Source organism: uncultured Thiothrix sp. (assembly GCF_937873765.1).
In the GTDB taxonomy this organism is placed as follows: domain Bacteria; phylum Pseudomonadota; class Gammaproteobacteria; order Thiotrichales; family Thiotrichaceae; genus Thiolinea.
Genome location: NZ_CALMZC010000016.1, coordinates 1 through 57319 on the forward strand (window position 1 = coordinate 1; position 57319 = coordinate 57319).

The window sequence follows — 57319 nt, forward strand, 5'->3', positions numbered from 1 at the left end:
GTCATTGGCGAATTCATTAATCAGATGTTTTTCAACTCTTCTGGTGCATGACCATATTTTAAAATTCATAGGAGCAAGCTTGTCTAAAACTTGCCGTGAATGCTGAATGGCTTGTAAAGCTTTATCAATGAAAGTTTGTTGCTGAGGGGATAAGGGGGCATTGTTGGCAGTCATGCCTGTTATTACAAAATTGAGTTCTGAGTCATCCGTATGAACCCAGCAGTCTCCACGTCCTTGATTATAAAACCAATCAAGCGGCTTTCTTGTGTCTGGAAGAGAGGGATTGAGATGCTGTTCTTTGCAACTTGCAGGTACTGCTAAAGCGAAAGGACTCAATAGATAACACAGTAAGCCGATCAGTATTGCGCAAAGCTTGACGTGTGGCATAGCCAATCCCCCTTAAGTATTTAACTAAAGAGGCTAGTGTGTGTTTGACAAAAGTCAGAATGAATTAGACTTAACGGGTGTTTTAGTGTCATGAACGGAGGTAGTCAGTTCCTGTGGCCTTTTATATTTAAGAGTAGACCTACAGACTAACAAACTGCTAGGAAAATCGATCACCTAGGTTTCTGTTAGCTATTCACCTTCTTCAAGCTGTGCCAGAATGCGCGCATTTATTTGCTTTTGAGGCGGGTTTAAGAATGGCTGAATCTAATTTATTTCTACGTATGCTGGCGGAGAAGCGCTTTCTATTAGCGGATGGCGCGACGGGTACTAATCTCTTTAGCATGGGGCTAATGACTGGTGATGCTCCAGAGCTTTGGAATACTGAACACCCTGAGAAAATTGCGGCGCATTATCGTACTTTTGTGGAAGCAGGCTCCGATATTATTTTAACTAACACTTTCGGTGGTAATCGCCGCCGCTTAGTGCTGCATCAAGCGCAAGATCGGGTAGAGGAGCTGAATACTGCTGCTGTCAAGATTTTAAAAGATGAAATTGCTAAAGCAGGGCGTGAAATCGTGATCGGTGGCTCGATGGGGCCAACGGGGGATATTTTAGAGCCGAATGGCCCACTTTCGATTGCAGAAGCTGCAGATATTTTTGAAGAGCAAGCGCGGGCTTTAGCGGCTGCAGGCGTGGATGTGCTTTGGTTGGAGACTTTATCCTCAAAAGAAGAGGTTGAAGCAGCGGTATTAGGCGCTGGGCGTGTGGGTTTACCGGTCGTGAATACCTTAAGTATTGATACTAATGGCCGCACCATGATGGGCTTAACGGCTGCGGATATTATTAAACTACAACCGAGTTTGCATCCCCATCCCATTGCTTGCGGCACGAACTGTGGCGTGGGTGCTTCTGAAGTGGTTGCAACCGTGTTGAATTTCTTTAATGCAGCCGGTGAAGAGCAAGAGCCGATTATTGTGGCTAAAGCGAACTGCGGTATTCCTGAATATGTTGATGGCAAAATTGTCTATAATGGCACACCGGAATTAATGGCTCGGTATGTGGAGTTAGCGATGGATGCAGGTGCACGGATTATTGGTGGTTGCTGTGGTACTAGCCCTGAGCATATTAGAGCCATGCGTGCTGCGATGGATCAGCATGTTCCGCAAGAGAAGCCTAGTCTAGAAGTGATTCTGCGTGATTTAGGTTCAGTCTCTAAAGGTGCACAAGCACAATTAGCCGGTGATTTAAGCGTGGAGGGTGGTTCTTTAGGTGGCGGTGGGCGTAAGCGTTCGCGGCGTGCCTAAATAAACGTTTCTAGGGTTGAGTACAGTTACTTAACCGTTACTTTGAACTTATACAAACTTGAATATCGTCCAGTTTGCCGTCAAATTCCTGCTTCGTTGGGGCTGGTTTCGTCTTCGACTTTCGTCCAAGACCAGAGCCTTCCCCTCCACAGGCAAACACCGTGTAACTCACGGCGTAGTTTCTTAAGTTCATAGCCGCATTGACATCCCGATCATGGCTGGTGCCACAGGTCGGGCAAGCCCACTGCCGGATTGACAGTGGGAGTTTTTCTATCTTGTGACCGCAAGCCGAACAGGTTTTGCTGCTGGCAAAGAACCTATCCGCCACCACCACGATACCGCCACGCATCGCGGCTTTGTATTCCAACTGACGGCGAAACTCAAAAAAGCCCATATCACTGATGGCACGGGATAAATGGCGATTTTTCACCATGCCCGACACGTTCAAATCTTCAAGGCCGATGAGTAAAAAACGGCGGGTCAAATCCGTGGTGAGTTGGTGCAAAGTGTCCTTGCGGATATTGGCGATTCGTGCATAGAGTTTTGCCAGTTTCGCCTTGGCTTTATGTCGATTAGCACTACCCTGAACTTTGTGGGACAGGCTACGGGAGAGCCGTTGCAGGCGGGATAGCAAGGCTTTATGCGGCCTCGCCCCTGCCACTACCTCCCCCGTTGAGAGCGTTGCCAATGCGGATACGCCCAAATCCACACCCACCACACCTTGATTTTCGGCGGGTGGGAGGTGGTTGGAATCGGTATCTACGGTGATACTGGCGAACCACTGATCAGCGGTACGGGAAAGGGTGGCAGAGAGGATTTTGCCGGAAAAGCGTAAGGTTTCCCGCATCCGCACGGCTCCCAGATGGGGAATGCGGATATGGCAAGCGTCAACGGAAAATTGATCGTTAGTCAGGCTGAAGCTGTCACGGCTTTTGCCTTTCTTCTTGAATTGCGGGTAGTTGGCTCGTCCGGCAAAGAAGTTTTTGAAGGCATTCCCCAGTTGGATAATCGCCATTTGTGGAGCATTTTTGGTGACTTCTAGCATCCACGGGAATTGTTCGCGTTTGATGGCATTCAGTTGTTTGCGTAACGAAAACTGTGAGGGTTTTGGCTGGCTGTTGTCCTCTTGCCATGCGCGGTATTGGGTCTGCCATTCCGCCAATGCCCAGTTGTAGGCAAATCGCGCCGTGCCTGCGGCTTTGGCAAAGTACGTGGCTTGCTTATTGTTGGGGTCAAGGCGGTGAGCATGACTAAAATCATGCCGTACAGCAGGATACTTGTCTAATCAACGGTGTTTTTGCTGCTACTGTTCATCGATAAACGGTAACGCATTTTGCAATCTATTCAAAATGAATAATCTTGAATACATTGGTATGAGTTCTGCGGTAACTGCTGCTAACCCCTACACATCCTCCGCCCGATCCACAAATAATACCCCATTCAAATGATCCACCTCATGCTGAATGATTCGTGCGACAAAACCGCTATATTCAGCCTCAACCGTTTCGCCTTGCTGGTTGCTATAGCGCACGATTAAGCGTTCAGCGCGTGCAACGGGTGCGCGCGTATCGGGTACGCTCAAACAGCCTTCTTCACCTAAACAAGTTTCAGTCGACTGCCAAATGATTTCTGGATTAATCATCGCGATTGCTTCCATCAAGGGTGCAGCGGGATAACGCGGATTCGGGCGTGAGGCAACAATAATGATTCTTAATGATTTGAATACTTGTGGGGCAGCGATCCCCACACCATTCGCAGCTAGTAGAGTGGCATGCATATTTTGAATCAGCATTTGCACTTCGGGATCAAGCGGAGCACTGACGACTTGGGCTAATTGAGTCAGCACAGACTCGCCTTGCTGAGCAATGCTCAAGATCTGCGCGGAGGGAAGTGTCGACATCATAAGATTCTACCTTTTTACACTAAATGTAGTTGTAGCATGTTTCTGATTATAAAACAGCCTCTCCTAAAGGATTCAGGCTTTATAGAACTAATGTGCAATTGCACATTGTCGACAATTTTACTGCTTTAAAGACTGAAAATTGGCGGATTTATCGGTACATTGGTTGACGATCTGAAAGCGATTACCGACAATACGCGAGCTTATTCGCTAATCGTGAAATCCACCAAATGACACTGCTTGCTCTGTATCATTCCGAAGTTGCTGCTGGCAATATCCAACGTGACCCTGCACAGGAACGTGCTATCCAAGTTTTACAAGGAATTATGGATGGCTTAGTCAATCCTAAACCTCAACTACCGGTCAAGGGTTTCCGCTTTTTCTCTAAGCCTGAACCGCGCACGGAAGTTAGCGTGAAAGGTGCTTATATGTGGGGTGGCGTAGGACGTGGCAAAACGTGGATTATGGATTATTTCTTTAAGGCTGTACCCATTGCTGAGAAAAACCGCTATCACTATCACCATTTTATGCTGATGGTACATGAAGAATTGCGCAAGTTAGGGACTAATCAAAAAGATCCATTAGAGTTAGTGGCTAAGAAAATTGCCTCTAATACTGAGCTGCTCTGTATTGATGAATTTCATGTCTTAGACATTGGCGATGCGATGATTCTAGCCGGGTTGTTGCAAGGTCTGGTGCATAACGATGTGACTATCGTGACCACTTCAAATCGTACACCCGATGATTTATACAAGAATGGTCTACAACGTGCGCGCTTCTTGCCAGCGATTGATTTGATTAAGAAAAATCTGCAAGTGATTGAGCTAGATAATGGTATTGACTACCGGATGCGCTATGTCATGCCTTTGGATGAACAGACTGATAATATTACTCATTCAGACCCCGAACTTGAGCAGCGCTTCCGTGAAGAAGCTAAAGGCAGGGTCTATGAAAATGTGGAGTTGGAGCTAAATAGTCGTCGTCTACCTGTGAAAAAAATGGCGGATAATATTATTTGGCTAGATTTCAAAACGGTCTGTGATGGCCCACGCTCTACGAGTGATTATATTGAGTTAGCCGCACGTTATGGAACGATTATTCTTTCTGATATTCCGATTATGAATCAGGATAGTGAGAATGCGGCGCGGCGCTTTTTGAATTTGATTGATGAATTGTATGACCGGAAAGTGCAACTCATCATCTCCACCCGTTACGATATTAAAGAGCTGTATCAAGGGCAGTTGCTCAAATTTGAATTTGCGCGTGCCTTTAGCCGTTTAAATGAAATGCAGTCACCCACTTATTTGGCGGCTTAACTGAACTGGGAGCGGTTTTAAATGGCAATTTGGTTTATTTCTGATCTGCATTTAGAGCCAGCCCGTCCGGCGAGCACGCATTTGTTGTTTGAGTTTTTGCAGTATATTCAGGGGAAAGCTGAAGTTTTATATATCCTTGGCGACCTATTTGAATATTGGATCGGTGATGATATTCTCGCAACCCCAGCAGGGCTGCAGGTTCTACCGATTTTGCAAGCATTCAAACAAGTGGCAACGCAGGGCACACCCATTTATTTACAACATGGGAATCGTGATTTTCTATTAGCAGAGCAGTTCGCTGAGTTAAGTTCTCTAACAATCTTGCCTGAGCAACAAATCATTGATCTCTACGGTCAGCCAACGCTAATTATGCATGGCGATTTACTGTGTACCGACGATGTGGATTATCAAAAAGCGCGGGTTTTATTTCGTAGTCCGTCATGGCAACAGCAAATTTTAGCGAAGAGTATTCCTGAGCGTTTACAGTATGCACAGAGTTTGCGGATGCAAAGCCAACAAACTGCGCAAACGAAGCGTGAAGAGATTCTTGATGCGAATCAAGCCACTATTGAAGCGGTAATGCGTGCGGCTCAAGTGCAGCAGTTAATTCACGGTCACACCCATCGCCCCGCAATTCATGAATTTGCGCTAGACGGTCAAACTGCTAAGCGCATTGTGCTGGGTGATTGGTACAGTCAGGGTAGCTTTTTGCGCGTGGATGCTGAGGGTATGCAGCTTTCAGCCGAGTTTCACTAAGCAGTCTAAATAAGCATGCTCATCGGGTGGTTGTTGCTGCTGTTGAGCTTGCCAGAGATTAGCAACTAAGCATTCCATCATTAGATGCTCAGTGTCGTGTTGCCCATAGCGCTCAGCTAGATTTTCATAAAGATCGCGAATTCCTACCGGGCGGTCAGTAGATACTTGTTCCCGCAAGCCTAAATGCAAACCCATGTGTAGGAAGGGATTAGTATGACCTTCTTCTGGCGCGTAGTTTTGCTGCAAAGCCTGATCAGTATTCGCAAGCAGGGAATGATATTCTGGATGTTCCAAAATGACGGCAGCGACTTGTTTCTCCAAACCTTCCAATAATTGTCCGGCTTGTTGCTTTTGCCAGCAGTTTAAATAATAACGGCGTAAATTTTCACGTTGGGCAGAGATCATGCAACAGTTTTTTCCTGGTATTCACATAAATCCGCGATCAAACAAGCGGGGCACTTGGGCTTGCGCGCTGTACAAATATAGCGACCATGTAAAATTAGCCAGTGATGCGCGTCTTGCAGGTATTCATAAGGAATATGCTTAAGTAGACCTTTTTCCACTTCCAGCACATTTTTCCCCGGCGCTAAGCCGGTGCGGTTGCCGAGGCGAAAAATATGCGTATCCACCGCCATTGTAGGCTGACCAAAAGCAGTATTCAAAATAACATTAGCGGTCTTGCGGCCAACCCCGGGTAAGGCTTCTAAATCAGCGCGATTATCGGGGACTTGTGATTGATGCTGTGCAATGAGCTGTTGGCAAGTCGCGATAATATTTTTGGCCTTAGCGTTGTACAGGCCAATGGTTTTAATATAGCTGCGCAAGCCTTCTTCACCTAAAGCTAAAATTGCTTCAGGTGTATTTGCAATGCGAAAGAGTTGCTCAGTGGCTTTGTTGACGCTTTTATCGGTGGCTTGAGCTGATAAAATTACTGCTACTAAGAGTTCAAAGGGTGAAGCATAGCTAAGTTCAGTGCGTGGATTTGGATTCGCTGCTTGCCAGCGTCGAAATAGTTCAAGGCATTGCTCGGGTTTCACAGGGCATCACTCGCGGGTTTGAGTAAAGCTTGTTGCTGAGTATGCGCTGCACGCCGTTGATCAATATAGTTTTTGCCGGCTACTAGAAAGCCTAAGCTAATAAAGGCACCGGGTGGTAAAGCGGCTAATAATAAACCGGTGAAATGATCGCTAATCTGTAAACTTAAGCCACGTGCGGCTTCTCCAAACATCAAATGCGCTTGGGAAAATAAACTGCCATGGGCTAAAAATTCACGAATAGCCCCTAAAGTAACTAATACTAAAGTAAAGCCAATCCCCATTATTAAACCATCCAACCATGCATATTGTGGTGGATTTTTCGCTGCGTAAGCCTCAGCTCGACCAATAATAATACAGTTGGTGACAATTAAAGGAATAAAGATCCCTAGCACGGCATATAGTTCGCTGAAATAGGCATGAATCAGTAATTCAATCGCGGTAACCGTGGAGGCAATAATCAAGACAAAAGCAGGGATGCGGATTTCTTCACGAATGAAAGGGCGTAACAAAGAAATTAATAAATTAGTGGTCGCTAAAGTCATCAAAGTAGCGATTCCTAAACCGAGGCCATTGACAAGATTAGTGGTGACCGCCATCAAGGGACATAAACCTAAGAGCTGGACTAAGCCGGGGTTATTTTGCCAAATACCATTAAAGATAATTTCACGATAAGGATGTTCTGCACTCATGGCTGCTTTCCTGTGCTAGGTGCAAATAAAGTCTCAGTATGCTGTTCAGACCAAACCAGTACCTGCTTGACGGCTGCAACGACTGCCCGTGGGGTAATGGTTGCTCCTGTAAATTGATCAAAATATCCGCCATCTTTTTTAACTGCCCAAGTGGCTACAGTCGGATTTTGAAGGGATTTACCTGAAAAGCCTAAGATCCAATCGCTTTTTTCCACCTCAATCCAATCACCTAAACCGGGGGTTTCTTTATGTGCTAAGACACGCACGCCTGCTAAGGTTTGATCTGCATTGACGCCAACCGCTAAACGAATATTACCACTATAACCGTCTGGAGTAGTGATGGTGAAAATCGATGCCACTGGTTGCTGCTGTTTGCGCAAGCGGTAGACTAACACAGGTTCAGAGCTATTCAACTCAGATGGTGCTAGGCTTAGGGTATCTTCTAATGGATTATTATCGTAGCGGCTGGCTTCGACTAAAGTATTAATCCGTGTTAGTAAGGCTTGCCGTTCACTTTGAGCAATTTGTTTGGCGGTCAGGGTATGCACTCCAGCGAGTAATAAAGTACCCGCTAAAGCGAAACCGGCTAATAAGAGCGTAGGCTTGCTAATTTCCCGAATTAAATCATTCATAGGCCAAATCGTCCTTTAGTGCCATAAACCCGCGGTTGGGTATAAGCATCTAGTAAAGGTACGGCCATATTCATAATTAACACAGCGAAGGCTATCGCGTCAGGATAACTACCCCAAACACGAATAATATAGGTAAAACAACCAATTCCACCTGCATAGAGAATTTTTCCTAGCGGTGTGGTACTGGCAGAAACTGGGTCGGTGGCAATAAAAAAAGCGCCTAAGATAGTCGCACCGCCGACCAAATGAAAAAGCGGCGAGCTGTAAGTATGCGGATTAATCAGCCAAAAAATAAGTGCCATTCCAGCCAGAGCTGCCATTAAAGCAAACGGAATATGCCAGCTAATAATTTTGCGATAGATCAACCATAAGCCGCCTGCTAGCCAAGCTAAGCTCACCCATTCCCAAGCTTGACCTGCTATCCAACCGAAGGCTTGGCCTTGACTGATTTGCTCGACTGTTTCGCCTAGCCTTAAATGTGTTTTTATAGTATCCAAGGTAGTAGCTTGAGTGAGGCCATCCCAAGTACTAGCTCCACCTAGCAAGACTTGCTGCAGCGCTTCACTCAAGTTGATATTGGCGATACTTGTAAGCTCAGGTGCGGGCCAACTCGTCATTTCGACAGGAAAAGACACCAAAATGGCTGCATAACCCACCATTGCCGGATTAAAAGGGTTGTAGCCTAAACCACCATAAAGATGTTTACCAATCACCATTGCAAAAATAAGTGCAATCAACAACAACCACCAAGGCGAATAGGGCGGAAGTGCGACGGCTAGCAGCCAACCAGTAACCACAGCGCTATAGTCAGTCAAAAAAGGTAGAATAGGGCGCTGACGTAGCTTAAGCATCAACGCTTCAAGCAGTAGAGCAAAGCCTAAGCCTAGCAATAAATTCGTGATCACCCCCCAGCCGAAAAACCACAGTAGCACTAAAGTTCCCGGCACTAGGGCATAAATGACTTGCGCCATGACTTGACCAACACCTTGAGGCGCATGCATATACGGCGAAGTGTTAGTGCCAAACATCATGCTGGTTTATCCTCTGTGGTGGTAGGGCTAGCTACAGCTTGCTGAGCTTTTTTAACTTTAGCACGCTCTAAAGCCGCTTGAATTGCTGCCTGTTTATCGTCTGAAGGGTTAGTTTTGGTTTGCGATGCTTCTTTATGCTTAGCTAATTTTTCAGCTTTTTCACGTTTAGCCCGTTCAAGCCGCTCTTGATGAAAGTCGTGGCGCTCACGGGCTAGATCAGCCTTTTCACGGGCTTCGCGTTGGACGTAAATATCGGCTTTGGCATAACGATAATAGTCCACCAGCGGAATATGACTAGGACAAACATAAGCACAGCAACCACATTCAATGCAGTCAAAAATATGATGTTGTTCGACTTTTTCGAGGTTACGGGCGCGTGCATGCCAATAGAGTTGCTGTGGTAAGAGATGCACGGGGCAGGCTTCTGCACAGCGTCCACAACGAATACACGGAAGGGGCGTAGTTTCGGCTACTTGTTCACTGACCCATAAACAGTTAGTCGCTTTAACTACGGGGATTTGATCAGTCGGCAAAGCTACGCCCATCATCGAACCACCCATAACTAAGCGTTTAGCCTTAGAGGTGTAACCACCGGCTGCTTGGATAAGGGTCTGCATATTCAAGCCAATCGGCACATCGAAATTCTGTGGTTGCACCACCCCTTTGCCGGTTACGGTCACATAGCGCGAAATCAGGGGTTGACCTAAAACAATTGCTTGATAAATAGCTCGAGCAGTGGCGACATTATGGCAAAGTACGCCAATATCGGTTGGACGACCACTACTAGGTACTTCACGTCCGGTCAAAATATGAATCAGTTGTCGTTCACCACCCGTAGGGTATTGCGTAGGCACAGGTACTATTTTAATGCGACTATCCTTAGCTTGCTGTGCTGCAACTTGCATAGCTTGGATAGCTTGCGGCTTATTATCTTCAATCCCAATTAAGCAAGTTAAGCCATCTGCAGGCGCATGCTCATGCAAAGCTCTAAGCATAATCAGGCAACCGGTGATAATTTCACGCGCCTGTTCGCGCATCAACATATCATCACAGGTGATATACGGCTCACATTCAGCGCCATTGAGCACTAGGGTTGTGAGTTGTACCGGTGTAGGAATATCTAATTTAATCGCAGAGGGAAAAACCGCTCCACCTAAACCCACGATACCTGCCTCACGCACGCGCTCACATAAGCTTGCAGCAGAGGCTTCAGTATAGTTTTCAATGGGTGCTAGGCGCTGATCTCCCCAGTTATCTTGCCCATCGGGAATTAGAATCACACAGACATCATTTAAACCAGAAGGATGGGCAATCGGTCGTTCTTCAATTGCTTGAATTTTGCCCGAAGTGCTCGCATGTACCGGTACACTGATGATACCTTCCGCTTCCGCTAAACATTGTCCTTTGTAAACCCAATCGCCTGCTTTAACGATGATCTTAGGTTTGTGTCCTGAATGTTGTTGCAAAGGAATAACCAATTCAGGTGCACTAGCAGCAGACAGTTTGCGTACTGGCTGTTGAGTGGATTGTTCTTTGTGATAATCCGTGAGGTGAAGGCCCCCGCTGCTTTGCCATAGTTTACGTAGATTAAACATTAGGCTACCTCTTTCAGTGAAATGAGCGGATAAGGCCATTTCCAAGTGGCAGGACTGGTTTTCACTGGAGTCATTAAAATGCAATCAACTGGGCAGGGGGGCAAGCAGAGTTTACAGCCCGTGCATTCCGCTTCAATGACTGTGTGCATGTGTTTAGCTGCCCCCACAATCGCATCCACTGGGCAGGCTTGAATGCATAGGGTGCAACCAATACAAGTATTCTCGTCAATAATCGCAACTAAAGGTGTGGTTTGCGCTTCGCCATGTTCAGCATTGAGGGGCTTAGCTTCAACCCCAAGTAATTCTGCGAGGGCTTGAATAGTTGGCTTGCCACCCGGTGGGCATTGATTGATGTCAGCCTCACCTTTCGCAATTGCTTCCGCATAAGGACGGCAGCCCGGAAAAGTACATTGTCCACATTGTGTTTGTGGAAGCAACTTGTCGATTTTATCTGCAAGCGGGTCACCTTCGACTTTAAAGCGAATAGCTGCAAACCCAAGCAACAAGCCAAAAATAGCCGCTAAGCCACCTACTACTAACAAAGCGGTTAACATGTTAGTGTTTCACCAAACCAGAGAAGCCCATAAAGCTGAGTGCCATCAAACCTGCTGTGACTAAACCAATTGCATTGCCTTTGAATACAGAGGGAATGTCAGCCACTACTAAACGCTCACGGATACTTGCAAACATGACCATGACTAAGGTGAAACCTAAAGCACCACCCATGCCATAGAGAGCAGATTCAATAAAACCATGCTGCTTTTGCACATTAAGTAAAGCTACGCCTAAGACTGCACAATTGGTGGTAATTAATGGTAAATAAATACCCAGCACATTGTGCAAAACGGGGCTAGATTTACGCACGACCATTTCAGTAAAACCGACAATCGCGGCAATCACTAAAATAAAGCTTAAAGTACGCAAATACTGCAAGCCCAAAGGTTCTAGCAACCAAGTATCTACTAGATAGCTACTAATAGAAGATAGGGTTAAAACAAAAGTTGTGGCTAAACCCATGCCAATCGCGGTTTCAAGCTTACGCGATACCCCCATAAATGGACAAAGGCCAAGGAATTGGGAGAGGACTAGGTTATTCACCCAAACGGTGCCAACAATAATCAGCAAGTAATCAGTCATGATCTACAGTCACTAGCTCTGCGTGTTCTAAAGGATAAAGCGCGCGTATTTTGCCATAGTTAGGCTGTTAAACCTTAATCGAAAGCAAAGAATAATTAAAATAAGTAGAAAGTTTATAGGTTGATAATATGTTGCAGTGCAGTATCTTTTAAATTATTATTGATCCTGAAGCGTCTTACGCTTCAATATCCTCCTAGCGGTTGGGCATCATTAAGATGCCCTTTTTTAACGTCAGCATCTAGTGCTGAGCACGTCCTAAGCCAATTGCTAGTTGAATGGCTGCTTTCAAACTTCCAGTTTCTGCTTTGCCCGTTCCAGCTAAATCGATGGCTGTACCATGATCGACTGAGGTACGGATAATCGGCAAACCTAGGGTAATATTCACTGCTTTACCAAAGCCTGCATACTTAAGTACGGGTAAGCCTTGATCGTGATACATGGCTAAGACCGCATCGGCTTGTTGCAGATTACGCGGAGTAAATAAAGTATCGGCGGGTAAGGGCCCAGTTAGATGCAAGCCTTGTTGTTGTAGTTGACGAATGGTCGGAATCAGTACCTCGATCTCTTCCATCCCCAAATAGCCACCTTCGCCGGCATGCGGATTAAGTCCACAGACTAAAATGCGTGGCTGTTTAATGCCAAATTTAGTCCTCAAGTCTTGATCAAGAATCTTTAATACCTTGCGTAATAAAGGGGCAGTAATCGTTTCACTGACCTTATTTAAAGGTAGATGCGTAGTCGCTAGGGCAACGCGTAAATTACCACTAGCCAGCAGCATCACGGGTAGTGGTGTATCCGTAAGTTCTGCTAAGAACTCGGTATGCCCAGTGAAAGGAACACCAGCTTCATTAATAATGCCCTTATGCAAGGGGGCAGTCACCATCGCAGCAAATTCACCGGTTTGACAACCCAAGGTAGCACGCTTTAGCAGTTCTAGCACATAAGCGGCATTGCGACTATCCAAACTACCGGGAATCACAGGCGTAGCACAAGGGATAGGCAGGACAAATAGCTCACCTTGTTTACAAGGCTCTTGTGCTTGATCCAGTGTATAAGGGCGTAAACGTACTGATAGGTTTAATAAACGCGCCCGCGCCCGCAACATTTCAATATCAGCTAGGGCAATGACATCTTCTGCCCAATGCGTTTGACTAGCTAACTGCAAGACTAAATCAGGGCCAATACCTGCAGGCTCGCCAGTGGTCAGAGCCAGTCTTAACCTATTATGCATAAGCATCCTTTGAGGAGTTACTTTAGTTGTAAGTTGGGTGCTGCACCTTGCATGCGATAATCAATATAAGCGCCATTGCGTAAACTTTGCAACCAAGCCTTATATTGTTCTTCTTCCTTGCGTCCACCTAAATAGCTAGTGGCTTTTTCACGGATCTGGTCAGCGGATTGATCAGCTTGTTTACGCTCCAATACTTCTAAAACATGCCAGCCAAATTGGGTTTGAAAAGGTTGACTCACGGTATGGAGCGCTTGCGTGTTCATGGCTTGCTCAAAAGCTGCCACCATTTGCCCTGCTTTTGCCCAACCTAAATCCCCGCCACGTGCTGCACTGCCGGGGTCGTCTGAATTTGCTTTGGCTAGTTGCGCAAACTCAGCGCCAGTTTGTAACTGCTGATAAATCGCATCAATTTTTTGCTTAGCTTCAGCGGGCGGATATTTCTGTGTGCTGACTAAAATATGTCGCACACGGGATTCAGCAGCAAGCGCGCGCTTACCCCCTTCACGCTCTAATAATTTGAGAACATGGAAGCCGTTCTGATCGCGTACTACCGGTGAAATATCGTTCACTTGCATTAGAGATAAAGCACGCACAAAGGAACTTGGCAAAGCATCAGCCGCTTGCCAGCCTAAGTCACCGCCATTATTTGCAGCATTATTATCAGAAAATTGCTTAGCGACATTGGAAAAATCCTCACCATTCGCTACGCGCTTTCTTAAATCTTCCGCTTTATTGCGTGCTGCATTCACTTGCTCAATCGTCGCCCCATTTGGGGCAGTGACTAAAATATGCTGTAAACGATAGCGCTCGCCGGCAGTAATCTTCTGGCTTTGGCTAGCAATTAAGTCATTTACCTCTCGATCAGAGACCGCGACTTTGCTACCGCCTATTTGTTTACGCAATAAATCAGCGGTGATTTTACGGCGGGTTTGCTCGCGTAAAGCCGTCATACTAATCCCCGCTTTTTGCAAAGCCGCTTGAAAAGTGCGCATATCCATCCGATTTTGTCGCGCAATACTTTCCATCGCGCGATCCACCATCGCATCATCGACACTAATACCATTTTCTTTAGCATATTGTGCTTGCAAGCGTTCGGTGACGAGTTCATCAACCGCAGCGCGGGTTAGATCAGCACCCGCTAAATTTTTATTTGCTTTGCTAGCACGTAGCATTTGCATACGCTGTTGTACTTCACTGTAGAGAACCACCTCACTATTCACCACGACAGCGATTTGATCTAGGGCTTCAGCCTGAAGGGGGTGACTTACAACCACCAAAGCACCCATCAACAGTGCAGCGGGTAAGCATTTGCGCCAAGTTGTCATCAAAGATTGGGTGCTATTTATAGCCATAAATTCGATTTTCCATCAAGTTGCGTGTACCACTGCCGAAACTACCTAAGCCTTTCAGTTCAAGCTCCACAAACACGGCATCATCATAAGTGGTATTGTCTGATAATAAATAATTGCGTACCGCTAAGCGGCTTTTCCAACAACAGCTTTGATACTCAAGTCCCGCTAAGGTTTCTAGGCTGCGCTCGTTTTTTAAATCTTGCTCATGCGCACCGACTAAGATCCAGTTTTTAGTGACCGGGGTGGCAAAAGCAATTTGGGCTGATTCGTATTCACCTTTGCGCTGACTATAACCTAAATTCAAAATTCGCTGCTTTTGATCTTGATAACTTACTCTGAACTGACTAGCCGACACCTGTTTGGCTGCTATATCACCAAAAGCCGTCCCAGCTACTTTTGTTGAATCATTCAATTCCCCAGCCATTTCCATCACTAATTCAGAACGCGTACCGGTTTTGGCGGTTTCATTTGGCAAGCTTACTTGGCGGTCTGCAAAATAATACATTTGCCCCATGCTCGCACGGAAAACTTCCCGGCCTTTGTCTAGCTCTTGAACCCGTGTCGTCATTGAAACGGACAAGCGATTATTATCTGCAATCCGGTCTTTCCCAGTGAAATCATTATCGGTGAATAGCTGGCTATAACTTAAGGTACGCTCCGACGAGTCAAAGACTGGAATAGCTGCTTGATTACGATAGGGTGTATAAGTGTAGTAAATACGTGGTTCGAGGGTTTGCAGGCGTTTAGCATCTTTTAAAGGGCGTTCAAAGAATAAGCCAGCGTCTACTGCAATCGTAGGTAAACTGCGGGTAATGTTTTTCTTAGTGGCTTGTTCTAACTGGTAGCTGGTTTGAGCGAACTTAAGTTTAGGCTCAAGGAAAGCAGCTGAATTCTCAAAGCGTTGTTTAAGAGTGACTTGAGTGTCTAAGCGATGCCCATTATCACCTTTATTCCGAGAAAAATAAGTGTACTCACTGCTAGCACTGAGTTTAGGTATATTCTCAACAGATTGTGGTGTCCAAGTGGCTTGTAATTGTGGCAAGCGTGCGTAGTTTTCGGAGCTAGTATCCAAGATCTGATAGCTTTGTGCTAACGCAGAGAAATCCCATTCTTCATTATCACTGGTATAGCTAAGTGTGCGTTCCAGATTAACAATACTACTCACTGCGAGTGAGTTACCTAAATCATCAAAATAATTTTTATCTGAAACCCCAGCCGCTTGCAGCTTGAGTTGATGATGTTCATCAAACTGGTTCAAATGCTGTATGTCAAAGTGATAGCGTAATTCGTTATTGCGTTCTTGATCGCTGGGCAAAACATCGTATTGCACAACTCCACGCTGTAGTTCAGTTAAGTAACGAAATTCGCTTTCTAACTGTAGACCACGCTTACTAAACATATTAATGGTAGTGGTCAAGTCATAGTTAGGAGCAAGATTCCAATAATAAGGTGCACTCACGCGCAAGCCACTTTGCTCGTTAGTACCGAAGTTAGGTATTAAAAAACCAGATTTACGCTGGTCAGTCAATGGGAATGAAAAATAAGGTAAATATAAAAAGGCTTGATCATTAATCTGTAAGGTGACCTTGCGTGCAGTACCTTGCTCAGTGCTGCGATCTAACTTGATTTCCTCTGCTTTTAGACTCCAGCTATTGATTCCCACAGGACAGGTCGTGTAGCTTGCATTTTTTAAGCGTGTCACTTGAGTGCTTTCTTGAATCAACTCACTACTAGCACCTCGTCCCTCACTACCATTCAATAAATAAGCTACATCCGTGAGGCTACCTAAGCCGCTATTCAAGTTGTATTTAAGTTGCTGACTGGTGACATTAGCCGTCGGGCTTTTAAAGATCACTTCGCCTTGAGCTAAAACTTTTCCTGTTTGGCGATTATAAAGTGCTTGCGCTGCGCGCAATTCTTGATCATTCTGGCTAATATATACATTCCCTGTCAGTTCTGAGTCGCCCTGTTCGCGAAACAGCGCTTGATCAGCTTCTAGATAGATCGCCATTTTATCCAAATCTGCCGGGCGCAAAGGTTTTGCGGGCTTAAACGCTTGAGCAGGTATGGGGCAAGTTTCCCAAGGGTTTTGGGCATACAGCAAACTTGGACTACAGCAGAAGCTCACCACGAGTAACCTCGCTTGAGATAGCAAAAACATGGAGTTCCTTGATTTTATGCTCTGTTCTAGGCGCATAACATCGCATACTCTTGATGAACAGACAATGTTTAGCGAGTCTAGGGGTTTAGCTGTTGAGAAATAAGCAATATAAAAAATAAATAAGAATTTAAATTGTATAATAAATTTTACAAATAAAAATGTGTTGTGTAATATTTATTCAGTGTTATTACAGATGAGTTCTGTATAAGCTCAAATTAAAGGGGGTGTTATGGAAAATGCATTGGGTATGGTGTCATTTTTCGATGATAATTTCGATGTGTCCGACAATAATGGTGAGTCTGGTGTGATGAATGAACAGCCGTTAAAAAAGCGAGGGCGGCCTAAAGGTGCTATTTCAGCGACCATTTCAGAAGTTAGGCAACAAGCCGCTGAAGAAAAGAGACAATTAAAAAGTGAATATCATGAGCGAATTGAACAATTGCAAACCACAATTGATCAATTGCAAATGCGTTATGAGTCAACTGTTTTGCAGTTAGAGCAAGAGTTAGACTTGTTGCGAAAACGAGAGCTTTATTATCAACAAGTTTTAGGGGTGCGTTTGGAAGAAGTGGCCAAGCATCTTTACGACACTCTGGTAACTTGGGGTGAAGCGGAGCTTGCAGAAGCACAGATTGATAAGCGTAAACGCGGTAGGCCACGTAAAACGCTTAAATAAATATAGTGATTATTTTGCCTAGAGTCAGAGGAGCAAGTGTTCTAGTGTCCTCTGATAGATCAGAGTCAGCTTTTCTAAATCATCAACTGCCACACATTCATTAATCTGATGAATCGTCGCATTACAAGGGCCTAGTTCTACAACTTCTGCGCCAGTCGGTGCAATGAATCTCCCGTCTGAAGTTCCACCTGAGGTTGACAATTCAGTTTCTATATTAACAATTTCTTGAATGGCTTTAACGGTAGCACTCACTAAATTTCCGCGTCCGGTTAAAAATGGATAGCCTGATAGGCTCCAATCTAAATAATAATTGCTTAGATATTTATTTAAGATAGTTTCAGTACGGAGTTTAATTTCCGCCTCAGTGAGTTCGGTAGAAAAGCGAAAATTGATTAACGCTTCTAAACTTCCTGGTATAACATTGTTAGCCCCCGTACCCGCATTTAAGTTGGAAATTTGAAAGCTGGTGGGTGGAAAGAACTCGTTGCCGTTATCCCAAACCTCAGATGTTAACTCGGCTAGAGCGGGTGCAACCCGATGAATCGGATTGTCGGCCAGTTGGGGATAAGCGACATGACCTTGCTTACCTTGCACGGTCAATTTAGCATTGAGTGAACCACGCCGACCATTCTTAATGATATCACCCAGTTGCTTCGAACTAGAGGGTTCGCCGACTAAACACCAAGTGATTTTTTCATGACGAGCTTCTAAGGTTTCTACTACTTTTACCGTGCCATATTTAGAAGGCCCCTCTTCATCACTAGTGATCAGCATTGCAATCGAGCCTTGGTGCTCAGGATGATTACGCACGAAATTTTCAGTAGCAATCACAAAAGCAGCAATGCTCCCTTTCATATCTGCAGCACCCCGCCCATACAGCAGGCCATCACGAATTTCCGGTTGAAACGGTGCACTGTTCCAAGCATGCAAAGGGCCGGTTGGAACCACATCAGTATGACCCGCGAAGCAAAATACCGGGTCTTCCGTGCCACGGCGTAGCCAGAGATTTTCGACATCTTCAAAATTTAAGTATTCAGCCTTAAACCCCAAAGGTGCTAAGCGTTCGGCGATGAGCTGTTGGCAGCCATGATCAACAGGGGTCACGGAGGGTAAAGCAATCAGTTGCTGGGTAAGTGCTAAAGTATCTGACATGATGGCCACTTAGCGTTAAAGTAGAGGAGGGATTTTAAGTTAATTTTGGAACAGAGTTTTCCATTGTTCAGCATCAAAACCGAGTACACGACGTGTCCCTAAGTCTAATAAAGGACGCTTAATAATACTGGGTTGATCTTCCATAACCGCTAAAGCCAAAGTTTCGTTCATCGTATTCCGAGTAGTTTCTGGCAAATTGCGCCAAGTTGTGCCACGGCGATTGATGAGTTTATCCCAACCCCATTCATCTACCCAAGTCCGCAATTGCACCGGATTTAGGCCATCTTGGCGGAAATCATGAAATTCATAAGCAATAGCACGCTCAGCTAACCATTGACGTGCTTTGCGTACAGTATCGCAATTGTTAATTCCATACAGAATGATCATTAATCATACCATTTGTGATAAGAACGGCGCTTACCAGCACGCTGCGTGACAATCCCTTGAATTTGTTCAGGACGAATTTCCAAGCTCGGGTATTGAGTTTGCAAAGCCTCTAAATAATAGCGGCCTGCGTTGATGCGTAAGCGGCGGAAAATATACTCGTCTTGATTGTCTTTCGCAAATACGAAAGCACCATCCCGCACAATACCCGTTGGATCGATAATAATAATACAACCTTGCTCAAATTCTGGTTCCATGCTCTGATCAATCACCTGCAGCGCAAAGGGCTCAGATTCGGAACAACTACTCCCTTCATCACTGATGTTTTGTTTAAAGCTATCGTCAACCGTAATTTTTATGTCTTTAAAGCGGGTCATACTTTATTCCTGTGGCCTCAGGGCTACGGCTGAATTCGCTAGCCGCTACATGGCGTTCCGGTTGATACCAATGTAGTTTTTCGTGGAGTTGCACGACTTCACCTACAATAGTTAAAGTAGGTGCACGGACTGAACGCTGTTTAACCAGCTCCGGTAAGCTTGCGAGGGTACCGATATGCACCCGTTGATTACGTGTCGTGCCTTGCTCAATCAAAGCGGCAGGCAGGGTGCTGGGAGTGCCGTGCTTAATCAATTCGCGACTAATCACCTCAATGCCAGTTAGCCCCATATAGAACACTACCGTTTGGTGCGGTTGAGCGAGTTTTTCCCAATCTAAGTCAATCGTGCCATTTTTGAGGTGACCGGTGGCAAAAGTACAAGATTGCGCATAATCGCGATGCGTCAGCGGAATACCGGCATACGCAGCACAACCTGAAGCAGCGGTAATTCCGGGAACGACTTGGAAAGGAATGCCATTTTCAGCCAAGGTTTCAATTTCTTCGCCACCTCGTCCAAAGATAAAAGGATCCCCCCCTTTGAGGCGCAAAACACGTTTTCCCTCTTTGGCTAGACGCACCAGTAGCGCATTAATCCCTTCTTGGGGAACAGCATGCTTAGCTTTTTCTTTACCCACATAAATACGTTCGGCGGTTTGGCTTGCCATCTCTAAAATCGATTTAGCGACTAAGCGGTCATAGACGACAACATCGGCTTGTTGCATTAAGCGCAGGGCACGAAAGGTGAGCAGATCAGGATCGCCCGGGCCTGCACCTACTAAATAAACCTCACCTATCGAGGAGACCGAATCTGCTTGAGCCAGTCGTTCCTCTAGCAGTTGTCGTGCGGCGCTCACATTGCCTGCATACACTAATTCGGCAAACGGGCCGCGCAAAGTTTGCTCCCAGAACTGTTTGCGTTGTTCGGGGTCAACAAAGCGTTGTTTGACTTTTTCACGGTATTCTTCAGTGATCGCGGCTAGTTGCCCACAGGAGGAAGGAACCATCGTTTCCAATTTCATCCGCAATTGACGGGCTAAGACTGGCGAAGCACCCCCTGTAGAGACCGCAATCATCACCGGTGAGCGATCCACCACCGAAGGCAGAATAAAACTACAAGCCGCTTGGTGATCAACCACATTGACAGGGATTAGCTGTTCGTTGGCAAGCTCGGCAACTCGCGCATTGACCACTCGATTATTAGTCGCTGCAATAATTAAGTAATAACCAGTAGTAGCATCTGTGTCTTGGAAGTCACGCTGCTGCCAGTTGGTTTGTTCAGGATATGCACAGAGGAGATTAGCGAGTTCATCATCCAGTTCAGGTGCAATCAGGGTGAGTCGTGCACCACTGGCTAGGAGAGACTCCGCTTTTCGTAAGGCTACTTTGCCACCGCCTACCACTAAGCAGGGGCGATCCTGTAAGCACATAAAAATGGGATAGTGTTTCAATCTAAGATCTCCTAGCAGAGGGGCGGCTGACATAGCGCACCACACCGCGTACTAATTCGCTATAGGGCAAGTCTGCTAGTTGTGGATAGCGGGCTAAAGCTGTATTCAGCAGCGAGTAAATATCCACCATAAGTGATTGACTGTCTTCAGGGAGTAGATGCGCTTGCAGTGCGAGGCAACCGCCAGCTTGTACTTTGAGTTCTTTATTATGGGGTAAAGGGCCATCAATAGTCACTTCATGTAAAGCAAAACGAGCTGCTTGCCGCAGTGTATTCAGGAATAGCTCACAGCGTACTAAGCTTTCAGCAGACTGGCAGGCGATGCCTTCACGATTGGCAATTAAAAAGGCTTGTTTACGTCGACAATCACAGCGACGATTCAGCAACGCTTTTTCAAAAACGCAGCGCTGTTGATTCATTGCATGGTAAAGGCTACGGAATTGATCTTCATCCATTAGCGTGGTTATAGCTTACTTTTCCCATTCCATTAACACAGGTTGTTCGCGCTGCTCCTGCAAGCGTTCTTCCGCTTCTAATTGATTAGCAGCAAAGATTAATTTGTAGCTACCTTTATCGGAGGGGGCTGCATTGATACGTAGAGTCCGGACTTGATTACGTGCATCTTGATAGGCTTCATGTGTCCCTTGATGCTCTAATGTTTTTAAAACTGCAGTCGCTTGAGTGATGTGAAACACATAATAAGGCATGTTTACCTCGTAACATAGGCTGAATTAAATTGAAGCTTGCAAGCAGCCAGCTTCAAACGGACAGACTACTTCGATTCATCCAATATTATCGGCTGCTTAGCCTGCAAGCTGCCATAGCTCCAAATGGGGATAGGAATGAAATCTTAGCCTAAAGTTTCCTGTAGCCAACGGCGAATCGCGTCCCGATCTGGCAGTGCTTGCAGGATAAAATCGGTTAAACGCTCCAAATCAGCTTCAGCTAAGTTTGTCGAATCTGCTTGTAAACAGCGCTTAGGATCACGGAAACGCTCTTGCATGTCCGGTTGCTCTAAAATCTGCCCTAATAAATCTTCCAATAAATCTGCCCGACTCGGCGCTCGAAAGCCAATTGAGTAGGTCATGCATTCACCAACGGCAACTCCGTAATGCGGCACATCGGGGGGCAAATACAACATATCACCCGGTTCTAAAGTCCATTCTGCTTCGGCTACAAACTCACGCATAATCCGTAGGTCAATATCGGGGATGAAATTATCTTCCGCACAGGCTTGATGGCTAATTTGCCAGTGGCGTTTACCCAGTGCCTGCAAGAGAAAGACATCATAAGCATCCACATGCGGCCCCACTGAACCTCCATCAACCGCATAACTAATCATCAGATCATCAATCCGCCAATCGGGAATAAAGCGGAAAGGTTCGATAATCTCGGCAAACTCAGGTAGGAGTTTTTCAATATCATTGACTAAGAGCGTCCAATGGGTGGCGGGAAGCTTCTTGAAATCCTTTTTGCGTAACGGCCCGTGGCGTACTTCCCAAGGACTGCTACCCCCTTTTTCTAGCACCAAACGCGCAGTATCGGTGTCACAAGCCAAACCCGCCAATTCATTGGAACTCAGCGGGGATTGGAAGTTGGGAAAGGCTTGGCGAATCAGTAGGGGTTTTTGCTGCCAATAATCGCGCAAGAATTCCTCGGTGGAAAGCTCGCCTAACTGCGTGAGAATCTGATTAGGTTGAATCAAACTCATAGCTTTTTAGACTGTTCGGCTGCATTACCCAGATAGGTGCTGGGTGTGAGCTGACTGAGTGCAGCTTTAGCAGCTTCGGGCATCTCTAAGTTTTTAATAAATTCGCGTAAACCTTCAGGCGTAATGCGTTGCCCACGGGTTAAAGCTTTGAGCTTTTCATAAGGTTGCTCAATCCCATAGCGGCGCATCACGGTTTGGATAGGTTCGGCAAGTACCTCCCAATTCGCATCTAAATCCGCTTGCATACTCACTGGGTTAGCTTCAAGTTTAGAAATACCTTTTAAAGCCGATTGATAAGCAATTAAGCTATGACCTAAACCCACCCCTAAAGTACGTAGCACAGTGGAGTCGGTTAGATCACGCTGCCAGCGCGAAATAGGGAGCTTCTGTGCTAAATGAGTGAGTAAAGCATTGGCAATGCCCAGATTACCTTCGGCATTTTCAAAATCAATCGGATTCACTTTATGTGGCATAGTCGAAGAACCGACTTCACCCGCCACGACTTTTTGTTTGAAATGCCCTAAAGAAATATAGCCCCAAATATCACGGTTGAAGTCGATGAGAATGGTATTAAAGCGTGCAATAGCATCGAAGATTTCTGCAATGTAATCATGCGGTTCGATTTGGGTGGTGTAAGGATTCCAATTTAAGCCAAGGCTAGTGACAAATTGCTCTGCCGTGGTTTGCCAATCGACCTCAGGATAAGCACTGAAATGTGCATTGTAGTTACCGACTGCACCATTGATTTTGCCTAAGTATTCACAAGTTTGGACTTGATCGAGTTGGCGCTGTAAGCGATAAGCTACATTCGCCATTTCCTTGCCTAAAGTCGTGGGTGAGGCTGGTTGTCCATGGGTGCGTGAAAGCATCGGTTGGTCTGCATAGCGCTGAGCTAGCTCACGAATTGCCGCCACCGTACGCTGCATGTCTGGCTCAATCACTTGACGCATGCCGCCTTGTAGCATGAGCGCATAAGACAGATTATTAATATCTTCAGAAGTACAAGCAAAGTGAATGAATTCACTGACGGCTTTCAGTTCAGGCTGAGCCGCAACTTTATCTTTGAGGAAGTATTCAATCGCTTTCACATCATGATTAGTAGTGCGTTCGATCATTTTGACGTGACGTGCATCTTCTTCATCAAAGTCTTGTAAGAGCTTTTCTAAAAACTCATTCGCTGCTGCTGATAGATCCGGAACTTCGGTAATTTGTGGATGGCGCGCCAGCATTTGCAGCCAGCGAATTTCCACTAACACGCGGTGATAAATTAAACCATACTCACTAAACCAAGGGCGCAGCTCAGCGGTTTTGCTGGCATAGCGACCATCAACGGGGGCAAGGGCCGTGAGGGCTGAAAGTTCCATAGCAGATCCTATCGGGGAATGATCGAAAGGGCGCTATTGTAACTGAAAATAGGGGGGATGGGAGTAAGTTTGACCGATACAAATTTATGTCGATCTACAAATTAAAGCCATTGCCCAACGCTTCCGCTTTATCCCTACAGGCTCCTTTTTGATGGGTTCACCCGAAGACGAGCTTGAACGATCGAGTGATGAAACTCAGCACCCAGTTACTTTAAGTCAAAGCTTTTGGCTAGCGGATAGCACAGTCACACAAGCCTTGTGGAAGGTGGTGATGGGCGACAATCCAAGTACATTTAAAGATTCTGAGCAAAATCCGGTTGAAAATGTAAGCTGGGAAGGTGCACAGCGCTTTATCCAAGCTATCCAAGACTTAATGCCAAATCTCCCCTTACGCTTACCGACAGAGGCTGAGTGGGAATATGCCTGTCGAGCAGGTACGACCACTCCCTTTTCGTTTGGCAAGAATATCACCCTATAGCAAGTCAATTATGATGGTAATTATCCATACCATGATGGAAAAAAAGGCCTTTACCGTGAAAAAACTGTACCCGTAAAATCTTTAGCTGCGAATCCGTGGGGCTTGTACGAAATCCATGGCAATGTCTGGGAATGGTGTGAGGATATTTATCAAGACAACTTAGGGGATGCGGCGGTGATTGATCCTGTGGGCGCTGCAAACGGGACGCCCAACCGTGTACTGCGTGGTAGGTCGTGGTACGATAGCGGTAGGATCGTGCGTTCTGCCTCTCGTTACTACGATTATGGTTTCCGTTTGGCCCTAGATCATATTGAGCTAAGGCGCGTCGCGGAGCAGGATCAGATTAGTGAGGATGTATTCAGTAATACTAATATACATTTGGCATTATCAAAGGCGCTTTTAGAAGTAGAGCCAACTCAACAAAGGTCTACTAAAAAAAGACGCAAGAAAGGCAAGTCTGATAAGTATTCACCCACCTTTCCGTAAAACAAGCAGGCTTAGCTCAAACTTGAACGAGATGGGGTTTTAAGCTATCTAATGAAATATTAAACAGTCTATTATGGCTGTTAAAATAGCTAGTTTGATGGAGTTGCTATGCAAATCACTCTCGATATACCTGACCAATTTGGCATAGATTTTTCGCCTGCTGAATTGGCTAAGCAAATCAAATTATATGCCGCGTTGACCATGTATAAAGGTAGGCATCTCTCTGCAGGTGCGGCTTGTGAATTTGCAGGGGTTGACCGTTTTAGTTTTATTGCAGCTTGTCAGCAGCATCAAATCGCTATGATTGATTATGATCAAGGCGAGCTAGCAGACGAGTTGGCCTTCTTAAAAGAGGCTTGCTAATGCTGGTCGTAGCGGATTCTTCAGCCTTGGTCGCTTTGGCAGCTTGTGAAGGTTTAGCTTGGCTTGATGCTCGTTTTGAGCAAGTGCGTGTGCCTAGAGCTGTTTTTCAGGAATGTACGATTGCAGATAAACCTCAAGCCACTGTGCTACATACTTACCTTATTGACAAAATCATAGAAGTTAACCCAGTGATGGCCTTAATCACACCCTCTGGTTTAGGCTTAGGCGAAACGGAAGCTATGACTTTGTATCGCCAACTGCAAGCCGATGCTTTGTTAATAGACGATCGACGTGCTCGTAAAGTGGCACATTTGAACCAACTGAAGACGATTGGCAGCTTAAGTATTGTGCTTTGGGCAAAACAGCAAGACTATATCAAGACTATTCGCCCCGCTTTAACAGCCATTCAACAAGCAGGCATTTTTCTATCGGAGTCCGTGATTCAAGAAACTCTGAACCTTGCAGGTGAGTAATGCCTAAACATCCGCTATCCCCATCTATCTTCCCCTACCCGTGGGCTGCCGAGTGGGGCGAAGATCGTTATGGTCTCTATCAAGTCTTGCAATACAAGGATGCAAGCTATACCTTCCGCTGGATTCCGAAAGGCCGTTTTATGATGGGATCACCAGAAAATGAGCAAGGCCGATACGATAATGAGGATTATCATCAAGTCAGTTTAAGTCAAAGTTTTTGGTTAGGTGAAACACCTGTTACTCAAGCTCTTTATGCAGCGATAACAGGAAAGAATCCGAGTTATTTCAAGAAACCTCGTTTACCTGTCGAGCAAGTCTCGTGGGACGATGCACAAGCATTTATAAAAATAGTGAACAGCCTCCATCCCAGTTTAACAGTGCGCCTACCGTGGGAAGCAGAGTGGGAATATGCCTGTCGCGCAGGCACAACTACTGCGTTTCATTGGGGCCATGAGATTAATTTGGATTTAGCCAATTATTGTGGTACTTGGGATGATTATCAAAGGTTTGGCACGGGTGCAAAGCAAGCCACCACGTCGGTCAGAAGGTATCCTTGCAATGCATGCGGCCTATACGACATGCATGGCAATGTGTGGGAATGGTGTGAAGACGTTTGGGAGTTGAGCCTAGGCATTCAAGAGGCCACTGATCCCTTTCAGAGCACTGTATCTCGCCTGCCTGCCAGTGGGGCGCTTCGCCGTGTGCTAAGTGGCGGGTCGTGGTTCAATAGCGGTAGGAACGTGCGTTCTGCCTATCGCAACCGCAACGCGCCCGATGATCGCATCAATTATATCGGTTTCCGTTTAGCCCTAGGTCATTGAGCTGTAGCAGGGTGGCAGAGTAGCGTCAAAACATAGCTGCGAGGAAGTGCAAAAAAGCTACTGCCTTGCTTGCTGTTTAGATATAAAATTTTTTTGAGACAAGATTCCCCTCTGAACATTTAGCAGAGAGGGGATACGTAGGAATTCAGCTTTATTAACGACCCGCTAAAGGCCCCGCCTTACGCACATCTTCCGTGACATAATCCGCAAAGCGTGCAAAGTTCTGATGGAAAGCAGCGGCTAATTGATTCGCTTTTGCTTGATAAGCAGCTTTATCTTCCCAAGTAGACGCTGGATCTAACACTTCATTCGGAACATCGGGGCAGCTCACTGGAATATTCAGACCAAAGATTGGATCAGTGCGGGTGTCGATATTATCTAAATCACCGCGTAAAGCCGCATTCAGCATGGCACGCGTATGGCGAATTTTCATCCGACTCCCCACTCCATAAGGGCCACCACTCCAGCCGGTATTTAATAACCAACAGGATACTTTATTCTCATTGATTTTTTCACCCAATAAATCGGCATAGACAGAAGGATGCAAGGCCATGAAGGGAGCACCAAAACAAGTACTAAAAGTCGTCGTTGGTTCAGTCACGCCTTTTTCAGTACCAGCGACTTTAGCGGTGTAACCCGACAAAAAGTGATACATGGCTTGTGCAGTGCTGAGCTTAGAAATCGGTGGTAACACCCCAAACGCATCGCAAGTTAACATAATAATATGCTTAGCATGTCCGGCTTTACCGGGGTAGAGTGCATTGGGGATCTGGGTGATTGGGTAGCTGGCACGGGTATTTTCGGTGAGACTGCCATCATCTAAATCGAGTTCGCGCGTATCCATATCCATCACCGTATTTTCTAATACAGTGCCGAATTGGTGAGTCGTTGCGTAAATCAAAGGCTCTGCTTCAGCAGACAAATTAATGACTTTTGCATAGCAGCCGCCTTCTAAATTGAAGACACCTTGATCACTCCAGCCGTGCTCATCATCACCAATTAATAAGCGCTCTGGGTCAGCCGATAGAGTGGTTTTACCCGTACCGGATAAACCAAACAGAATCGCCACATCACCGGCTTTGCCTACATTCGCAGAAGCATGCATGGACATGACACCTTGCTGTGGCAAGAGGTAGTTCATAATGGAGAATACCGATTTCTTAATCTCACCGGCGTAATGCGTGCCGCCAATGATGACTAATTTGCGGGCGAAATTGAGCAGAATGAATGCACCTGAGCGTGTACCGTGTTGCTCAGGATCAGCTTGCATATCAGGTACATGCAAAATGGTGAAACGGGGTTCATCCACCGCTAAACTACGCTTGAGATCCGCTGGGCGGATAAACATATTTTGCGCAAATAGTGCATGCCAAGCGTATTGAGTAATTACCCGCACCGGCAATTCAGTTATCGGATCAGCGCCCGCTAATAAATCTTGCACGAAGACTTCTTTGCCACTTAAAAATGCTTGTGCTGATGCTAAAACTTTATCAAAGTTTTCTTCGCTAATGCTTTTATTGACCTCACCCCACCACACTTTGTCATGGCTACTGGCTTCATCAACGATAAATTTGTCATTCGGGGCGCGGCCAGTAAATGAACCTGTATAAGCTACTAGCGTGCCACCTTGGCCGACATGGGCTTCACCGCGACGCATCGCTGCTTCGTACAGGGCAGGCGCGGATTGATTCCAAAAAATATCCTTGAGTTGAGCCAAACCTAAAGTAGCCTCTAGGTGTGATGAGAGCTTGGTGTTAACCGTCATGATGTTTTCCATGCTAAAAAAATCAACTTGACTGAAGCCAGCATTTTTAAGCGAGCTAGGCTTTCAGTAGGGCAGCGTAGTATAAGCCTTCTTAAGCGGTTTTTTGTTATTTCGACTTGTAAAATAAATACTACAGCTTGTGGATTTGGCCAGCCTGTACCACTAAACAGTGCTTTAGTCGTCTCAGAGAATAGTCTGTACGCCTACTTAGTTGTTTTTTTAAGGTTTGTGGTATGCTTACGACATGGAAAATCAATATTTAAGCTCAACACGTTTTGACTCATTTAAGCTCGATGAGCGAATCCTAAAATCTCTCCATGCAGCAGGATTTGAGTACTGTTCGCGCATTCAGGCAGAAACTTTGCCGATTGCTTTAAATGGGCAAGACATCACGGGTCAAGCACAAACGGGGACTGGTAAAACGGGAGCGTTTTTAGTCGCGACTTTTCAACGCCTCTTATCGCAACCTTTGCTTGATGCGCCCGCAGGTTCGGTACGCTGTTTGATTTTAGCACCGACGCGTGAGCTAGCCATCCAAATTGCCCGCGATGCCGAAGTCTTAGGCAAATACACAGACTTAAATAATGTTTTAGTTTATGGTGGGGCGGCTTATGAAAAGCAGCGTCAGCAGTTTACTCAAGCAGTAGATGTCTTGATTGGTACGCCGGGGCGTGTGATTGATTATTGGAAGCAGGGTGTGTTTGATTTTAAACATACCCAAGTGATGGTTTTGGATGAAGCTGATCGCATGTTCGATATGGGCTTTATTCAAGATATTCGTTTCTTATTGGGACGCCTACCTGAGCCTGCTGAGCGCTTAAATATGCTATTTTCAGCGACACTTTCACAAAAAGTGTTAGAGCTGGCTTATGAGCATATGAATAATCCCGTGCCAGTTAAAATCGAAACCGATTCAGTCAGTGCCGATAATATTAGCGAAGCTATCTATTTTCCGGCTAATGCTGAGAAAATTCCTTTACTGGTTGGCCTCATTCGTAAGCTGGAGCCACAACGTGCAATTGTGTTTGTGAATACTAAGCATAATGCTGAGCGGATTGAAGCTTATTTAAAGGTCAATCAAATCAAAACGGCCATGATTTCTGGCGATGTGCGCCAAAATAAGCGTGAGCGCTTTTTGAAAGATTTTGGCGAAGGGCGTTATCAGGTCTTGATTGCAACCGATGTAGCAGCACGTGGTTTGCATATTCCCGCAGTATCACATGTGTTCAATTTCGATTTGCCACAGCTCGCTGAGGATTATGTACATCGGATTGGCCGAACAGCGCGTGCAGGTGCTTCCGGTGAGGCGCATAGTTTTGCTTGTGAAGATACCGCTTTTTATTTGCCGGAGATTGAAGCTTACACTGGAAAAACCTTGCCTGTGATTGCGATTAGTCCCGACTTATTGCCCGAAATTCAACGCCCGCAACGGGGACATTCAACCCGTTCAGGCGTGCCAATAGAGCGCCACGAGCGTGAACAGCGCAAGAAGCCACGTGAAAAGCAGCTTACTCAACAAACCTTCGTGTCGATGGATGAACCAGCAGTTACAGAACAAGAGGTATCGGTAAGTTTAGAAGCCCCCTCAGTTACTGAAGCGATGCCTACTGCAGCAAATCCGGCAACTCTAATAGCACCTCGCCCACGACCTACTGCTTCGATTGCGTATATGTTTGAAGAGAATAATTTAGAGCGTGTTGAGCCTGAGCCGGATACTAGCCCTGAAAATAGATCCAAACGCTCGCATCATAGACAACATAAAGTTTCTAGACATCATTAACTAAGTCAGGGTATCAGCGAAGCTAGGTTATTGAGTCGGACAATGCCTTGATTAATGCACTGCGAGCTTATAGCCAAAATCGGATTCCAAACGCTGTCTAATAAAGGCGCGGTCGTAAATATCCTGATGCGTATTTTCTTTGCTTAGCCAGACTGCATGTCCAGTGTGGCCTTGCCAACCGTGATGATAATAAGCGTCGCGTTGTGCTTGTGTGGGCAGTGGCTCGCAAAAGCGGTAGCCCTTACGTATAATCTCACTAAACCAATAAGCGCCTACATCGCCTTTTTCCTCATAGTTTCCAAAGTAATGGGGTTTAGTTTGTCTTGCTACCTCAACCTTGAGCATGCAACACCATTCATTAATACGGCAGCGTCGTTCAAACGCTAATGGCAACGAGCCTTGCTCACTACGCGCTAAGGGGAAATAGGGATTAGGATAAATTCCCCGATTGACTTTATCGGGAGTGCAGTCGGCAAGCTCTTTTTCTCTGCAAATCCAACATTGGCCTAAATCCCCAACAATAGCACCTCTACGTAGAGCCATAAGGCTATCTAAGTACAGCTTACAAACATCCTGTTTAAATAAAATATCATCGTGAATAATGAGTAAATAGTCCTTATCAGTACTATTGATCGCCCATTGATAGCGGACATCATTGCTGACATAGAATCCGTGACGACGAATTTGCTTATAATTAATTCTACTTAGTCGAAAATTATTTAACTGTGAGAAGAAAATCTCAGGTGTAACGATTTTCCTACCATAACCCGTATTTTTTCGATTCGTTCTGAGTTTGAGTTGAATAGGTTGCATGGCTTCTATAAAAAGGGGGGCTTGATAGAAAACTGTTGTTCCATCATTCGAGCAATCATCATTAATATAGATCGTATCAATTAACTGATGTTGATCACTTTTTTTTAAAGACAGCAGGGTATAAATTAGTGATTCAGGTTTACGATAGGAGTTTATGGCAACATCGATATTCATGCGTATCCAATACTTAAATAAAAAAGCCACCGCTTAGGTGGCTTTGGTCTTTTAGATAAGGTTACTTAAGACTTAAGCCCCTTCTTTTTCCGGCAATTTCACCCGAATATTCAGCTCACGCAATTGCCGCATACCGACCGGTGCAGGTGCATTGGTCAATGGACAAGCGGCTGTTTGCGTTTTCGGGAAGGCCATCACGTCACGAATGGATTGGCTACCGGTCATCAGCATAATTAAGCGATCTAGGCCAAAGGCTAAACCACCGTGTGGAGGGCAACCGTATTTAAGGGCATTGAGGAGGAAACCGAATTTCTCTTCGGCTTCTTCTTCGCTAATCCCTAATAAACTAAACACGGCACTTTGCATTTCAGGACGGTGAATCCGTACTGAGCCACCCCCAACTTCAGTACCATTCAAGACCATATCATACGCAATCGATAAAGCCTTGCCCGGATTCGTGGCTAATTCTTCCGGTGAGCATTTAGGTGCAGTGAAGGGATGATGCAAAGCCACCCAACGTTTATCTTTGTCATCGTATTCAAACATTGGGAAATCCACGACCCACAAGGCTGCCCATTCAGTCGTCAATAATTGACGATCATGGCCTAATTTAATCCGTAAAGCACCCAGCGCATCGTTGACTACTTTGGCCTTATCCGCGCCGAAGAAAATCAAATCACCCGTTTGTGCGCCCGTACGTTCTAAAATGCCTTTCACCACCGCTTCGGGTAAGAATTTCAGAATCGGTGATTGTAAACCATCTAAGCCAGCGGCCAGATCGTTGATCTTGATATACGCTAAGCCTTTTGCACCGTAGCGCCCTACAAAAGTGGTGTAGTCGTCGATTTCTTTGCGGCTTAAATCGCCACCTTGTGGTAAGCGTAAAGCGACTACCCGGCTATCGGGGTCCTTGGCCGGCGCTGCGAAGACTTTGAAGTCCACCGCTTGCATTAAATCGCTGACTTCTACAAATTCCAATGGAATCCGCAGATCGGGTTTGTCAGAGCCAAAGCGGAACATGGCTTCTTCATAAGTCATGTGAGGGAATTGGGTGGGTAGCTCGACACCTAACAAGCTGCTGAACATATTGCGAATCATTGCTTCCACCATGTTCATGATCTGATCTTGATTCATGAAGGAAGTTTCAATATCGAGCTGGGTAAACTCTGGCTGACGATCTGCCCGCAAATCCTCATCGCGGAAGCAACGCGCAAATTGATAATAACGATCCATGCCAGACATCATCAGCAATTGTTTAAATAATTGCGGTGATTGGGGGAGGGCAAAGAATGAACCCGGATGCGTGCGGCTTGGAACTAAATAATCACGCGCACCTTCGGGGGTGGCTTTCGTGAGCATTGGCGTTTCAATATCGAGGAAGCCGTTTTCTTCCAGATAACGGCGCATAAAACCTGTAGCTTTGGCGCGTAATTGTAAACGCTGCTGCATTTCAGGGCGGCGCAGATCAATATAACGATAGGTCAAGCGCTTTTCTTCGCCCACACCCGTTTCGTCTAATTGGAAGGGCGGGGTTTCTGCAGCGTTCAATACGGTGAGTTCTAAGCCTAAAACCTCGACTTGACCGCTGCGTAAATTGTCATTCGTCGTGCCAGCCGGACGGCTACGCACCCGGCCTTTGACTTGTAAGACATATTCATTCCGCACCCGCTCAGCGGTCGCGAAAACTTCAGCCCGATCAGGATCGAAGACTACTTGTACTAGCCCTTCACGGTCGCGCAGGTCAACGAAAATGACTCCACCGTGATCACGCCGCCGATTGACCCAACCACAGAGGGTAATTTCCTGATCCAGCAGGGACTCGTCAACCTGCCCGCAATAATGACTACGCATAATTATTATTCCTGAAATCTGATATGTCTTAGCAAAGGCCGAAATGTTAAGCCTTGACAGGATTCTGCGCAAGCAAGAATGCGGTAAAGTCTAAGTCATGACTTGGATTTTAGTGAGGATCAAGTTTGAGGTTTCTATGCACTAGGTACACAGAAACCTTCTAGAAAATAGCAATTAATTAGGTGCTAACCAAGAATCAGGTAAGCTAGTACTAATGGTAGGCGGCAGTAAAGAAGTTGGTAAACTAGAATTCACTGTTGGAGGTAATAACTCTTCATCTAAGCTGCTAGTAACGGTTCTGAGTGGTTGTACTGTAGCGTCGTGACTACTATCTGCTTGAGTAGATGTAAAGTTGATACTAAATACAAATAGTAGTAAAGCATAGCGTTTGAGCATAAATGGCCTCCTTAATATTTAACCCAAATATCATCAGTCGAGTGAAGCATGATGTCGCTTTTATTGATTAATTCAAAATAGGAGTTGTCTGTGCTAATAAGATTTTGAATTTTTGTGGTGGTATCGTTGTTGGCGCTATAAGCACCTTTGCCAACCCAGACAATAGCGGCGTCACTGAAAAAATCACTCATAAATGTTTTCACATCAGCTTGAGTATGTTTTTCATTTGTACTGCTGAGATTGAACTTATTCCAACCTAGCTGCCGAGTTGCTGGAAATACTTTCACAGTGGGAGACTGATTGCTGACGCTACCATCTGCAGCAACATATTGTGCCCAGTTGACCACAATATCAGCACCACCATTAGGATTTTTGCAAAACTGCTTGATATTAAAAGTAAGTTTACTAAGTGCTGCAGTAGCAGCTATTGATCCACGAACGCCTACCCGATAACTTTGATTGTCCTCAGTAGCGTTAAGGCTAGCATCTTTAGTCCATACTAGTGTTGTCTTTGAGCCATCACTATTAATTGTTTGTTTAGGTTTACCAAATACACCATCAATAATTGGACGTGGGCTAGTGAAAGCTGAAGGAGTTACCAAGTGAACCTTGTACGTATCAAGATGCTTATTGCTGTCTTGTGGGTCAGTACAACCATGAGGAATGCTTAGGACTAGTTCATAACTTTTGCCTGCAACCGCATACGGTAGTTGAGTGTTGACCACACCAACATGCGCCTGAGCTAAGTTGCTTAGTGCGCTTAAACTGAGGATAGCAATATAGATTTTGGTTTTTAGTTTCATGCTCATAGCTCCATTTGGGATATTGACAAGTTTTTAAAGCTTATGAGCTAGAGCAAGTTAAATGCCAAAGTTAAAAGTAATTTATTATCAATACGTTATTTGTTTGGTTATTAATGCCTTGTGTGTGAAATAACTTATCTTCTGTGTCATTTCAAACTTGGGATAAAAAGACCCTCGACAAGTAGAGCGGGCATAACACGGTAAAGCTAATAGCATAGTCTCGACTAGTTTAAGCTGATAACGCGTAGGCAAAGCGGACATAGAACTCAAACCTTTAAACGCACTAAACAGTAAGAAACTGCTAATAAAGCTCCCATCTTCTGAGTTTGGACTCAAACGTGTCAAGAATTAACAAGCTTGTGAAAGACAGATAGGAGTGAATTTAGCAAGTCTTAGTATTAGCAGGATTTTAGATGCTTTCGTCTAGCTAAGCACATACTGACAAAACCAAGCTTAGCTAGTATCAGGCGCATCGAGTGTTAATCGTTTAAAGGGATGCTGATGAAATTCTTGAAGCGCAACGTATGGGCGAGCTGGATAGCCGCTATTTGTTTTTCTTCTACCGCACTAGCCAATAACGCTGCAGAGCTAACCCTAGCGCTCCATGAATCGGCAGATCGTGCCGTGATTGCCAACACCCTCAAGGCGACGCAGGGGCTAGCGATGAACTCAAGTACTCCTTTATTCGTACAGGAGGCGGCAAACCTGCTGACGCAGCTCGAATACACGCCATCCTTAGAGCGCCGCCAAATCAACTTAAGTGAATTGGCTGAACAACGCCAAGTGAGTCATCTAAACGGAGCTAAAGAGCTAGAAGCACTGTTAAGTTCGCCACAGATTATTGATGCAGTTCAGCAGACCATTGAGCCATTCGGTTTGAAAATCAACAATATTGCGGATGCTTATACCTTATGGTGGATCACCGCTTGGCAAGCTTCTGAAGGCAGGACCTTCTATGTAAATAAACAAACTGCCCAAGCGGTTAAACAACAAGCTGTCAAGATTTGGTTGTCTAATCCAAAGCTTGCGCAAGCGACTGATACGCATAAGCAAGCCTTAGCTGAGGCTTTACTCATTCAAGCTCTCTTAAACCAAGCAGCCATGAGTCGTGCTGGTCAGGATCAGGGCAGTCAAGCAGCGGTGCGAGCAGCAGTACGCCAAGGTGCGGCCGCCAATGGCTTAGCTTTAGAGCGCATGCAATTAACAGAGCAAGGCTTTGTCCTGAAGCCCTGATTAAATCTTTCCTACTATTGCTGAGCAGATAATGATTCTCTCAGTCTAATGCTGCGTCATTTTATTCAAGCTAAGTTCCTCTAACTACTGCGGTCACCGCGCTATTTTTACGGCTTAAATCAGCTACTCTAATACTTTTTTGCTGCAGTGCAAACTGGAATTTTCTGATTTTTATATTATTTTCGAAAAAAATAATAGTTTAATGCAAGTTTTTATAGGTTTTTTCTATTAAAACTGCAATAAAGTATCGGATCTAATCGAATTGGTATAGTCCTTTCTAAATAGCTAGTGCTACTCTATTTCACAAGAGAGAGGGGGAAAGCGGTTAATTCTGCAATAAAATACCATTCTCTCCTCAAGCTAGTTATTTGTGGGCAACCAGCCCATCCATTGGAGGAGATGAGAGATGAAATTGAACCGTATGTTAGCTGCTATTGCGGGCAGCATCGTTCTGTGTGCAACAGCTACTACTCAAGCAGCGACCGAATTAGTGATCGCTACCGTGAATAACGGTCATATGATCGAAATGCAAAAACTCAGCAAGCATTTTGAACAAGCCAATCCCGATATTAAACTTAAATGGGTGACCCTCGAAGAAGGGGTATTGCGTCAACGTGTCACCACCGATATTGCCACCAAAGGTGGTCAATTCGACATTATGACCATCGGGATGTATGAAACCCCGATTTGGGGCAAAAAAGGTTGGTTGAAAGAGCTGAAATTCGATGATAGCTACAAAGTAGATGATTTATTACCCGCGATGCGTGATGGTCTTTCTGCTGATAGCAAACTGTATGCCGCACCGTTCTATGGCGAAAGCTCCATGTTGATGTATCGCGCTGATTTAGTGAAAGAATCTGGTATGGAAATGCCGAATAATCCTACATGGGAGCATGTCGCCCAAGTTGCTGCCAAAATTCATAATCCAGATAAAGGGGTTTACGGTATCTGCTTACGGGGCAAGCCGGGGTGGGGGGACAACATGGCCTTTTTAAGCACCCTAGTAAATACCTATGGCGGCCAGTGGTTCAATATGGAATGGAAACCTCAGTTAGAAAGCCAACCTTGGAAAGATGCGATTAGTTTCTACGTTGATTTATTAACTAAATATGGCCCTCCAGGTTCAGCCAACAACAGCTTCAATGAAATCTTAGCCCTCTACAACGAAGGTAAATGCGGTATGTGGGTAGATGCGACGATTGCAGCATCTTTCATCTCTGACCCCAAGCAAAGTAAAGTTGCTGACAAAGTAGCCTTTGCTCAAGCGCCGACTGCAAAAACGCCTAAAGGTGCGAACTGGTTATGGGCTTGGGCCTTAGCGATTCCAGAATCCTCGGCTAAAGCGGCTGAAGCACAAAAGTTTATTCAATGGGCAACTTCACAAGACTATGTGAATTTAGTGGGTAAAGAGGTGGGCTGGGGTAATGTGCCCACCGGTACTCGCCAATCTACTTATGACAATCCTGATTTCAAAGCAGCCGCTAAATTTGCCGATGCTGAATTAGCAGCGATTAAGAGTGCCAATCCAGCCGATTCGACTTTAGAAAAATCACCTTATACCGGTGTACAGTTTGCCGCTATTCCTGAGTTCCAAGCGATTGGGGTAGCAGTAGGCCAGCAAATGAGCTCAGCGTTAGCCGGTAAGACAACAGTGGAAGAGTCCTTAAAAACAGGTCAAGAAGCGGCAGATCGTGAAATGCGTAAAGCAGGTTACTACAAGTAACAGCAAAGTTCCTCCAAATAGGGTAGCAACATAGCACCATGGTTACCCGTTAAGTGCTGCCACTTTCTGCTAAGTCCAAGTGGCGGCCTTTCTGACACTAATTAGTTAACACCACAGACAGGTATCGTTATGGCAGAACATACACGTGCAGGTTCTCGGTCGTTACCCCGCCTTTTGATGTCACCCGCAGTCATAACTTTATTTCTGTGGATGATCGTACCGCTGGTGATGACCCTTTATTTTTCGGTAATGCGCTACAACCTGATGCAACCCGAGCAGACTGGCTTTGTAGGCTTCGAGAATTACAGCTACTTTTTGACAGACCCGGATTTCTGGCCATCTATTTGGAATACCTTAATTTTACTTGGCAGTGTTGTGCTGATTACTGTGGGATTTGGTTTAGCGATTGCGCTCCTCATTAATGACCCTTTCCCCGGACAAGGGTTGGTACGCATTCTGTTGATTTCCCCCTTTTTCGTCATGCCTGCGGTGAATGCCTTATTGTGGAAACACATGATGATGAATCCTGTGTATGGAGTTTTAGCACAAGTCTGGACTTTTTTGGGTTTAAAGCCAATTGATTGGCTCACGGATTATCCACTGTTCTCAATCATTATCATGGTCAGTTGGCAGTGGTTACCCTTTGCGTGCTTAATTTTCATGACAGCTTTGCAGTCGATGGATCGTGAACAACTCGAAGCAGCAGGCATGGATGGCGCCACTTATTTCCAAAAACTCTGGTATTTGTACCTGCCGCATATGGCACGTTCAATTTCTGTGGTAGTGATGATTGAGGTAATTTTCTTACTGAGTATTTTCGCAGAAATCTACACCACTACCAGTGGTGGTCCTGGTAACGCGAGTACTAACTTAGCCTTCCTAATCTTTAAGCAAGCCCGCTTAAGCTTTGATATTGGAGTCGCCTCCGCAGGTGCCTTACTGGCAGTGATACTTGCCAATATCGTGGCCTTCTTCCTGATTCGTATGATTGGCAAAAACTTGGACTAAGACGATGCAATCCTCACCTAATACTAACACTACTCGCCTGCTGATTCGCACGCTGGTTGCATGGGCTGTAGCCTTATTATTATTTTTCCCACTGTTATTTTTAGCAGTGACCGCCTTCAAAACGGAGGGACAAGCTATCGCAGTCCCTTCCTTATGGGTATTTACCCCAACCTTAGAAAACTTTTATGAAGTACAAGCTCGTAGTGATTATCTCACTTATGCTTGGAATTCTATTGTTACCAGTGTGGTATCGACTCTGCTTGGCTTGCTAATTGCCGCACCTGCTGCGTATAGCATGGCTTTTAGCCCTACGAAACGCACTAAAGATATTTTGATGTGGATGCTTTCCACCAAAATGATGCCGGCTGTAGGGGCTTTAGCACCCATTTATGTACTCTACCAATACGCTAGTTTATTAGATACCAAGTTTGGCCTGATCATTCTGTTCACCATGAGCAATCTGCCGATTATGGTCTGGATGCTTTATTCCCATTTAAAAGATATTCCCCACGAAATTCTTGAAGCCGCACGCATGGATGGGGCAAGCCTATGGGACGAGTTCCGTCATGTCTTATTACCTTTAGGCATGGGTGGCTTGGCTTCAACAGGTTTACTGTGCTTAGTTCTCGCTTGGAATGAAGCTTTCTGGGCTTTGAGCTTGGGTGCTGCTAAGGCCGGTACTTTAGCCACCTTAGTGGCTTCTTACTCCAGCCCTGAAGGACTGTTCTGGGCAAAATTATCGGCTGCTTCATTAATGGCGATAGCTCCGATTATTGTCTTTGGTTGGTTCAGTCAGAAGCAGTTGGTACAAGGCTTGACCTTTGGCGCAGTGAAATAAGGGAAGGGATAAGTGATGGCATTTTTAGAATTAAAAGGCGTTGAGAAATTTTACGGCAAACTCCGTGCAATCAAAGGTATCGACTTAGCGATTGAAAAGGGTGAGTTTATTGTGTTCGTTGGCCCCTCTGGCTGTGGCAAATCGACCTTACTGCGCATGATTGCAGGCTTAGAAACCATTAATGGTGGTAAGCTCATGTTAGACAGCAAAGATATTACTGATGCTCCTTCTTCACAACGCGATTTGGCCATGGTGTTCCAGTCTTATGCGCTCTATCCCCATATGACAGTGGAAGAGAATATGTCCTTTGCGCTGCGTCTCGCGAAAGTTGCTCCCGAAGTGATTAAAGAGAAGGTCAGCAAAGCGGCAGAAAAGCTTAATTTGACCAGCTATTTGCAACGTACCCCCAAAGCTTTATCTGGTGGTCAACGCCAACGCGTGGCCATTGGACGGGCGATTGTACGCCAGCCAAAAGTGTTTTTATTCGATGAGCCTTTATCCAATTTGGATGCAGCTTTACGGGGTCAAACACGGGTCGAAATCGCTAAATTACATCGCGAATTGGGTGCGACTACGATTTATGTTACCCATGATCAGGTAGAAGCCATGACTTTGGCAGATCGCGTGGTGGTCTTGCGTGATGGCATGATTGAACAGGTAGGCACTCCATTAGAGTTATACGACAGTCCTGCGAACCGTTTCGTGGCGCAATTCATCGGTATGCCGCAAATGAATGTCTTGCCAGCTAGCATGTTTCCCAAAGCAGGCCAAGCACACGAAATCGGTGTCCGCCCTGAACATTTAAGCATTGTTGCTGCGAATGAAGGGCAATTGCACGGTACGGTAGAGTTGATTGAAGCACTCGGTAATGAAACCCTGATTCACGTGAATTTAGGCACCACCCTGATTATTGTGCGTCTGTATGAACGTACTCTCTTACAGCTTGGTGAGCAAGTTGGTGTGCAGTTTGACCCTATGCATTTGCATCGTTTCGATAAAGAGGGTAAGGCAATTTTTGGCCTGAATAAACTCTCAGGAGTGGCAGCATGAGCGCCGCTATTTTAACTCAACTGCATTTAGGTTTAGGCTCTTTCCATCGCGCCCATCAAGCGGTGTATATGCAAGCCCTGCACGATCAAGGTGAGCAAACTTGGCGGATTGTTGGGGGCAATTTACGCCCTGATATGCTTGAAACCGTGGCCGTACTCCAAGCGAGTCACGGTGCTTATACCTTAGAAACGGTGAACACGGCTGGCGAGCGCTTTTATCAATATATTACGGCGATCCAAGCAGTAATTAGTTGGGATCAAGAGTTGAGCGGCCTCGTAAAAGTCGCTTCTGACCCTAACACCCGCATTATTTCTTTTACGGTCACCGAGGCGGGCTATTATCTGGATGCGCATAATCACTTAGATGAAAACTTTGCTGATTTGCGCTCTGATTTAGCGGGTCAAACCTGCTCGACGATTTATGGTGCTTTAAGCAAACTTCTGCATGCACGCATGCAAGCAGGGGCAGGCAAAGTCACCTTACTCAATTGCGATAATCTGCGCAGCAATGGTGAGCGTTTCTTGAGTGGTTTAAAGCAGTTTTTAGCAAAACATGATGATCAGACTTTATTAGCTTGGGTGTCTGCGCATACCACTGCACCTAACTCCATGGTAGATCGCATTACCCCACGGCCTACTCCCGATATTCGTGAACGGGTTAAAGCAGCTACTGGACGTGATGATCCCGCCGCTTTAATGGGCGAAACTTTTATTCAATGGGTAGTGGAGGATCATTTCGCGAATGGTCGCCCTGCATGGGAAACGGTCGGCGTGGAGATGGTTAAAGATGTGATGCCTTATGAAGAGGCCAAGATTCGTCTGCTGAATGCAACGCATAGTTGTATTGCGTGGGCGGGTACTTTGCGCGGCTATCAATATATTCACCAAGGTACGCTTGATCCTGAAATCCGCCAAATGGCTTATGCCTATGTTACCGAGGATGTAATTCCTTGCTTAGAGGATACTGCGAAACCGTATCCACTCAATTTGCCTAAGTATCGGGATGTGGTGTTGGATCGGTTTAGTAATCCAAATATCCTCGATACTAATCAGCGCGTCGCGATGGATGGGTTTTCTAAAATTCCGGGCTTTATTCAGCCAACTTTGCGGGAAGCTTTAGACGCCAATCGAAGTATTGATGCAGTCGCACGGCTTCCTGCGTTGTTCTTACGTTTCTTGCAGCGTCAACAGCGTGGAGAAATACCCTTCAAGTATGAAGATCAAGCAATGAACCCTGCTAGTGCCCAAGCGATTTGCACATCCAGTGATCCGATAGCGACTTTTGCTAATGAGCAAGTTTTATTCGGGTCAATTGCAGGTAATGAACGTTTGATAGCGGCCTTACGTAAAGCAGTACCAGTCGTGGATGAATTTGTGAGTAAAACTTAATGAAGTTACAACGTCTACAAGGTAAACACGCGCTGATAACGGGTGCGAGTGGTGGCATTGGTCTAGCAGTGGTGGAAGCTTTCTTAACAGAAGGTGCTATGTGTACTGCGATTGATTTAGCGGCTGAGCCAAGCGCTGAACTTAGAGCTTTAAAACAAAAATTTCCTAGTTTGCAGTATCACAGCTTGAATGTGGGGGATACGGCTGCAGTCAAGGCTCTAGTAACTCAAGTCAATCAGCGGTCTAGCGTAATTAATGTTTTATTTAATAATGCAGCGATCTTTGATATGGCTCCCTTACTAGAGTCAGATGAAGCCATGTATGACAAGCTCTTTGCAGTAAATGTCAAAGGCATGTTCTTTGTCATGCAAGCTGTGTTGCAAGGGTTAGTTGATGCTGGTCAGACGGGTAGTATGATTAATCTTGCCTCGCAAGCAGGGCGGCGTGGCGAAGGGTTAGTGGCACATTATTGTGCTTCCAAAGCTGCTGTGATTAGCTATACCCAATCGGCTGCCTTAGCCATGGCTCCCTATGGAATTCGTGTGAATGGTATTTCCCCTGGAGTCATTGATACGCCCATGTGGGAGCAAGTGGATAGTTTGTTTGCTCAATACGAGGGCTTAAAGCTTGGCGAAAAGAAAATCGCGGTGGGCAAAGCAGTGCCCTTAGGGCGCATGGGAGTGCCGGAAGACATCGCTGGAGCAGCAGTATTTTTAGCAAGCGATGAGTCAGCATATATTACAGCACAGACGCTAAATGTTGATGGCGGCAATGTAATGTCGTAGCGAATGTGTAGGAGAAAATAATGGGTAGTTTAGCTCGGCAAAAAATTTCGCCCCGCTCACCGGAGCTTGAGCGCGACTTTCAGCGCGACCCTGTGTTGGGCTATGAGCCAGCCGGTTCATACGGCTATATTCGTTGCCTTGAGCATGGAGCACCGAATCCCTTGATTCGCTGGCATTATCACGAAGAATATGAATTACACTTGATCGTTGAAACCACCGGCAAAGTGTTTGTCGGTGACTATATTGGCCGCTTTGAGCCTGGTCATCTAGTGCTGACGGGGCCACGTTTGCCGCATAACTGGATTTCTAGTGAGTTACCGGCAGCCGGTGTGCAGGTGCGCGATTTGGTACTGCAGTTTTCTGATGAACCTTTACGCAAAGCTGCTGAGCATTTACCTGAACTACGTGAGGCTTTGCCGCTGTTAGAGCGTGCTAAGCACGGGATTGAGTTCATGGGCTTAAGTGAACAAGCTTATGAGCGGATTGTAAAAATTAGGCAATCATCAGGGTTGCAACGCTTCAGCGAATTCGTAGGTTTATTGAGTTTGCTAGCGCGCCACTATGATTATCGGTTGCTCTCCAATGTACAGTTACAAAGCTTTGATGATGATGACTCATTGCGGCAGATTAGTGAGGTCGTCGATTATATTACAGCTAACTATGCCAATCAGTTTGCCCTGATTGATATTGCCAAGCGAGTAGGGATGAGTGAAAGTCGGTTTTCGCGCTATTTCCGACGTGCCACGGGAAATACCTTTACCGATTTTGTGAATCGCTTACGCGTAAATCGTGCCTGCCAATTATTGATGGAAACCGATCAATATGTGAGTACGATTTGCTATAGCGTCGGCTTTAATAATATTGCTAATTTCAATCGGCGCTTTATGGAGTTGAAAGGTATAACGCCGAGTGATTATCGTAAACAAGGGGAAGAGCGTTATGGCTAGCCAAGTTGTAATGCAGTGCCAGCTTGGCTATTGGTGCTTCATAAGATTAAGGCGCTTGAATTTGGCTAACATGCTTGGCAAATGGTTCAGCGCGCATAAAACCGACTATCCGCAAATTTTTACGCTCTTGCCCATGCGTATCAAAAATAATAATGCCGGGCGGCCCATACAGATTAAATTGAGCTAATAATTCGCGATGCGCCTTAGTAATCGAGGATAAATCAGCACGTAAAAGTACAAAGTTTTGTAAAGCTGTTTTTACCGTTGGCTCAGTGAAGGTGTATTTATCCATTTCACGACAGCTCACACACCAATCTGCATAGAAATCAAATAAGACAGGTTTACCTTTCGCTTCAGCCAAGGCTTGATTGAGTTCGGTTGAACTATTGACTGGACGGAAGCTCAGCTCATTGGCTTGCTCACTACTAAATACCCCTTTTAAGGGTTGTATCAGGCTAGTGCTACCAGCAGCAGCTCCGATGGCTACTAAACTGCCGTGAATTAGGAATAAGACGGCTAATCCTTTCCACAGTGTGCGCCAGCCTGTGCTATGAGCAGGCAAGGGCGAAAGTGCGCCCATGTAAACTGCAGAAATGATAATGAGGGCTGCCCATAAGAACATACTCACCATTTCAGGTAGGATACGCTCCAGCAACGTAAGTGCCACACCTAACAGCATGACCCCGAAAATGGCTTTAACGCTTTCCATCCATGCACCAGCCCGTGGCAACAGTTTACCCGCCGAAGTACCAATGATCAGGAGTGGAATACCCATACCAATACTGAGCATGAATAAAGCTGCTCCGCCTAACAGTGCATCGCCACTTTGCCCGATATAAATCAAAGCACCCGCCAAAGGAGCAGCTACGCAAGGGCCAACAATCAAGGCAGACAGCATACCCATAATCATGACACCGATTAAGTTGCCACCTGCTTGTTTATTGCTAAGATTAGTTAAATGCTGCTGGAAAGCAGCAGGCATTTGTAGCTCATAAAAGCCAAACATGGAGAGAGCAAGTAACACAAACACAGCACTAAAAATCCCTAAGATCCAAGGATTTTGAAAGAGGATTTGTAAGTTGCTGCCGAATAAACCGGCTAAGACACCTACTAGGGTATAAGTGGCAGCCATCGCTAGTACATAGACCAAGGACAACAAGAAAGCACCGCGCGTGCTTAGATTTTTTTGCCCAGCAATAATACCTGATAAAATTGGAATCATTGGGAATATGCAAGGAGTAAAAGACAGTAATAGCCCAAAACCGAAGAAGCTCACCAAAGTGAAAACCCAATTACCATAAGCTAGCGTATCCGCGATTTGATCTTGCTCTGCTTTTATCACCGCCGGTGGTAAGTTGGTAGGGGCTGCTTGGCTGGGGTTAGCTACAGTACCGGTAGCGGGTGGTTCGCTAGGTTCTAAAATAAAGCCTTGAGCTAACTTTGTCGGGTCACTCGGAATGCTTGCACTGTAATATTTTAATTCTGGTGGATAGCAAACCCCCAACTCACCATCACAGCCTTGCCAGCCGACTTCAACTTGGAGATTGCCACTGGTTTTACCACTCAAGTCAATCGGTAGTTTCAAATCAGCCGAATGGTGAAGTACATGCACATTTCCAAAAAACTCATCTTGTTTAGGTTCTCCAGCCGGTAATTGCAGTTCACCGACTTTAAGCTCTGGCGTTAATACCCGAACTTTGAATTTTTCTTTATATAAATAGAATTTCGCTTCTGGCAACTCCCAACGTAATAGCAACTGTTTACCATCATATAAAGGCGAGGTCAGAGCAAAAGCTTGCTCGGGTGGGAGTGGATCATCTTGCTGAGTGGTTTCTTGATTGGCACTATTGGTAGCAAAGGGGAATAATTTACCCGCCGCGTGGGTATGCGTGCACAGCAGGATTAAGAGCGTTAGACTGATGACACGTATCCATACTGGCAACACCGACTGTTTCAAAACTCTAGCCCTCTAGCTAATCATTATTTTACAGAGATTAAATGCAGTAGTTATAAGCTGCAGTTGTTTTCGATGAACTGGCACTCGCACATGGTAGCATGCTTTCCTAAAACAGTGGTTTCAGAAATGGGAGGTGATAGGTGTAGGTTTAAGGCAGGGTGGGGATGGGCACTTGAAACTTAAGTAATTTCGATCATGTCTGATTATATTTGAAAGGAGTAACGGTGGATGAATTTACCAATGATTTTATCGTGTAACGCAGTGGATTTAGGAAAGCATAGAGTTCGTCACATGAGTCGTTTGATGTGCCTGCGTAACATCAGGTTCTAGCGCTCAATGCTTTGGAAATAGCGTTGAGTAATCAGGTGGTGCACCATTATAACAAGAGCGTTAGCGTTGCATCGGTGCGCCGTCCAAAGGCATAGGCAAAGACACGTTTGAGGTGAGGCGACCCAGCATACCAGAGCCAACAGGGTTCGGATTTCTTGCCCACATACGACCATTGCTCATGATCCGATATCGTGAGTTATTAACGAGAGGGCGATTGGATGCACCCAAAAAACAGCATCACTGCTACAACGGCAAGCACAAAACGCATACCGTCAAAGCGTAAGCCCTAGTTCACTACTGCAGCGGGCGGGCTGAGTACGTCTTATGCTGTGGAGTACTACATGACTTCAATCTGTTTACACGAACCTTCGGTATTGCCTCGCCTGCCTCCACTACATAAGGATGATTAAGACTTACAACAGATGGGGTTCTCTGTGTGCTCCCTAGTAAAGGCACGAAACAGCAGAACAAATGAGCGCGAACCACGGCAACGCCGTATTATGGTCGACCCTATCTTTATCCACGTGAAGTGTTTTCGGATGCTTGCCTCACGCGATCACAATCAGTGATAACAATTGGCGTGAGGCTTTAATTTAATCACAGTGATTTACAACGTTGAACTGCCTAGTTTCTTTTGTGAAAGAGGTTTATTATCTATCTATAAACTACTAACGCCTATTGCTCGATTATTAGCAATAACATGTACTAGCCAGTAGTAAGCCAGTGAGTCTCAAATAGTGTTTGTACACGATCAAATGTGATTAAGAGTATGTGACTAGGGCAAAAGGGCGTACTAGGGTTATTGAGAATTGTATGGAATAGGAACTGTTTATGCTCAGCGAACGCGACCGTCATTTCTTCCAACCTAAATGGCGACGTGTAGCCATTACTGCATTTTGCACTACTTGGGCAGCCTTTGAGTGGTATGGGCAAAATTCATTCTGGGCTATGATTGCCACAGGCGCAGCAATATATTGCTATTGGGAATATTTTTATAAATTTGAGCAAAATAAGAGCGCTTAAGCGGAAGCGAGTCTTTGCCTATAGTCTAAAGCGCTGCGGAAACCACAATCTCCACCTGATAAGCATCACCTGCTAATTCAGTCACACCTACGGTAGCACGGGTTGGTGCATTGCCCAGACTAATCCAAGCCTCCCACACCTGATTCATTAGATCAAATTGACTCATGTCTGTCAGATAGATAGTAGCGGTTAGAAGTTTAGATTTATGGGTTCCCGCCTCAGCTAAAAGTTGATCAATTTGCTTTAAAATTACACTGGTTTGGTGAGCGACTGAACCACGGCTGTCAGTTTCATCGACTTGTCCGGCTAAATAGACAATTTCATTGTGAATGACGATTTGGCTCATGCGAGTTCCGCTGTGGAGACGTTGGATCATAGGAGTTTCCATTTGGTTATTCGGTTGCATTATTTAGTCATGCAAATAAGCTATTATTTAACCAAGCTTCTTTATATCAGGTTTCTTCTTTGTATGGCAGGTTTTTTGGAGCGCCTGAAACAGTTGGTGATTCTATTGAATCTCTTTAGAGTTCACCTGTGCTGTATGGGTGGGAAGCCTATCAACGCTCTTAAAGGAAAGTATACTCTCGTCAAGATGATTAGTTTCCCATGCTTGTTTTGCTTTCAAAAACTGTTCATGGTCGATAGTTTCAAAAGCATTTTCTGTTAGAACGAATAGAACCACTAGAAATACAAAACCCCTTACAAATTGCGGTCTGTAAAGGGTCTTGGGTCTATCTGAGGCGGGGACTATTGAAAATACTACTTAAGTAATTGATTTATATAATTTAATTTTATTGTTGTTTTTGTATGTACCGTGAAATATACCGTTTTTTCTTAATCTGACCCCTAAAACCAGCTTAAAACTGACCCTTCTTTTAGCTCTTTAGCTGTGCTGATGAATGGCTTTCTTTAAGACAAATGGTTAGTGCTGTTCTACGTGTTCCACCTGTTCCACCTTTTTTTCTGAAAAATGCAGATTTTCAGGGATAGCCTGCACCAGCTCCACCAGTGTATTTTCGTAAGTAAATGAATTTAAAGATAATTATTTTATTAACGGGCTATCCATCTGTGCTTTTCTACTTCTACTCAGATATACCGTTTTTTCGGTGGAACAGGTGGAACAGGTGGAACAGCGTTGATTTTATTAGAGTTTTTTCAGAAACAGAGGTGGAACAGGTGGAACAGAGCCAAAATCAATAACTTAGCTATTTTCAGACATAAAAAAAGCCGGAACGTGTCCGGCTCTTGTGCGTGTGATTAGTGCTTAGTCTTTAGGGACAATCACAAAAAAGCGTTCTGATTGTCCAGCTATTCTCTTCTTGATGGATGATTTACCTTCGCGGTCTAATCTTAACCAGTTAGCATTCTTTAGCGCTGCAATAATGGCTGTTTTACTATGTCCTTCTGCTAATCGCTCTAATTGGCTGTTATAAACCAGATAAGCGAAGCCGTCTCCGTCGCTATCTTTTGTCTTGAACCCTACTCTATCGGGTACATCCATTATGTTTATGCCTTCACGGTCTACGGTGTGAACCTGAAACTTTACGCCGTTACGATCAATAAACGACTTCACCGCCTCAAGAATCTGCTTTTCCTCACGATTGCCCGTGCCAAATTCAGCAAGCCACGCTTTAAAGCAAGTGAGCGCTGCACTGGTTGCGTCCCCTGCATTCCAGCCGGTTAAACCGTATTGAGTGGCTAGCTCCCCCGCATAAGCGATTAAACCGAAACGATTGGCAACCCGTCCGGCTTGTGAGCTGGATTGTGCATCCAATGCCAAGTCTTTGAATTGCTGAATCTTGTCATGGATTTCGCTAGTAATAGCGTCGTAATTAGCGGTGACATGCTCAAGCCATGCCTCACCCGCTACCCCGTAGTATTTTGCGGATTGTGCTTTAATGTGTTCGGATAGTTCCCCGCCCGTCATACCATGCAATTCTTCAAAAAGACCATATCCGCGCCCTGCATCCGCTGGAACACTGGCTAGCCTTACCTCTTGGCCTGCATAGACGCGGATACCTTCACTTTTAAGGTATTCGGTCAAGGTAAGTTCGCCCGTCGAGAGAATCATTAAACGCCATGTTTTTATGTCTCTAAGGTTGGTTGTTTTAGCTAGCCGCGCCTTTTCTTGCCCATTACTAAGCATATACGCCACTTCTGCTATATCTTTGGCTTTAGCTTCTTTGATTTCATCTAATGGTAAAAAACCATCATTGTGAGCGGCTGCTAAACCTTCTAGGCCGTTAGATGTTCCGCGCCAAGTGCGCTTGTATTGCTTTGGATTACCCCATACAGAACAAGCCAGCTCTAATAAAGTTGTTTTCCCACAAGAGCTACCCCCAAAAAGATGAACGCCACCTGATTCAGCGCCAGCCAAATGAATTAATGTGCCAGCGAAGGCCGAAGAGATAGCCAGTATTAAGCGCGAATTACCCCATGCATAAGCAGCTACATGCTCGCGCCATTCTTCAAGTGTTCCCGCCTTGCCAGCGCTTTTAATGGCTGTGTCAGATTGATAGATGTAATCGTCTGCACCTTCACCGTAGGTTTTATTAGAGGTGACATAAATACGATCATGCCAGCCCGTGCGACTCACACTAGTTAGGCGTTTGTCTGGTGTAGACGATTGGATATAGTCCAATAATTTACCTTTGCAGCCGTGCTTAATATCCAGACCCCGACCCAAAAGGCTTTTAGCAATATCAACACCATCGCCGCCTAATAGCTCTTTAGGCATTGCCCATTTATGCAGATTATTTCTGTTATCGCGCCATTCCAGCAAAACGCCATGATTACAACCCCCTTCATCCGCTGTTGACGCTAACACCTTGAGCAAAGAGCTAATTCTTTTCTCTGGTAGCTGTTGCCCGTCTTTACCAAAGCCAGCGTAATAAATGCCATCCGGTTTAAGGGTGAATGTACCGGTGTCACTCGTGACTTTAGTCACTGGTGGCGTTGGTACTGCTTTTAGATGCGGGATAATTGACGCATGGTTCATGCTGCTACCCCTGCTACTGCTTTACGCGATTCAAACACCATCAAATCGTTAAAATCTGATAGCTCTAGCGGTGCATCAGGTGGAAAGTCTGGCGTAAATACTTGGACATTAGAAACAGCGCGTTTCACCGCTTCGGCTGCATTTAATCCCGTATTGACTGGCTTTGACCTGTCATCATCGGCGTAAATATGCAGTGCGGTATAGGGGTATCTAGCGCGGTATGCTTCAGCTACAGCCAACAGATTACCCGCATCAAAAGCGACTAGCACAGGCCGCTTACCTTGATGCATATAGTCAAAGATACTAGCGCCCGTAGCGAAGCCTTCGCAAAGAATGGCAATCTCATTTTCAAGATGTTCGCTACCCATGACATAGAACAGCCCTTTCTTGCGTCCCCCTGCTAGAAAGCGCTTATCACCCGTCGGTGCAATGGTTTGGTGGCTATGCAACACACCGTCGAAGTCAACCAAGGGAATAATGAGCTTATCGCCTAGCTGCTTTACGCCATGCGCTTGAATCTGTTTTTTCAGTAAATAGGGATGGGCATGACTTGCGGGACTAGCGCTAAACCAATCCGCATAAGCGTTATCTTGCGCCTGCTTTACCTTGGCTTGCTCTTGCTGGATACGCGCCCTTGCTGATGCTTCCCATTGCTGTTTTTGTGCTAGATAGTCAGCACGGCTTAGACGTGATTGATTAGAGTCTCTAAAACTCCAGTTTTCCCTAATGCCTGTTCGATAATCGCCGTAGAAGCCAGCAGGAACAGCTTGATGTGAGTAAAGCTTGCAATAGCACGTCTTGTTTTTACCGAAGCGGATTAGCTTTTCTGGTTCGATATGCGCGGGGGCGCAACCAATCGAGTTATGTATTGCATCTTTGAAGGATGCAACTATATCAAAGTGATTAATATTCATTTATAATTTGCCTTGCTTAAGTCGAGTTGGAAATAAGAATTTAAGCAACAAAAATAGCAGTCAATATTTAGAAACCCATGCGCCAACATGGGTTTTTTCATTTGTGCCTCAGCATCCATACATAAAGCCTTATCCCTTATCAAACAGCCTTCTTCATTGGCTGGCGTTCCATCCATGCTTGCACCTCCTCTTCTTTCCATCTAACAATCTTTTCACCAATGCAGTATTGAGCTGGAAACAATCCAGCGTCCATTAATCGGTAAATGGTCGTTTTACTAATTCCAGTCATTTGAATAACATCTCTTAATTTTAAAAATCGCATAAATACCCCTATTTAAAATTCAATCTATATTAATTTAATAAAAAAATATATCATATTAACACTAAGTATCAGGCTGCCTCTGTTAGCTTGATACCTGCCCATCTTGTACCACGCTTTCTTGTCTTTGATCTACTAGTCAACATCGCTTTAGGTGAAATTCTGCGGTTTTTTTTTGCTATTGTTTACGATAAATCAACATCATTATTATTTCGATCAAAATTAATCATTTTGATTAGAATAAAAATTAAGCATTGTTATTTTTTAATGAGCGCCTACTCAGTTAGTAAGCGCCCGACTGCCAAAACTAAGCCAGAATAAACTTAGCCTTCCCATTGGTGTAATTAGGGTTAGGAATCAGTATCCCCGCCTCTAATGCGCGTGCATTCCATAGCTTGCGGATACGCTCAATTTCAGCCATAGACACGATCAAATCCGCGCCCTTGGTGTAGGTATGCCCTAGCACAAATTGCTTATGATCTCGCGCCCCTTGGTTGATCTTGCCAGCCTTGAGCGCTTCCACCCACAGCGGATACAAGTCCCGTTCTAAGCGTTCCGCTGCACTGCTTAAACCGTTCTGATTTTCCACCGTTTCAGACCGTGCGTGTACGGTGTCAAAACGCTTTTCCAAGACCGTTTCAGGGATAACCGTTTTATGACCGTTTGACCGTGCGTGTACGGTGTCTAAAACGGTTTTTTGAGCCATTGGCGCGGTGTAGTCAACGAAGCCGATAGGGCGATGTTTAGGCAACTCGACGGCTTCCATTTTTGGCTGCTGATACTTAAAAAAAGTGCTAGCCGTAGCAGTGCTAGGGGTCGGCAATCCGAAGCCTATAGGCTGCTTTTCGGGTGTCTCTAGTTTTAAATCAGCAGGGGATCCATTAGGAATAGGGGAGTGATTAATAACTTGAGTACCCGCGCTATATTTAGCAATAGTTAATTCAAGCGCTTCAATTGCATTTAAAGAATCTGCATTGGTTTTGCTTAGAAAGTGGTGAAGTATTTCAAAGCAGATAGCCACGAATAACATCACAATAACCACAGCCGACTTTAAAAAGTCTTTGTAGTCACTGCCATTCATAGCAGCCATGAATTGCGCCAGCATGACAATCACCGGATTATAAGAGCCTGCCTTTAATTCATCTTGACGCTCATATTTAAGTTTATCGCGCTCAATACTCGCTTGTGCATTGGCTTGATTAGCAGCGTTTTCAGAATTACGCAATGCCTCGACTTTTGCTTTATCACCATTGCAATGCTTTTCCTTACCGGCTCTTAAATTAGCTTCACAGCGTGCGAGTTTCTGTTCCGCATTGGCGATTGCTTCAATTAATCCGGTATTGGGCGCGTGATTAATGCTAGCAGTATCTTTTAGCGTGGCTTGGTAGGCACTGTTATTTTCCACTAGCACATTAGCCTTAGCGTCTTGGTTTGCTGAACTACTAAAGAACTCAGAAAACAAAGCAAAGCCTATAACAGTGGTCACAATTAAGGCCGCGCCCCCAAAGAAGCCAAAATGTAGATAGGCATGGTGTTTGACCCATGCCAAGAATAAAGCCATCAGAATGACAATCACCACGGTAAAGCTAAAGCCAAAGATAGCCGCCGCGTCTTTAAAGTAAGCGCTCCAGCTTAGTGCATCGCCTAAGTAAAGATGCTGATTGAACAAGAGATACAGCAGGAAGGTCAGCAGAAAGCCAAGATGCAATAGAGTTGTACCTCTGATCTCGTGCTTTTTATGCTTTTCTAACTTGCGTTCCATTAACTCTAATTGCTTGGCTTTAACCGCTTCATTTTCATTTTTAAACATGATTAATCCCCTTAAATTAAAAGCGCGTTAATGACGGCGGAAAACAGCGCGAAATAACCCATACCTTGGTATTCATCAAAGAACCACAGCACGAATAAGACGCTGAATAAACAGAAGGGCAGGTGCATTCCAGAAAAGAGCAAGGCATACAAAACACCGGCTTTATCTGCCACTAAAAACACTTTGAGCACTGCCCAAAATAAGGCACTAAAGGCCATCAACTTGACCAAAGCATTCACCGCCGTGGGTAAGTGTTCAGCGGCTGCATCAAGGGCGAAGTTAATTTGTTCACGGGATAGGGTAGGGAGGCGATTAGGGCGCGAATTTACGCCCTTGGCTTCGTTTGATTGCTGGTGCATGGCTTAGATACTCCCTACACCAAAGAACGCGCTATAGAGCCACAGAAGGGCAATTGCAAACACTGCTAGTCGGCCTAATGTCAGTTCCATGATTAACCACCTACCTTGCAGCCTTGGAACTCAGTGCAAACCGTTTGCACCGTGGCTTGATACGCCTTGAAGTTGCCAGCCTCCCCCGCATAAGCACGGACTGAACAAATAGCAGTCGCTCCCACACGTGAACCAATGCCGATACTGGTGAGGTCGCAAGCGGTTAAATAAGTCAGGGCGCGGTTACTGCCCAGCGTCAAGAAGGCGGATTGTTCGGCTAATCCTTCAAAGCCGGTGCGAGTTTGCGCGTCGGCTCGTGCGTCAAGGCTAGCCATGAAAGTAAAGGCTGCTAAGGCAGTAGCGAAGATTGCAGCGAATTTGTAAGAACTGTTACGATTGTGTGGCATTTTATCGACTCCTACTTAGTCGGTTTGGTGAAGTCCTTCCTTCGTGTTCCACCACTTAGGAAGGGCGATTGTTAAAGTTAATTAAGCGATTTCTACATTTAAGGCTTTGGCAATCATTTCATCGTCTGCGTCATACGATAGCAGCCAATCAAGAGCTTCCTGTTTATCAAGGTCTATCAATTCATTTGCGCCCCCTGCGTGGCTAACCCATAAGAAAAGCTCCCCCGTTTTATTGGTTCTGTAGAGCGTTTCCGCCTCGAACTTATCCGCATCCTCTACGGTTTCCCCTAATCCGTTATCGAATCCAACTAACAGTGTTGAACTCGCAGTGCTGTATAACTTGCCGTTAATAATTTGTTTCATCATGTTGGTGTTTCCTTCGTTGTGGTTAATAGTGGTTAGGCTGTTTCTTCGGTGCGCTTGGCTTTCTTTTCTGCCAACTTCATGGCATGGCGTAACAGCTCATTAATTTCACCGTTCATACTTCGGTTATTGGCTTTGGCTTGCTGTCTTAGCCATGCGTGAACCTCTTCTTTCATGCGTACTTGTGTTTGTATGTGCATTTAAAACCTCTTGATTAGTAAGTGAGCTTTCTTTTTCTTTGTTGCTGATTCAGCAACATAATGAAACTGTATCAGTTGTTTTTATGACATGCAACTAAAATAGCAACATAATGCAGTACTTTAGATAAACGGCAATAAAGAAAAATGACAAAGCAAAAAGACTATGCTCAAACACAAGTACGCATCCCGCAGGATGTTTTAGAGGCACTCAAGGATTCAGCAGACCGCAACTTTAGAAGCCTAAACGCTGAAATTTTGTATCTACTGCAAATCGGTATGAGTAGGGCGCAACCACACGCCACACCGGAACAAGTACGCCAGATAGTCAGGGAAGAGCTAAGGGCAACCAAGGGCAGGGAATAGCTAACTTAGATTTCAAATCTGAGTTGGAACATTGTTTGATCATTTTTTCTACTACGGAATTTCCGTAACGAAGTAGGTCGGTTTCCTCAACTTGAGGCGACCTACTAAGCTCCGAGAATTACCGGAATAATCAGAAAACCAATGAATTACCCTCACTTGTACGCGCTTGCTTTTGCACAGGTGAGGGGAATCACCCAAAGCATTCACCTACGTGAGCACTAGATAGGCTTTTGACCATGTACGAGGTTTCCGTAGATGCTCCATTCACCTACGTAAGCACTAGATCAGCTCAAAAGTGAGCCGATCAGTCCAAAACTGGACACATCTTGCAGGTAGCCAACACCAACAATAGATACTCCTCATATTCGAGGAGTTAGCGGGTAGGTAAAATATTTTGCATACCTAGCTCTTAGATACTCCTCGAATATGAGGAATTAACGGACTATGACCCCCTGAATATTTAGGAGGTTGAATAATTCACTGCCCATAGTCTCCTAAGCCTTGGCTGGTGTAGGTTTCAAGCGATGCCAAGGGTTGAATAATTCGCTACGGATAGGGTTCACTAACTGTTCACTAATGCTGATAAAGCCTTATCTGGCTTAGGTTTAGTCGTGGTAGAGGTGTTCACTAACTCACCACTGTAACCGGTCGCTTAACTCACTGTAAGCGCTTGCAAAGGCTTGTATTTACTCAGAATTTTTGAGGATACGTGGTCGCTTAACTCACCGCTGCAAAAGGTTGCTTAACCCATCGTAAGCGCCTGCAAAGGCTTGTACGGCCTTATGATTGGTAAGGGTAGGGTGTTGCTTGACTCACCGTCCCGAATATTTGGGAGGGCGCTATCCTCCTGAAAATTTAGGAGGTTAAGCCAATGGGGAAGGGCTTTGGACTGCTGAAAACTTAGCAGCCGCTGCGCTGAAAACTTAGCGTAGTTAAATGTCGACAATCCGACCTTTTACTATTGCGCTGGTGTTTCCGTTTCCATCTAGCCAAAAGGTTCAAGGGTTCAGTAACACACCTCAAACCCTTGCCAGCCTTAGCTTTCGTGGTTCATTAAGTGTTCGGTTAGCTGTTCGGTTTGCCGTTTCCATTGGTTGCGATGGTGCAGAGCATAGCCAAGGGGTAAAGCTGCTTAGAGTTGTTCCACCTGTTCCACCTATGTTTTTTTGAGGTGGAACAGCTAAGAGCTTAAGCCAAAAATAAAAATACTAATAAAAACAATACTATATAACTCTACTTCTTAATCTGTTCCACCTGTTCCACCTGTTCCACCTCTAAAATGCATTTTCCAAAGTAGAGTAGTTTTTTATTGATTAAGTAATTGATATTAAAGGGTATTTATCTTTTATGGCTTTCTTGTTCTACTGCCTATATTACTACTTTCTAATGTTCGATTTAGAGGTGGAACAGGTGGAACAGGTGGAACACAGGCATAAAAAAAGCAGGTCTAAGCCTGCTTAATGTGGTTTTCTGCCTTGGCTTATCCTGCCTTAGCTTTAAACGGTATGACTTGCGCCCCCGCTCTTAGCGTGTCGAGGTAATCCGCCCATTGCTGCATCATGGCTATACGCTGCTTTAAATGCTTGGTGCGGTTGTACGCTGTACCGTTTGCATCCTTAACCGCATGGGCTAGCTGTTGCTCTATATAGATAGGATTCACTTCTAGCGCTTCATCTAAGAGCGTTCTAGCCATTGCCCTAAAGCCGTGCGCGGTCATAGTGGCGTTATCGTATCCCATGCGCCTTAAAGCCTGTCTAACCGTGTTATTACTCATGGGCTTAGTGCTATCGGTCATGGATGGGAAAACATAGCGCCTATGGCCTGTTAGTGGCTTTATTTCAGCCAATAAGTCGAGGCATTGCTTAGGCAAGGGTACAAGGTGAGCTTGTCCCATTTTCATTTTGTTGGCTGGTATGCTCCAGACTGCTTTATCTACATCAATTTCAGCCCATTCCATCGCGCAAATTTCATTAGGGCGCTGAAATAGATAGGCCGACAACTGTAAGGCTATGCGTGTCTCTAAATGGCCTGCATAGCCTTGTATATCGCGCATTAGCTGCCCTACTTGCAGCGGCTCAATAATGGCTGAAAAGCTTTTTCCTCTATAAGCAGGTAAAGCGCCTTTTAGGTCGGTTGTTTGGTCACGTTGGGCGCGTCCTGTTCCTACGGCATAGCGGAATACTTGTCCAATGGTTTGTTTGATGCGGTGTGCTGTCTCTACTGCCCCACGTTCTTCGACCCGTCGCAAACATTTCAGAATGTCAGGCGGTTCTATCGTGGCTATAGGCTGATTACCTAGCCAAGGGAATACGTCATTTACAAAGCGACTCATTAGCTTGTCAGCATGATCACTTTTCCATGTTGGCTTCATCTTCACTAGCCACTCTAGCGCAATCGCTTCAAAGGTATTTTCAGTGATAGCGATTTGTTCGGCCTTGGCTTGCTGCTTGTATTCGGATGGGTCTATACCACGCGCTAACAGCTCCCTAGCCTCTTGATGCTTCTCTCGTGCTGTCTTTAGATTAATGTCTGGATATACGCCAAGGGCAAGGGTTTTCCTTTTGGCTTCATGCGTATAGTCATAGCGCCAATATTTGCCGGACTGCATGACAAACAAATATAGGCCGCCTCCATCGGTATGCTTGGCTGGCTTACCGTCTGGCTTGGTCTTGGCTGCTTTGATTGCGGTATCTGTAAGCTTGTACTTCACGGTATAGACTCCTTAGCTTTTGGTTTATACCGTTACATATACCGCATTATTTCAGGGCTTACTAGGTACGTTATGGGACTACCAGAAACGAAAAAACCCTTACAGATTGCGGCCTGTAAAGGGTCTTGGGTCTATCTGAAACTTACTGAATCTATAAAGTGGTGGAGGCGGGGGGAATTGAACCCCCGTCCGCAAATCCGCTGCTTGAAGGCGCTACATGCTTATTCAATCTTTTGTTTAACCCGCATCCCGCCGATTGACAGGCTGGCTTGCAGGCTGTTTCAGTTTGGGTTTAGCGCTTTTGCCCTGAACAAACGTAAGCGCGATCTTATGTTAGATGATGCCTGAAACTCGAACGCATAAGCACGGCCTCGGTCAGACAGCTATCGGCAGGTTATTAAGCTGCGAGAGCGTAAGAGTCGTCGTTTGCGACTATTTTTTGTGACTAGTGTTTAAGTGGTCACCACACCCACTGCATGCTCCCCAAGTTTTGTAACCCACGTCGAAGCCATGTCGCCCCCACTGATCACCCAACTGGTGGAAGCGCGTATTATATGCGCTTGTGTTCTCTCTGTCATGTGCTTCCGTCTTTCGGTATCATATTTGCTTTAGAAATAACAGGCGATTTGATCCCATGTTGATCCTTCCCGGTAGTCTTGCCCTTTCAAATTTCCGTCGAAACAAGCTCTTAACTGCCCTCCAAGCGCTTGTGCCGACCATAAC

57 protein-coding genes, 1 other RNA gene and 2 pseudogenes (1 of these 60 cut by a window edge) are annotated in these 57319 nt (G+C 45.4%); 20 read left to right on the forward strand and 40 right to left on the reverse strand.

The window, feature by feature from the left end; translation table 11 throughout:
• Nucleotides 1–387, reverse strand: a 387-nt coding sequence (locus Q0307_RS05660) for a hypothetical protein (protein WP_298657854.1), incomplete at its 3' end; no start/stop codon positions are given.
• Between the two features lie 254 nt (nt 388–641).
• Here Q0307_RS05660 and bmt point away from each other — a divergent pair.
• A complete protein-coding gene (gene bmt, locus Q0307_RS05665; protein WP_298657857.1) occupies nt 642–1691 on the forward strand; it encodes a betaine--homocysteine S-methyltransferase in 1050 nt (349 codons plus the stop codon).
• Nucleotides 1692–1728: 37 nt separating this feature from the next.
• On the opposite strand, the pseudogene Q0307_RS05670 reads toward bmt, so the two are convergent.
• Together Q0307_RS05670 and def are read right to left on the reverse strand one after the other, a co-directional pair.
• Nucleotides 1729–2922, reverse strand: a pseudogene (locus Q0307_RS05670) (RNA-guided endonuclease TnpB family protein); the annotation flags it as partial.
• 171 nt (nt 2923–3093) lie between these two features.
• Nucleotides 3094–3594: a peptide deformylase gene (gene def / locus Q0307_RS05675; protein WP_298657859.1), complete on the reverse strand. Its 501-nt coding sequence runs from the start codon at nt 3592–3594 to the stop codon at nt 3094–3096.
• Between the two features lie 227 nt (nt 3595–3821).
• Between def and zapE the strand changes: the two genes are divergently transcribed.
• Together zapE and Q0307_RS05685 are read left to right on the forward strand one after the other, a co-directional pair.
• Nucleotides 3822–4907 carry a cell division protein ZapE gene (zapE, locus tag Q0307_RS05680; protein WP_298657862.1) on the forward strand — a complete coding sequence of 362 codons (1086 nt, stop codon included), beginning with the start codon at nt 3822–3824 and terminating at the stop codon, nt 4905–4907.
• 21 nt (nt 4908–4928) lie between these two features.
• Complete coding sequence (locus Q0307_RS05685) at nt 4929–5663, forward strand: UDP-2,3-diacylglucosamine diphosphatase (RefSeq protein ID WP_298657865.1); 735 nt, start codon at nt 4929–4931, stop codon at nt 5661–5663.
• Here the strand turns inward: Q0307_RS05685 and Q0307_RS05690 are convergent.
• The 11 genes from Q0307_RS05690 to Q0307_RS05740 all read right to left on the reverse strand — a co-directional run bounded on the left by Q0307_RS05690 (nt 5646) and on the right by Q0307_RS05740 (nt 16528).
• On the reverse strand, nt 5646–6068 hold the full coding sequence (locus Q0307_RS05690; protein ID WP_298657868.1) for a DUF1841 family protein: 423 nt from the start codon (nt 6066–6068) through the stop codon (nt 5646–5648). The genes Q0307_RS05685 and Q0307_RS05690 overlap by 18 nt on opposite strands.
• Nucleotides 6065–6700: an endonuclease III gene (gene nth / locus Q0307_RS05695; protein ID WP_298657871.1), complete on the reverse strand. Its 636-nt coding sequence runs from the start codon at nt 6698–6700 to the stop codon at nt 6065–6067. Before nth ends, Q0307_RS05690 begins: the two co-directional genes overlap by 4 nt.
• Nucleotides 6697–7389, reverse strand: coding sequence for an electron transport complex subunit E (locus tag Q0307_RS05700; protein ID WP_298657874.1), 693 nt, complete (start codon nt 7387–7389; stop codon nt 6697–6699). Before Q0307_RS05700 ends, nth begins: the two co-directional genes overlap by 4 nt.
• Complete coding sequence (gene rsxG, locus Q0307_RS05705) at nt 7386–8021, reverse strand: electron transport complex subunit RsxG (protein WP_298657877.1); 636 nt, start codon at nt 8019–8021, stop codon at nt 7386–7388. The genes Q0307_RS05700 and rsxG overlap by 4 nt, the downstream gene beginning before the upstream one ends.
• Nucleotides 8018–9052, reverse strand: coding sequence for an electron transport complex subunit RsxD (rsxD, locus tag Q0307_RS05710; protein WP_298657879.1), 1035 nt, complete (start codon nt 9050–9052; stop codon nt 8018–8020). The genes rsxG and rsxD overlap by 4 nt, the downstream gene beginning before the upstream one ends.
• Nucleotides 9049–10647, reverse strand: a complete 1599-nt coding sequence (gene rsxC / locus Q0307_RS05715; protein ID WP_298657881.1) for an electron transport complex subunit RsxC — start codon at nt 10645–10647, stop codon at nt 9049–9051. The genes rsxD and rsxC overlap by 4 nt, the downstream gene beginning before the upstream one ends.
• Nucleotides 10647–11201, reverse strand: a complete 555-nt coding sequence (gene rsxB, locus Q0307_RS05720; RefSeq protein ID WP_298657883.1) for an electron transport complex subunit RsxB — start codon at nt 11199–11201, stop codon at nt 10647–10649. Before rsxB ends, rsxC begins: the two co-directional genes overlap by 1 nt.
• Before the next feature lies 1 nt (nt 11202).
• A complete protein-coding gene (rsxA, locus tag Q0307_RS05725; protein WP_298657885.1) occupies nt 11203–11784 on the reverse strand; it encodes an electron transport complex subunit RsxA in 582 nt (193 codons plus the stop codon).
• A gap of 238 nt (nt 11785–12022) precedes the next feature.
• Nucleotides 12023–13015, reverse strand: coding sequence for a 4-hydroxythreonine-4-phosphate dehydrogenase PdxA (pdxA, locus tag Q0307_RS05730; protein WP_298657890.1), 993 nt, complete (start codon nt 13013–13015; stop codon nt 12023–12025).
• Between the two features lie 17 nt (nt 13016–13032).
• Nucleotides 13033–14367, reverse strand: coding sequence for a peptidylprolyl isomerase (locus tag Q0307_RS05735; protein ID WP_298657893.1), 1335 nt, complete (start codon nt 14365–14367; stop codon nt 13033–13035).
• Nucleotides 14354–16528: an LPS-assembly protein LptD gene (locus Q0307_RS05740; protein WP_298657896.1), complete on the reverse strand. Its 2175-nt coding sequence runs from the start codon at nt 16526–16528 to the stop codon at nt 14354–14356. The genes Q0307_RS05735 and Q0307_RS05740 overlap by 14 nt, the downstream gene beginning before the upstream one ends.
• Nucleotides 16529–16757: 229 nt before the next feature.
• On the opposite strand from Q0307_RS05740, the gene Q0307_RS05745 reads away from it, so the two are divergent.
• Nucleotides 16758–17204: a DNA-binding protein gene (locus Q0307_RS05745; RefSeq protein ID WP_298657899.1), complete on the forward strand. Its 447-nt coding sequence runs from the start codon at nt 16758–16760 to the stop codon at nt 17202–17204.
• 24 nt (nt 17205–17228) lie between these two features.
• On the opposite strand, the gene dapE is transcribed toward Q0307_RS05745, so the two are convergent.
• The 8 genes from dapE to purB form a co-directional block, all read right to left on the reverse strand.
• Complete coding sequence (dapE, locus tag Q0307_RS05750; RefSeq protein WP_298657901.1) at nt 17229–18356, reverse strand: succinyl-diaminopimelate desuccinylase; 1128 nt, start codon at nt 18354–18356, stop codon at nt 17229–17231.
• 39 nt (nt 18357–18395) lie between these two features.
• Nucleotides 18396–18743 (reverse strand): ArsC family reductase, encoded by a 348-nt coding sequence (locus tag Q0307_RS05755; RefSeq protein ID WP_298657904.1) that lies wholly within the window; start codon nt 18741–18743, stop codon nt 18396–18398.
• Nucleotides 18743–19117, reverse strand: coding sequence for a S24 family peptidase (locus Q0307_RS05760; RefSeq protein WP_298657907.1), 375 nt, complete (start codon nt 19115–19117; stop codon nt 18743–18745). Before Q0307_RS05760 ends, Q0307_RS05755 begins: the two co-directional genes overlap by 1 nt.
• Entirely contained in the window at nt 19104–20564 is a 1461-nt protein-coding gene (gene cysG / locus Q0307_RS05765; RefSeq protein WP_298657911.1) for a siroheme synthase CysG, read from the reverse strand. The genes Q0307_RS05760 and cysG overlap by 14 nt, the downstream gene beginning before the upstream one ends.
• Before the next feature lies 1 nt (nt 20565).
• A complete protein-coding gene (locus Q0307_RS05770; protein WP_298657914.1) occupies nt 20566–21018 on the reverse strand; it encodes a hypothetical protein in 453 nt (150 codons plus the stop codon).
• Nucleotides 21019–21033: 15 nt separating this feature from the next.
• Nucleotides 21034–21270, reverse strand: a complete 237-nt coding sequence (locus Q0307_RS05775; RefSeq protein WP_298657917.1) for a hypothetical protein — start codon at nt 21268–21270, stop codon at nt 21034–21036.
• A 143-nt stretch (nt 21271–21413) separates the two neighbouring features.
• Complete coding sequence (locus tag Q0307_RS05780; protein WP_298657920.1) at nt 21414–22274, reverse strand: cupin domain-containing protein; 861 nt, start codon at nt 22272–22274, stop codon at nt 21414–21416.
• A complete protein-coding gene (gene purB, locus Q0307_RS05785) occupies nt 22271–23638 on the reverse strand; it encodes an adenylosuccinate lyase (protein ID WP_298657923.1) in 1368 nt (455 codons plus the stop codon). The genes Q0307_RS05780 and purB overlap by 4 nt, the downstream gene beginning before the upstream one ends.
• Nucleotides 23639–23768: 130 nt before the next feature.
• Here purB and Q0307_RS05790 point away from each other — a divergent pair.
• From Q0307_RS05790 to Q0307_RS05805, 4 genes and pseudogenes are all read left to right on the forward strand, one after another.
• A pseudogene (locus tag Q0307_RS05790) lies at nt 23769–24602 on the forward strand (formylglycine-generating enzyme family protein).
• Nucleotides 24603–24710: 108 nt separating this feature from the next.
• Nucleotides 24711–24965 carry a UPF0175 family protein gene (locus Q0307_RS05795; protein ID WP_298657926.1) on the forward strand — a complete coding sequence of 85 codons (255 nt, stop codon included), beginning with the start codon at nt 24711–24713 and terminating at the stop codon, nt 24963–24965.
• On the forward strand, nt 24965–25438 hold the full coding sequence (locus Q0307_RS05800; protein WP_298657928.1) for a DUF3368 domain-containing protein: 474 nt from the start codon (nt 24965–24967) through the stop codon (nt 25436–25438). The genes Q0307_RS05795 and Q0307_RS05800 overlap by 1 nt, the downstream gene beginning before the upstream one ends.
• Entirely contained in the window at nt 25438–26259 is an 822-nt protein-coding gene (locus tag Q0307_RS05805) for a formylglycine-generating enzyme family protein (protein WP_298657930.1), read from the forward strand. Before Q0307_RS05800 ends, Q0307_RS05805 begins: the two co-directional genes overlap by 1 nt.
• Before the next feature lie 154 nt (nt 26260–26413).
• Here Q0307_RS05805 and Q0307_RS05810 read toward each other — a convergent pair whose 3' ends face one another.
• Nucleotides 26414–28024, reverse strand: a complete 1611-nt coding sequence (locus Q0307_RS05810) for a phosphoenolpyruvate carboxykinase (RefSeq protein WP_298657932.1) — start codon at nt 28022–28024, stop codon at nt 26414–26416.
• A gap of 244 nt (nt 28025–28268) precedes the next feature.
• On the opposite strand from Q0307_RS05810, the gene Q0307_RS05815 reads away from it, so the two are divergent.
• The gene (locus Q0307_RS05815; protein ID WP_298657935.1) at nt 28269–29804 is read left to right on the forward strand and encodes a DEAD/DEAH box helicase; all 1536 of its coding nucleotides are present in this window, start codon (nt 28269–28271) and stop codon (nt 29802–29804) included.
• A gap of 51 nt (nt 29805–29855) precedes the next feature.
• Here the strand turns inward: Q0307_RS05815 and Q0307_RS05820 are convergent, their stop codons facing one another.
• The 4 genes from Q0307_RS05820 to Q0307_RS05835 all read right to left on the reverse strand — a co-directional run bounded on the left by Q0307_RS05820 (nt 29856) and on the right by Q0307_RS05835 (nt 33763).
• Nucleotides 29856–30791, reverse strand: coding sequence for a hypothetical protein (locus tag Q0307_RS05820; RefSeq protein WP_298657938.1), 936 nt, complete (start codon nt 30789–30791; stop codon nt 29856–29858).
• Between the two features lie 72 nt (nt 30792–30863).
• On the reverse strand, nt 30864–32642 hold the full coding sequence (aspS, locus tag Q0307_RS05825; protein ID WP_298657941.1) for an aspartate--tRNA ligase: 1779 nt from the start codon (nt 32640–32642) through the stop codon (nt 30864–30866).
• A gap of 174 nt (nt 32643–32816) precedes the next feature.
• Entirely contained in the window at nt 32817–33038 is a 222-nt protein-coding gene (locus Q0307_RS05830; protein ID WP_298657943.1) for a hypothetical protein, read from the reverse strand.
• Between the two features lie 11 nt (nt 33039–33049).
• Entirely contained in the window at nt 33050–33763 is a 714-nt protein-coding gene (locus Q0307_RS05835; RefSeq protein ID WP_298657945.1) for a hypothetical protein, read from the reverse strand.
• 579 nt (nt 33764–34342) lie between these two features.
• On the opposite strand from Q0307_RS05835, the gene Q0307_RS05840 reads away from it, so the two are divergent.
• From Q0307_RS05840 to Q0307_RS05875, 8 genes are all read left to right on the forward strand, one after another.
• Nucleotides 34343–35074, forward strand: coding sequence for a DUF6683 family protein (locus Q0307_RS05840; protein ID WP_298657949.1), 732 nt, complete (start codon nt 34343–34345; stop codon nt 35072–35074).
• Between the two features lie 406 nt (nt 35075–35480).
• Entirely contained in the window at nt 35481–36797 is a 1317-nt protein-coding gene (locus Q0307_RS05845; protein WP_298657953.1) for a sugar ABC transporter substrate-binding protein, read from the forward strand.
• A 129-nt stretch (nt 36798–36926) separates the two neighbouring features.
• Nucleotides 36927–37805 carry a carbohydrate ABC transporter permease gene (locus Q0307_RS05850; RefSeq protein WP_298657957.1) on the forward strand — a complete coding sequence of 293 codons (879 nt, stop codon included), beginning with the start codon at nt 36927–36929 and terminating at the stop codon, nt 37803–37805.
• Between the two features lie 4 nt (nt 37806–37809).
• The gene (locus Q0307_RS05855) at nt 37810–38643 is read left to right on the forward strand and encodes a carbohydrate ABC transporter permease (protein WP_298657960.1); all 834 of its coding nucleotides are present in this window, start codon (nt 37810–37812) and stop codon (nt 38641–38643) included.
• A 15-nt stretch (nt 38644–38658) separates the two neighbouring features.
• On the forward strand, nt 38659–39693 hold the full coding sequence (locus tag Q0307_RS05860) for an ABC transporter ATP-binding protein (protein ID WP_298657963.1): 1035 nt from the start codon (nt 38659–38661) through the stop codon (nt 39691–39693).
• A complete protein-coding gene (gene dalD, locus Q0307_RS05865; RefSeq protein ID WP_298657966.1) occupies nt 39690–41081 on the forward strand; it encodes a D-arabinitol 4-dehydrogenase in 1392 nt (463 codons plus the stop codon). Before Q0307_RS05860 ends, dalD begins: the two co-directional genes overlap by 4 nt.
• Nucleotides 41081–41866 (forward strand): L-iditol 2-dehydrogenase, encoded by a 786-nt coding sequence (locus Q0307_RS05870; protein WP_298657969.1) that lies wholly within the window; start codon nt 41081–41083, stop codon nt 41864–41866. Before dalD ends, Q0307_RS05870 begins: the two co-directional genes overlap by 1 nt.
• Nucleotides 41867–41886: 20 nt before the next feature.
• Nucleotides 41887–42813: an AraC family transcriptional regulator gene (locus Q0307_RS05875; protein WP_298657972.1), complete on the forward strand. Its 927-nt coding sequence runs from the start codon at nt 41887–41889 to the stop codon at nt 42811–42813.
• Between the two features lie 46 nt (nt 42814–42859).
• Here the strand turns inward: Q0307_RS05875 and dsbD are convergent, their stop codons facing one another.
• Both dsbD and Q0307_RS19050 read right to left on the reverse strand, forming a co-directional pair.
• A complete protein-coding gene (dsbD, locus tag Q0307_RS05880; RefSeq protein WP_298657973.1) occupies nt 42860–44770 on the reverse strand; it encodes a protein-disulfide reductase DsbD in 1911 nt (636 codons plus the stop codon).
• Nucleotides 44771–45146: 376 nt separating this feature from the next.
• Nucleotides 45147–45263, reverse strand: a complete 117-nt coding sequence (locus Q0307_RS19050) for an IS1 family transposase (RefSeq protein ID WP_366936749.1) — start codon at nt 45261–45263, stop codon at nt 45147–45149.
• A 668-nt stretch (nt 45264–45931) separates the two neighbouring features.
• Between Q0307_RS19050 and Q0307_RS05885 the strand changes: the two genes are divergently transcribed.
• Nucleotides 45932–46123, forward strand: coding sequence for a hypothetical protein (locus Q0307_RS05885; protein ID WP_298657975.1), 192 nt, complete (start codon nt 45932–45934; stop codon nt 46121–46123).
• A 25-nt stretch (nt 46124–46148) separates the two neighbouring features.
• Here the strand turns inward: Q0307_RS05885 and Q0307_RS05890 are convergent, their stop codons facing one another.
• The 9 genes from Q0307_RS05890 to Q0307_RS05930 form a co-directional block, all read right to left on the reverse strand.
• The gene (locus Q0307_RS05890) at nt 46149–46499 is read right to left on the reverse strand and encodes a RidA family protein (RefSeq protein ID WP_298657978.1); all 351 of its coding nucleotides are present in this window, start codon (nt 46497–46499) and stop codon (nt 46149–46151) included.
• 888 nt (nt 46500–47387) lie between these two features.
• Nucleotides 47388–49121 (reverse strand): DUF927 domain-containing protein, encoded by a 1734-nt coding sequence (locus tag Q0307_RS05895; protein WP_298657981.1) that lies wholly within the window; start codon nt 49119–49121, stop codon nt 47388–47390.
• Nucleotides 49118–50035 carry a toprim domain-containing protein gene (locus Q0307_RS05900; RefSeq protein ID WP_298657983.1) on the reverse strand — a complete coding sequence of 306 codons (918 nt, stop codon included), beginning with the start codon at nt 50033–50035 and terminating at the stop codon, nt 49118–49120. The genes Q0307_RS05895 and Q0307_RS05900 overlap by 4 nt, the downstream gene beginning before the upstream one ends.
• Before the next feature lie 139 nt (nt 50036–50174).
• Nucleotides 50175–50357 carry an AlpA family transcriptional regulator gene (locus tag Q0307_RS05905; RefSeq protein ID WP_298657988.1) on the reverse strand — a complete coding sequence of 61 codons (183 nt, stop codon included), beginning with the start codon at nt 50355–50357 and terminating at the stop codon, nt 50175–50177.
• Between the two features lie 304 nt (nt 50358–50661).
• On the reverse strand, nt 50662–52164 hold the full coding sequence (locus tag Q0307_RS05910) for a hypothetical protein (protein WP_298657991.1): 1503 nt from the start codon (nt 52162–52164) through the stop codon (nt 50662–50664).
• 11 nt (nt 52165–52175) lie between these two features.
• The gene (locus Q0307_RS05915) at nt 52176–52523 is read right to left on the reverse strand and encodes a hypothetical protein (protein ID WP_298657993.1); all 348 of its coding nucleotides are present in this window, start codon (nt 52521–52523) and stop codon (nt 52176–52178) included.
• Between the two features lie 92 nt (nt 52524–52615).
• Complete coding sequence (locus Q0307_RS05920) at nt 52616–52960, reverse strand: hypothetical protein (RefSeq protein WP_298657996.1); 345 nt, start codon at nt 52958–52960, stop codon at nt 52616–52618.
• A gap of 81 nt (nt 52961–53041) precedes the next feature.
• Nucleotides 53042–53326, reverse strand: coding sequence for a hypothetical protein (locus Q0307_RS05925; protein WP_298657998.1), 285 nt, complete (start codon nt 53324–53326; stop codon nt 53042–53044).
• 32 nt (nt 53327–53358) lie between these two features.
• Nucleotides 53359–53523: an Arc family DNA-binding protein gene (locus Q0307_RS05930; RefSeq protein ID WP_298658002.1), complete on the reverse strand. Its 165-nt coding sequence runs from the start codon at nt 53521–53523 to the stop codon at nt 53359–53361.
• 144 nt (nt 53524–53667) lie between these two features.
• Here Q0307_RS05930 and Q0307_RS19055 point away from each other — a divergent pair, with 144 nt between their 5' ends.
• Nucleotides 53668–53886 carry an Arc family DNA-binding protein gene (locus tag Q0307_RS19055; protein WP_366936756.1) on the forward strand — a complete coding sequence of 73 codons (219 nt, stop codon included), beginning with the start codon at nt 53668–53670 and terminating at the stop codon, nt 53884–53886.
• Between the two features lie 1480 nt (nt 53887–55366).
• Here the strand turns inward: Q0307_RS19055 and Q0307_RS05935 are convergent.
• Both Q0307_RS05935 and ssrA read right to left on the reverse strand, forming a co-directional pair.
• Complete coding sequence (locus Q0307_RS05935; protein WP_298658005.1) at nt 55367–56596, reverse strand: integrase arm-type DNA-binding domain-containing protein; 1230 nt, start codon at nt 56594–56596, stop codon at nt 55367–55369.
• 159 nt (nt 56597–56755) lie between these two features.
• Nucleotides 56756–57117: a transfer-messenger RNA gene (gene ssrA / locus Q0307_RS05940) on the reverse strand.
• A 113-nt stretch (nt 57118–57230) separates the two neighbouring features.
• On the opposite strand from ssrA, the gene purL reads away from it, so the two are divergent.
• Nucleotides 57231–57319, forward strand: partial view of a phosphoribosylformylglycinamidine synthase gene (gene purL / locus Q0307_RS05945; protein WP_298658007.1) — the beginning only. Its footprint extends 3802 nt past the window's final position; the window shows 89 of its 3891 coding nt (coding positions 1–89); its start codon is at nt 57231–57233; its stop codon lies beyond the right edge, outside the window.

Coding starts and splice junctions, on each gene's coding strand:
- Q0307_RS05890 (WP_298657978.1), bottom strand. CDS start 46,499: ATGATCCAACGTCTCCACAGCGGAACTCGCATGAGCCAAATCGTCATT.
- Q0307_RS05885 (WP_298657975.1), top strand. CDS start 45,932: ATGCTCAGCGAACGCGACCGTCATTTCTTCCAACCTAAATGGCGACGT.
- Q0307_RS05820 (WP_298657938.1), bottom strand. CDS start 30,791: ATGAATATCGATGTTGCCATAAACTCCTATCGTAAACCTGAATCACTA.
- Q0307_RS05740 (WP_298657896.1), bottom strand. CDS start 16,528: ATGTTTTTGCTATCTCAAGCGAGGTTACTCGTGGTGAGCTTCTGCTGT.
- Q0307_RS05795 (WP_298657926.1), top strand. CDS start 24,711: ATGCAAATCACTCTCGATATACCTGACCAATTTGGCATAGATTTTTCG.
- Q0307_RS05800 (WP_298657928.1), top strand. CDS start 24,965: ATGCTGGTCGTAGCGGATTCTTCAGCCTTGGTCGCTTTGGCAGCTTGT.
- Q0307_RS05690 (WP_298657868.1), bottom strand. CDS start 6,068: ATGATCTCTGCCCAACGTGAAAATTTACGCCGTTATTATTTAAACTGC.
- rsxA (WP_298657885.1), bottom strand. CDS start 11,784: ATGACTGATTACTTGCTGATTATTGTTGGCACCGTTTGGGTGAATAAC.
- Q0307_RS05770 (WP_298657914.1), bottom strand. CDS start 21,018: ATGGATGAAGATCAATTCCGTAGCCTTTACCATGCAATGAATCAACAG.
- zapE (WP_298657862.1), top strand. CDS start 3,822: ATGACACTGCTTGCTCTGTATCATTCCGAAGTTGCTGCTGGCAATATC.
- Q0307_RS05745 (WP_298657899.1), top strand. CDS start 16,758: ATGGAAAATGCATTGGGTATGGTGTCATTTTTCGATGATAATTTCGAT.
- Q0307_RS05845 (WP_298657953.1), top strand. CDS start 35,481: ATGAAATTGAACCGTATGTTAGCTGCTATTGCGGGCAGCATCGTTCTG.
- rsxG (WP_298657877.1), bottom strand. CDS start 8,021: ATGAATGATTTAATTCGGGAAATTAGCAAGCCTACGCTCTTATTAGCC.
- Q0307_RS05930 (WP_298658002.1), bottom strand. CDS start 53,523: ATGCACATACAAACACAAGTACGCATGAAAGAAGAGGTTCACGCATGG.
- Q0307_RS05870 (WP_298657969.1), top strand. CDS start 41,081: ATGAAGTTACAACGTCTACAAGGTAAACACGCGCTGATAACGGGTGCG.
- rsxD (WP_298657879.1), bottom strand. CDS start 9,052: ATGATGTTTGGCACTAACACTTCGCCGTATATGCATGCGCCTCAAGGT.
- purB (WP_298657923.1), bottom strand. CDS start 23,638: ATGGAACTTTCAGCCCTCACGGCCCTTGCCCCCGTTGATGGTCGCTAT.
- dalD (WP_298657966.1), top strand. CDS start 39,690: ATGAGCGCCGCTATTTTAACTCAACTGCATTTAGGTTTAGGCTCTTTC.
- Q0307_RS05895 (WP_298657981.1), bottom strand. CDS start 49,121: ATGAACCATGCGTCAATTATCCCGCATCTAAAAGCAGTACCAACGCCA.
- Q0307_RS05810 (WP_298657932.1), bottom strand. CDS start 28,024: ATGACGGTTAACACCAAGCTCTCATCACACCTAGAGGCTACTTTAGGT.
- Q0307_RS05920 (WP_298657996.1), bottom strand. CDS start 52,960: ATGCCACACAATCGTAACAGTTCTTACAAATTCGCTGCAATCTTCGCT.
- Q0307_RS05760 (WP_298657907.1), bottom strand. CDS start 19,117: ATGACCCGCTTTAAAGACATAAAAATTACGGTTGACGATAGCTTTAAA.
- Q0307_RS05830 (WP_298657943.1), bottom strand. CDS start 33,038: ATGCTCAAACGCTATGCTTTACTACTATTTGTATTTAGTATCAACTTT.
- pdxA (WP_298657890.1), bottom strand. CDS start 13,015: ATGCATAATAGGTTAAGACTGGCTCTGACCACTGGCGAGCCTGCAGGT.
- Q0307_RS05860 (WP_298657963.1), top strand. CDS start 38,659: ATGGCATTTTTAGAATTAAAAGGCGTTGAGAAATTTTACGGCAAACTC.
- Q0307_RS05755 (WP_298657904.1), bottom strand. CDS start 18,743: ATGATCATTCTGTATGGAATTAACAATTGCGATACTGTACGCAAAGCA.
- Q0307_RS19055 (WP_366936756.1), top strand. CDS start 53,668: ATGACAAAGCAAAAAGACTATGCTCAAACACAAGTACGCATCCCGCAG.
- Q0307_RS05905 (WP_298657988.1), bottom strand. CDS start 50,357: ATGCGATTTTTAAAATTAAGAGATGTTATTCAAATGACTGGAATTAGT.
- Q0307_RS05805 (WP_298657930.1), top strand. CDS start 25,438: ATGCCTAAACATCCGCTATCCCCATCTATCTTCCCCTACCCGTGGGCT.
- Q0307_RS05910 (WP_298657991.1), bottom strand. CDS start 52,164: ATGTTTAAAAATGAAAATGAAGCGGTTAAAGCCAAGCAATTAGAGTTA.
- Q0307_RS05925 (WP_298657998.1), bottom strand. CDS start 53,326: ATGATGAAACAAATTATTAACGGCAAGTTATACAGCACTGCGAGTTCA.
- Q0307_RS05775 (WP_298657917.1), bottom strand. CDS start 21,270: ATGCCTTATTATGTGTTTCACATCACTCAAGCGACTGCAGTTTTAAAA.
- Q0307_RS05685 (WP_298657865.1), top strand. CDS start 4,929: ATGGCAATTTGGTTTATTTCTGATCTGCATTTAGAGCCAGCCCGTCCG.
- Q0307_RS05900 (WP_298657983.1), bottom strand. CDS start 50,035: ATGAATATTAATCACTTTGATATAGTTGCATCCTTCAAAGATGCAATA.
- Q0307_RS05840 (WP_298657949.1), top strand. CDS start 34,343: ATGAAATTCTTGAAGCGCAACGTATGGGCGAGCTGGATAGCCGCTATT.
- Q0307_RS05915 (WP_298657993.1), bottom strand. CDS start 52,523: ATGCACCAGCAATCAAACGAAGCCAAGGGCGTAAATTCGCGCCCTAAT.
- Q0307_RS05735 (WP_298657893.1), bottom strand. CDS start 14,367: ATGGCTATAAATAGCACCCAATCTTTGATGACAACTTGGCGCAAATGC.
- dapE (WP_298657901.1), bottom strand. CDS start 18,356: ATGTCAGATACTTTAGCACTTACCCAGCAACTGATTGCTTTACCCTCC.
- Q0307_RS05855 (WP_298657960.1), top strand. CDS start 37,810: ATGCAATCCTCACCTAATACTAACACTACTCGCCTGCTGATTCGCACG.
- Q0307_RS05815 (WP_298657935.1), top strand. CDS start 28,269: ATGGAAAATCAATATTTAAGCTCAACACGTTTTGACTCATTTAAGCTC.
- def (WP_298657859.1), bottom strand. CDS start 3,594: ATGATGTCGACACTTCCCTCCGCGCAGATCTTGAGCATTGCTCAGCAA.
- rsxB (WP_298657883.1), bottom strand. CDS start 11,201: ATGTTAACCGCTTTGTTAGTAGTAGGTGGCTTAGCGGCTATTTTTGGC.
- Q0307_RS05850 (WP_298657957.1), top strand. CDS start 36,927: ATGGCAGAACATACACGTGCAGGTTCTCGGTCGTTACCCCGCCTTTTG.
- Q0307_RS05875 (WP_298657972.1), top strand. CDS start 41,887: ATGGGTAGTTTAGCTCGGCAAAAAATTTCGCCCCGCTCACCGGAGCTT.
- Q0307_RS05780 (WP_298657920.1), bottom strand. CDS start 22,274: ATGAGTTTGATTCAACCTAATCAGATTCTCACGCAGTTAGGCGAGCTT.
- bmt (WP_298657857.1), top strand. CDS start 642: ATGGCTGAATCTAATTTATTTCTACGTATGCTGGCGGAGAAGCGCTTT.
- aspS (WP_298657941.1), bottom strand. CDS start 32,642: ATGCGTAGTCATTATTGCGGGCAGGTTGACGAGTCCCTGCTGGATCAG.
- rsxC (WP_298657881.1), bottom strand. CDS start 10,647: ATGTTTAATCTACGTAAACTATGGCAAAGCAGCGGGGGCCTTCACCTC.
- Q0307_RS05700 (WP_298657874.1), bottom strand. CDS start 7,389: ATGAGTGCAGAACATCCTTATCGTGAAATTATCTTTAATGGTATTTGG.